Origin of the sequence: Sphingopyxis sp. Root1497, assembly GCF_001427085.1 — a bacterium.
Lineage (GTDB): Bacteria > Pseudomonadota > Alphaproteobacteria > Sphingomonadales > Sphingomonadaceae > Sphingopyxis.
Window position 1 is genome coordinate 1,067,811 of sequence record NZ_LMGF01000005.1, and the last position, 57,671, is coordinate 1,125,481.

Here is a 57,671-nt window from a genome sequence, read left to right on the forward strand (position 1 = left end):
TCTCCCGAAGGGGCGATCCCGATAGGTTGCCCGAAAAAACTGGCCCGTCCTTAGCCGTTCGCCGCTTTCAGGCAAGGGGTGATCGGAAAAGCGCCCGCTGCAACGAAAATGTCACGCAAATGACGTGCAACTGTCATAGAGCCGTCATAACAGCGCCGCGAGTTTGTCACCCTTTCGCAACGGAGCAAATCCCCATGCGCCACTTCCTGCTCGCCACCGCGGGCTTCCTTTTGCCTCTTGGCGCGCCCGCCCTCGCTGCCGAACCGGTCCAGGGACCACCGAACCCGTCGCCCGCCGCGAGCGACGCCGAGTCCGCCAAGGCGCCTGCGAAAAAGTCGGAATGGGAATTCAAGCCGCGCTGGCGCCTGCAATATGACTTCGCCAATGTCAGCGGCCCGGCGGGGCTGGCCGGTACCGGCCATTCGGAAGAACTCCGCCGCGCCCAGCTTGGCGTCGATATCAAGATGCCCGGCGGCTTTTCGGCGCGGGTCGAGGGCGAGTTCACCGCCGACCCGATCGAATTCGTCGACGCCTATGTCGCGTGGAACGGCGACGGCATCAATGTGACCGCGGGGCAGCAGAAATTCTTCACCCCGCTCGACGATATGACGAGCGACCTCAACACCAGCTTCACCGAGCGCGCGGCGCTGGTCACGGCGTTCAACTTCTCGCGGCGCACCGGCCTGTCGGCGGGCTATGCCAAGGGCGATTTCCAGATCAACGGCGGGGTCAGTACCGATCCGCTGATCCAGCTCGACGATGTCGACGACAACAGCCAGGCGGCGCATATCCGTGCGGTGTGGATGCCGAAGTTCGGCAAGACCAATGTCCATTTGGGCGCCGCCTATCACTGGAAGCATCGCCAGGATTCCGAGCTGGTGCCGGTGCGCTATCGCCAGCGTCCGCTCGTCCATTCGGTCGAGACGCGCTATATCGCGACCCCCGGCCTGCTCGCCGAACGCGAGCAGACCTATGGCGTCGAGGCGGCGGCGGTGAACGGCCCGTTCCATTTCGCCAGCGAAGCCTATTGGCAGCATGCGAGCCGCGACGGGGCGAGCGACCCGACCTTCTTCGGCGCCTATGCAGAGGTCGGCTTTTTTCTGACGAAAGGCGACAGCCGGCCGCTAAAGGGCGGGCAGTTCGGCGCGATCAAGCCGAAAAAGCCGCTCGACGACGGGGGCATCGGCGCGGTGCAGGTCAATGCGCGCTACGATTATCTCGACCTCAACGATGCCGGGATCACCGGCGGCACGCAAAAGGGCTATATGGCGTCGATCATCTGGTCGCCGACCAGCTGGATGCGGTTGATGGCGCAATATGCGCGGCTGAACTATCGCGACGCGGCGATCGCGGTGGCGGGCGACCGCGATTACGGCGTCGACGTCGTCGGTGCGCGGGTGCAGTTCACTTACTGAGATTACAAACAAATACGCCGTCATTGCGAGCGCAGCGAAGCAATCCAGAGCGGTTTACGCCACTCTGGATTGCTTCGCTGCGCTCGCAATGACGATGAAAGGGATCAGCCCTTGCCGGCATCCAGCGCATAACCCGCCGAGCGCACCGTGCGGATGATGTCGCTTGTCCCCGGCAGGTTGATCGCCTTGCGCAGCCGCCTGATATGGACGTCGACGGTGCTGTGGCTAATCGGTTGTCCGGCCGCGGCGGTTAACCGCGCTTTGCCAATCGCCAAACGCCAATGACGAACATGCCCAGCATGAGCAATATGATGGAGGCAAAAGCGGATAGCAGCAGGCCGTTGTGCGCATAGGCCCAGCCAGACCCGGCAGTCAGGTCCGCCCAAAGCCCGCCCAAGCCTCCATTCGCCAACGTCAGCACGGTCCAAAGCAGCATTGGACTAAGGGCCAAGGCGAAGCACCAGCCGAGTTGGGAAGCACGCATAGCGCTATGCTAGCGGCCTATTTCGCTGCCCACAAACATCCGAAGCAGGCATCCCCTCGGGGCGGCCTTCAACCCTTGCCGGCATCCAGCGCATAACCCGCTGAACGCACGGTGCGGATGATGTCCGCGGTGCCCGGCAGGTTGATCGCCTTGCGCAGGCGGCGGATATGGACGTCGACCGTCCGCAGCTCGATGTCGCTGTCCTGTCCCCAGACGCTGTCGAGCAATTGTCCGCGCGAGAAGACGCGGCCCGGATGTTCCATGAAATGGCGCAGCAGGCGGAATTCGGTCGGCCCCATGTTCACGATCTGCCCGCCGCGCACCACCTTGTGCGCGACCGAATCGAGTTCGATGTCGGCATAGGTCAGCATCTCGCCGGCGAGCGCGGGGCGCAGGCGGCGGAGCACCGCCTGGACGCGCGCGACCAGCTCGCGCGGGCTGAACGGCTTGGTGACATAATCGTCGGCGCCGGTTTCCAGCCCGCGAATGCGATCCTCTTCCTCGCCGCGCGCGGTGAGCATGATGATCGGCACATTCGCCGATTTCGGGTTGCGGCGCAGGCGGCGGCAGACCTCGATCCCGGGCAGGCTTTCGATCATCCAGTCGAGCAGGACGATGTCGGGCACGCGTTCCTCGACGAGGATCAGCGCCTGTTCGCCGTCGGGGGTCTGGCGCACCGAGAAACCTTCGCGGGCGAAATGCCACACGATGAGTTCGGCGATCGCTTCGTCATCTTCGATGAGAAGCAGGTCGGGCTGCGGCATCAGCCTTGCTCCTGTTCCGCGGCGCCGTCCTCGGGCTGCTCGCCGCGTTCGCGTTCGTCCATCTGGCCGCCGGTGACGACATAATAGACCATCTCGGCGATGTTGGTCGCATGGTCGCCCATGCGTTCGAGGTTCTTGGCGACGAACAGCAGATGCGCGCTTTCCGAGATATATTTCGGATTTTCCATCATGAAGGTCACGAGGGTGCGGAAGATGCTGTTGTAGAAATCGTCGACATTCTTGTCGCGGACGGTCACCCGCACCGCGAGTTCGGCGTCGCGCGCCGCGAAGCTGTCGAGCGCGTCGTGGATCAGCTCGGCGACGATGTTGGACATCGAGATCAGCAGCGGGATCGCCTCGATCGACCGCGTCTGGTCCATCAGCGCGACGCGCTTGGCGATATTCTTGGCATAATCGCCGATACGCTCGACGACCGAGACGATCTTCAGCGCCGCGATCATCTCGCGCAGGTCGTCGGCCATCGGCGCGCGCAGCGCGATGGTCTGGACCGCGAGCTGTTCGACTTCGCTTTCGAGCGCGTCGATCTTCTTGTCGTCGCGCACGACCTGTGCCGCGAGTTCGAGGTCGCCCATGTTGAGCGCGGTCATCGCCTGGAGCAGCGCCTGTTCGGCGCGACCGCCCATCTCGCTGATCAGACCGCGCAGGCGGTTGAGATCCTCGTCGAACGCCTTGACGGTGTGATCGTTGACTATTGCCATCGTTCTGTCCTTTCGCGGCTACGGATTACCCGTAGCGGCCGGTGATATAGTCCTTGGTGCGTTCCTGCTTCGGGTTGGTGAAGATGTCGGTGGTCTTGCCATATTCGACCAGCGTCCCGAGGTGGAAGAAAGCGGTGCGCTGCGACACGCGGGCCGCCTGCTGCATATTGTGGGTGACGATCACGATCGCGAAACGCCCGCGCAATTCGTGGATCAGTTCCTCGATCTTGGCGGTCGCGATCGGGTCGAGCGCCGAGCAGGGCTCGTCCATCAGGATGACTTCGGGATCGACCGCGATCGCCCGCGCGATGCACAGGCGCTGCTGCTGGCCGCCCGACAGCGCGGTGCCGCTTTCGGCGAGCCGGTCCTTGACCTCGTCCCACAGGCCGGCGCGCACCAGCGCGCGTTCGACGACGACGTCGAGGTCGGCCTTGTTCGGCGCGAGGCCGTGGATGCGCGGGCCATAGCCGACATTGTCGTAGATCGACTTGGGGAAGGGGTTCGGTTTCTGGAACACCATGCCGACGCGCGCGCGCAGCTGCACGACGTCCATCGACGGCGCATAGATGTCCTCGCCGTCGAGTTCGATGCGGCCGGTCACCTTGGCGCTGGCGACGGTGTCGTTCATGCGGTTCAGCGAGCGCAGGAAGGTCGACTTGCCGCAGCCCGACGGGCCGATGAAGGCGGTGACCAGGTCGGTACCGACATCGATCGACACGTCGTTGATCGCCTGTTTCTCCCCATAGAAGACGTTGACGCCTTGCGCCTTCATCTTGGGATCGAGAATCGTGAGGTCTTCTTGGGTCATGATCACCAGCGTTTTTCGAATTTGTTGCGAAGATAGATCGCGAGGGCGTTCATCGACAGCAAAACGATGAGCAGCACGATGATCGCGGCGGAGGTTTTTTCGACGAAGCCGCGGTCGACCTCGTCCGACCAGAGGAAGATCTGCATCGGCAGCACCGTTGCGGGCGAGCACACGCCGCTCGGCACGTCGCCGATGAAGGCGCGCATGCCGATCAGCAGCAGCGGCGCGGTCTCGCCCAGCGCGCGCGCCATGCCGATGATCGTGCCGGTGAGGATGCCGGGCAGCGCGAGCGGCAGGACATGGTGGAACACCACCTGCACCGGGCTGGCACCGACCCCTAGCGCGGCGTCGCGGATCGAGGGCGGCACCGACTTGATCGCGTTGCGGCTGGCGATGACGATCACCGGCATCGTCATCAGCGCCAGCGTCAGTCCGCCGACGAGCGCGCTCGCCTGGCAGATGCCGAACCAGTTGATGAACACCGCGAGCGCGAGCAGGCCGAAGATGATCGAGGGCACCGCCGCGAGGTTGTTGATCGACACCTCGATCAGGTCGGTCCAGCGGTTCTTCGGCGCATATTCTTCCAGATAGAGCGCGGCGAGCACCCCGGTCGGGAAGGCGATGAGGAAGGCGATCAGGATCGTCAGCACCGACCCCTTGAGCGCGCCCCAGATGCCCGCGACCGCGGGGTCGGTGGCGTCGGCGTTCTTGAAGAAGGGCCAGTGGATGCCCGTCGACAGCTTGCCGTCGCGCTCCAGCGCATCGACCTTCGCGCCGAGTTCGCCCTTGGCGCCCTCCTTGGCGGCGATGTCGACCGTGCTCGACGTCGGCAGGTGGAAGACCGTCGCGCCTTTCAGCAGGTCGGGGTCGGCCTTGATCGCGGTGCGGACTTCCTTCCACGCATTTTCGCTGATCATCGCCGAGCCGCCGTCGCCCAGCGCCTCGTCGGCGGCAAAGGCGACGATGTCGGCGAGGCCGGCGCCCGCGATCACCTGGTCGGCGTCGGCATCGCCCAGCCGCGACGCGTCGACGGTCAGCGGCATCGCCTTGAAATCGACCGGCACTTCGACATTGGTGTAGGTGAAGCCGCGCAGGCCGTTGCCGACCATCGTGAACAACAGGAAGGCGAGGAACAGGCCCGAGAGCAACACCGCGCCCAGCCCGAGCAGGCGGAACCGGCGCTCGGCGGCATAGCGCCGGGCGATGCGGCCCTGCATCGCGCCGCCCTTCCAGTCGGTGGGGGAGGTTCTATCACTCATAAGCTTCGCGATACTTTTTGACGATGCGCAGGGCGACGATGTTGAGCAGCAGGGTCACGACGAACAGCACGAGGCCGAGCGCGAAGGCGGCGAGCGTCTTGGCGCTGTCGAATTCCTGGTCGCCGGTGAGCAATTTCACGATCTGCGCGGTCACCGTGGTGACGCTGGCAAAGGGGTTGGCGGTCATGTTGGCGGACAGGCCCGCCGCCATCACCACGATCATCGTCTCGCCGATCGCGCGGCTGACCGCGAGCAGGATGCCGCCCATCACGCCGGGCAGCGCGGCGGGGATCAGCACCTGGCGGATCGTTTCGTTCGGGGTCGCGCCCAAGGCCAGCGATCCGTCGCGCATCGCCTGCGGCACCGCGTTGATGCTGTCGTCGGCCATCGACGAGACGAACGGGATGATCATCACCCCCATCACGATGCCCGCGGCGAGCGCGCTTTCGGTCGAGGCGTTGGGGATGCCGATCATCACCGCGAATTCGCGCAGCGCCGGCGCGACGGTCAGCGCGGCGAAATAGCCGTAGACGACCGTCGGCACACCCGCGAGGATCTCGAGGCACGGCTTGACCCAGCGGCGCACGCGCGGGTTGGCATATTGGGTCAGATACACCGCGCTCATCATGCCGATCGGGATGGCAACGATCATCGCGATGATCGCGCCGATCAGCACCGTGCCCCAGAACAGCGGGATGCCGCCGAAGGTGTCTTTCACCGGCGCACCGCTGGTCGGCGCCCAGTTGGTCCCGAACAGCAGTTCGGTCGGCGAGACGAGGCGGAAGAAGCGGATCGATTCGAACAAGAGCGACAGCACGATGCCGAAGGTCGTCAGGATCGCGACGAGCGACGCCACCAGCAACAGCAGCATGACGATCTTTTCGACCCGTGTCCGGGCGCGAAAATCGGGCTTGATCCGCGTGAAGGCGTAAAGCCCGCCCGCGAGTGCCAGCGCCAGCATCGCGGCGATGCCGATCCATGCATAGGTGTGGCTCGCATCGGCATAGGGTTTGACCAGCGGCGCCGCGGCGGGAATGCGCACCGCCGCCTGCCTGCCCGTCGCGACGTTGCGCGCGTCGGACAATATCGCACCGCGTTCGAAGCCGAAGGCGGGCAGCTCTTTCGCCGCCCCGCTCGCCAGCACCGTGTTGGTCACCAGCCCGGGCGACACCGCGCTCCACACGGCAAGGAACAGCGCGGCGGGGGCGAACAGCCACAGCGCGACATACCAGCCATGATATTGCGGCCGCGAATGCAGCTTGGCGCCCGCGCGGCCCGCGAGCATCGACGAGCGCGCGCGACCGGCGAGCCAGCCGATCAGCGCGAGGCCGGCGATCAAAAGCAGAAGGGCGGCGGCGTTGAAGGTCACTTGGTCCTCGTTATCATGCGGCCCGCCGCGACCCAAAGCGGGCGGGCGTGGCAATTTCGTGACTCAACCGGATAAATCCGGAACCACCCTATCCGTTCGTGTCGAGCGAAGTCGAGACACGCATGGCGCAGACGTGTCTCGACTTCGCTCGNCGTTCCGGGCATGAGGACCCATCCCCGGCCGCCCGCGGGAGGAACCTACTTCAGTTCGGCACCGTCGAGCGCCGTCATCCCCTTGGCGTTCGCCGCGGCGGTCGCGGCGATGTCCTTGGGCGACACGATCAGACCCTTGGCCGCCAGATAACCGCCTTCGCCCGAACCTTTGAGGAATTCGGCGACATATTCGGCGAGGCCGGGGATCACGCCGACATGCTTCTGCTTGACGTAGATGTAGAGCGGGCGCCAGCCGGGATAGCTGCCGTCGGCGATCGTGGTGTAGGTGGGCGACACGCCCTGCACCGGCACCGCCTTGATCTTGTCCTTGTTGGCGTCGAGATAGCTGAAGCCGAAGATGCCGAGGCTGGTCGGGTTCTTGTCGAGCTTCGAGATGATCAGGTTATCATTCTCGCCCTGCTCGACATAGAAGGGCGCGCCGCGCAGCGCGGTGCAGGTCGCTTCATGCTTGTCCTTGTCGCTGTCCTTCAGCGCCTTCATCGCGGGATTGGCGTCGCAGCCCTTGCCGAGGATCAGCTCCTTGAACGCGTCATAGGTACCGCTGGTCGACGGCGGGCCAAAGACCGAGATCGCGACCGCGGGAAGGGCGGGGTTGACGTCCTTCCACGTCTTGGCGGTGTTCGGCTTGCCATAGGGATTGGCGGCGAGCGCCTTATAGACATCCTCTTCCGACAGCTTGAAGCCGGGGCCGCGTGCGGCCTCGCCCAGCGCGATGCCGTCGATGCCGATCTGGATTTCGACGATGTCGGTCACGCCATTCTTGGCGCAGGCGTCGAATTCCTTCTTCTTGATGCGGCGCGAGGCGTTGGCGATGTCGGGGGTGTCGCCGCCGACGCCCGAACAGAAGCGCTCGAAGCCGCCACCGGTGCCGGTGCTGTCGATCTTCGGGGTCTTGTTGCCGGTCGCCTCGGCGAATTTCTCGCCGACGGTGGTGGCAAAGGGATAGACGGTCGAGGAACCGACCGCGCTGATATAATCGCGCGCCGCGCCGCCCGAGGAGGCCTGGTCCTGGCACGCGGAAAGCGCCAGCGCGCAAGTCGCGGCGCCGGCGATAAGGGCGAATTTCTGCAGCATACGGAAATGTCCTGTCGGGGGTCGCTAACGGACCGAGCCACCACCCCCGCGGCGACTCGCTGAGGGCCATTTGGGGGTTTTGTGTGACGTGTTTGTGACAGGGGTTGTCATGGAAGTGTCATGGAAGGAGGCTGACATTTTTCCAAAACACTTGTCAGCTTGCGATAGCCAACGCATGTTGCATTTAGACAAACGGGGAGAAGATCATGGTTCCGCAGGTATTCATATCGCTGTCCGGACAAGATATGGAATTCGCCTCTGCTGTTGAGCGTGCGCTGCCTCGCGGTCTGGCCCGATTCTACCCAAAGACTTTCGCTACGGGAGCGGACTTGATTAGCGAAATGGAAAATGGTGTCGAAGAGAGTGCAATCTTTGTTCTGTTAGTCTCAAAGAAATCGCTCGCTTCGCATTGGGTCCGATTTGAACTCGACGTTGCTCGGGTCCGTCAAATTCAGAAAAAGATCAAGATACTGCCGTTCTTGATCGAGCCCGGAGTGGACATCGCCGATTTTCCAGATTGGATGAGAGGTTTCTGGGTTAGCCCGTATGTCTGGGGACCAAAGGACATTGGGAGAATAATTCAAGAGGAAATATTTTCCGCTCATTTTTCCAATTCGAAGCTGTATCAACGAGTTATCGGTCGCGGCGCACTGTTTGACAAAGCAAATCGAGAAATCTTGGGGGTTGCCGCTGAGAACGGCAGGACGCCTAATGTAATCATACTCTCCGGAACCAATCAAGTAGGGCGTCGAACTTTTGCAAAGTATTACCTTGAGCAAGCGATGCCGGCATTGCCCTTCGCGTCAAGGGGGCCGCAGCTAAATTTACCTCAGTTTGCCGATCTGGACGACATTTTTAGAGGGCTTCTTGAGGAAATCTCGCCAAACCTTTCTCTGGACCATGTTCAGCGAAATTTGACTGAGTTTAGAGCGCTGGATTTAGATACGAAGGTCGCCGAGATAGTTACGCAATTGTCATATTTTGGCGAGCGTGGAATGGCCACGAGCATATATACAGGAAGCGGCTTCTTTGAGGAGTCTGGAACTCCAAAAGATTGGGTTGGAGAGTTGATCAAAAAAGTGGAAATACAAGAAAATATTACTATATTTCTAATAAGTAACAGAAAATTTAGGCATGACTACGTCGTCTCTCATAAAAATTTGGTCCAAGTTTATGTTCCTCCTCTTGATCTTGAAGATGCGTCAACTCTAATAACATCTACATGTGCCATTTATGATCTTCGTCCATTTAAATTCTCTAACGACATAAGTCGTGCTATTGGTGGACATCCAGGAGTGGCGAAGGCTGCAGTAAGATTGGTGGCAAATGAAGGTCTAGATTTTGTCGAAAAGCGGCCATCAAACCTATTCTCTATTCAAGATTATATTCTTGCTCATAATATTGATGAGAAAAACCTCAGCGAAGAGCAAGCGAGTATCTTGTTAATATTGAGCTGGGTTCCGAGTTTGAATGGTACGAGTCTGGAAAGAGTGGTAATCGGATATCTTAATTGCTCGGAAGAGGATTTTATTGATTCTATTGAAGAGTTGCTTTTGAGCTGTTTGATAACGGCCAACGGCGATGGTTATTCTATAGCTTCAGAGCTTCGTGAGATTTTCCGGAGACGTTATGGTTTCGGTGACGACAAGCTCCTTCAATATTTCAGTGACGAGCTTTCGAAGCAGTGGGAAGAGGAAAGTTCTAGCGGAAGATTCAACGCCAATCTGATGGATACGATTATATTCATATTCTCAATGGCCGGAAAGGCGCTTCCTGAGAGCTTCAAAGAGTTAATGTTGCCGTCGAGGTTGGCCGAGATCGTGCGTTTTCGATACAATCAAGGACGCCATAACCGCGAGGACCTGGATGGCGTGATCCGGTGGGGTTTGGCTTCCGAGGCCATAAAAATGGACGAAACTGTTAGAGAGGAAATTTTGTCGATTGTCGTTCAGGCAATGATTAGAAATAGAAAATTTTCCGAAGCTGACGCCCTTCTCGATACGATCGGAAGGAGGGGCTATCGATCAGTACCGTTTCTTCGGGGATTCCGCCTGAGAAGGGATGGGCGCGGGGAGGATGCAATACCTCATTATCGAGAGGCCCTAAAAATAGGAAAAAATGAGCGTTATTCTTTGCAAGAACTAGCTACCGTTCTTAGTCAGCTCGGTCGTACCAACGATTTGGCAACGTTGCTGGACGACTACAATGACATGGTTGGAGAGAGCGCTGTACTTTTAGATTTTAAAATCGGTTTCTTGATTTCCGAGGGAGATATAAAGGGAGCAGAGCGGACAATTAGTAGGCTTGCGAACTTGGCACAAGATGATGGTCGTTCCGTCATTCGTACTGCCCAAATTTTAAGCAAGAGAGACGGGCGTCATGATCGCGCATTCGAATTGGTAAATGATATCGTCCTTTCTGGAATTGGGGATCAGGTGCGGGCTAGGCGTTGGAGGGCGCTATTTGCAACTTTGGCTCACGAGGTTGAGACTGCTAATCGAGACATCCTATTTTTGGATGGACTTCAGGGCCAAGAGCAAACGACGCAACGCCTCAGAGTCTACGCGGCCTTAGCAGAAAATGACGTCCCTTCAGCGGAAAAGGAGGTTGCGAAGCTGGACAATGCATCGGTTCAGAATCGAGGGCTGCGCGCCCAAGTCTTAGAACGGATGGCGGGGAAATCGGGACTGTCTCTTATAGAGAAGAGCAAATTGAGGGAGGAGGCCTATTTGCTCAGGTCGCAAGCGAGGGGGGCGGATATTGACGTATAATCAGCCGACCTTGCTATGATTCTCATAACCGGCCACGTCATCCTCACCCCCGAGCATCGCGAGCGCATGATCGCGCTCGGCGTCGAGCATAGCGCGCGGTCGCGGGCCGAGCCGGGGTGTCTGGCGCACAACTGCCATATCGATGTCGAAAACCCCGACCGCCTGATGTTCGTCGAGGAGTGGGAGAGCATCGACGCGGTGCGCGCCCATTTCGCGGTGCCCGCGTCGAGCGCTTTCGTCGCCGAAATGCGCGCCCTGTCGCCGCAGCCGCCGGTGATCCGCATCTATGCCGCCGACGACATCACCGCGAAGCTGATGGGCTAGGAGCGGAACTTCCGCCCAAAGCGTGGGAGTAGCATATTTCGTCGTCATGCCGGGCTTGACCCGGCACCCGCCTTGCCCTTCAGAATAGGCAGGCCCCGGATCAAGTCCGGGGTGACGAAGGAAGCACGGGGGTTTCGGGGCATATGAGCGGGTTCGAATTCGTCTTTTCGCTGTTCGGGCTGATCCTCGGCCTCGCGCTCGCCGAGGGGCTGGGCGGGCTGGCGCGTGCGCTCAAGGCCAGCCACCGCGTCCGCATCGGCTGGCCGACCGCGCTGCTCGGGCTGTTCGTGTCGTGCGACGTCGTCACCTTCTGGATGTACGGCTGGGCGGTGCGCGACCTGATCCCGATCAGCTGGCCGGTGCTGTTCGGCGGCTTCCTCGTCACCGCGCTCTATTATGTCGCGGCGTCGCTGGTCTTTCCCGACGATCCCGAGGAATGGAGCGACCTCAATGCCCATTTCGACAAGCACCGCCGCAAGGTGATCGGCGCGCTGCTGCTCTGCAATGTGGCGCTGTTCGCGACGGTTATCTGGCTCGACGGCTTTCCGCCGCTGACCCTGCGCAGCCTGGTGATCGCCTGGAGCTTCTTCCCCGTGTCGGCGCTGGCGATCGCGGCGAAGGACCGGCGGGTGGTGGTGGGGTGCCTGCTGTGGCTGATCGCGCTCTATCCGCTCTCGGCGGTGTGGGGCGCGGGCGGATAGGGAGCGCCCTCTCATCCGTTTGTGTCGAGCGAAGTCGAGACACGCTGACACCGTGCAGACGTGTCTCGAATTCGCTCGACACAAGCGGAAACAATAGAAAACCCCTCCCTTTGTGGGGGAGGGGCCTCAAATCATCAAAGCGCGACGAGGTTCACGGCGCTGGTCTTGCCCTTGCGCGGGTCGGTTTCCTCGTCGTAGCTGACCTTCTGATTGTCCTTCAGGTCGCCAAGGCCCGAGCGTTCGACCGCCGAGATGTGCACGAAGACGTCGCCGCCGCCGCTGTCGGGGGTGATGAAGCCATAGCCCTTGGTGCTGTTGAACCATTTGACGGTACCGGTAGCCATTTTTAGATATCTCCACGAACTGCGTGGACGATATGCCGACGCGTTGCCGCAGCCTTTTGCCATAAGATGAACGGAAAGCCAGCGGGAAATGGCGATGGCGTGGTGTGTGTCAGGTGGGGACGTTATCCCCCTCCCACTTGTGGGAGGGGCCAGGGGAAGGCCTGTTTCGCCGATAGGGAAGGTCACAGACCCTCCCCAAACCCCTCCCTGAAGGGAGGGGCTTCAAATTACTTCGCCGCCGCCAGCATCGGCGCCAGATATTGCCCGGTATAGCTGCGCGGGTTCTTCGCGACCTGTTCGGGCGTGCCCGCCGCGACGACCTCGCCGCCCTTGACCCCGCCCTCGGGACCCATGTCGACGATATGGTCGGCGGTCTTGATGACGTCGAGATTATGCTCGATCACGATCACGCTGTTGCCCTGTTCGACCAGCGCCTGCAGCACTTCGAGCAATTTGCGGACATCCTCGAAATGCAGCCCGGTGGTCGGCTCGTCGAGGATGTAGAGCGTCTGCCCGGTCGAGCGCCGCGACAATTCCTTGGCCAGCTTGACGCGCTGCGCCTCGCCGCCCGACAGCGTCGTCGCCTGTTGCCCGACCTTGATATAGCCGAGCCCGACGCGGACGAGCATCGCCATCTTTTCGCGGATCGACGGCACCGCCTTGAAGAACTCCGCCGCATCCTCGACCGTCATGTCGAGCACGTCGACGATGCTGTGGCCCTTGAACTTCACCTCGAGCGTTTCGCGGTTGTAGCGTTTGCCGTGGCACGTCTCGCACGTCACATAGACGTCGGGCAGGAAGTGCATCTCGATCTTGATCAGCCCGTCGCCGGTGCAGGTCTCGCAGCGCCCGCCCTTGACGTTGAAGCTGAAACGCCCGGGTTTGTACCCGCGCGCCTGGCTTTCGGGCAGCCCCGCGAACCAGTCGCGGATGATCGTGAAGGCGCCCGTATAAGTGGCGGGGTTCGAGCGCGGGGTGCGGCCGATCGGCGACTGGTCGATGTCGATCACCTTGTCGCAATGCTCGAGCCCTTTCAGGCTGTCGTGCGGTCCCGCGATCATCCGCGCGCCGTTGAGCACGCGCGCCGCGCTGGCGTAGAGCGTGTCGATGATCAGGCTCGACTTGCCGCTGCCCGACAGGCCGGTGACGCAGGTGAAGGTGCCGAGCGGGATCTTGACGGTGACATTGTCGAGATTGTTGGCGCGCGCGCCCTTCAGCACGAGGTCGAAGCCATTGCCCTTGCGGCGGTGCTTGGGGATGTCGATCTTCTTCGCGCCGGTGAGATAGGCCGCGGTGAGGCTGTTTTCGTTCGCGAGCACCTGTTCGAGCGTGCCCTCGGCGACGATTTCGCCGCCGTGGAGCCCCGCGCCGGGACCCATGTCGACGATATAGTCGGCGTGGCGGATCGCATCCTCGTCATGCTCGACGACGATGACGGTGTTGCCGAGGTCGCGGAGGCGCTTGAGCGTCGCGAGCAGCCGGTCGTTGTCGCGCTGGTGGAGGCCGATGCTCGGTTCGTCGAGAACGTAGAGCACCCCCGACAGGCCGCTGCCGATCTGCGAGGCGAGGCGGATGCGCTGGCTTTCGCCGCCGCTGAGCGTCCCGCTGGTGCGGTTGAGATTGATATAATCGAGCCCGACATTGTTGAGGAAGCCCAGCCGCGCGTTGATTTCCTTCAGGATCGCCTTGGCGATCTGCTGCTGGGTGTCGTTCAGTTTTTCGTCGAGGGTGGAAAACCATTCGAGCGCGTCGGCGACCGAGCGCTGCGCCGACAGGCTGATGTCCTCGCCGGCGATCTTCACCGCGAGCGGTTCGGGGCGCAGGCGTGCGCCGTGGCACGTCTCGCAGGGCTGCGGGGTCTGATATTTGCTCAGCTCCTCGCGCATCCATGCGCTTTCGGTCTGGAGCAGGCGGCGGTTGAGGTTGCCGATGACGCCCTCGAACGCCTTGTGCGTCGTGTAGCTGCGGCGGCCGTCCTTGAAGGTCAGTTCGACGGGCTTGCCGCCGGTGCCATAGAGGATGACGAGTTGGACCTCGCCGGGCAGGTCCTGCCAGGGCGTCGTCAGGTCGAAGCCATAGGCTTTGCCCAGGCTTTCGAGCACCTGCATATAATAAGGCGAGGGCGGGTTCGACTTCGCCCACGGCACCACCGCGCCCTTCTTCAGGCTCAGCGCATGGTTCGGTACTACAAGGTCTGGGTCAAACTCCTGCCGCTCCCCCAGCCCGTCGCACGCGGGGCAGGCGCCCTGCGGCGCGTTGAAGCTGAACAGCCGCGGTTCGATCTCGGCGATCGTGAAGCCCGACACGGGACAGGCGAATTTCTCCGAGAAGATCAACCGGTTCGCGGGGATGCCCGCGCCCTTCATCGCACCGCCCGTATCTTCCTCTTCGCGCCCCGGAACCGGGCCGTCGGCGAGGTCGACATAGGCGAGCCCTTCGGCAAGCTTCAGCGCGGTCTCGAAACTGTCGGCGAGCCGCGTGCCGAGGCCTTCGCGCACCGCGATGCGGTCGACGACGACTTCGATGTCATGCTTGTATTTCTTGTCGAGCGCGGGCGCCTCGCCGATCTCGTAGAATTCGCCGTCGATGCGGACGCGTGTGAAGCCGTCCTTCTGCCACTGCGCGAGTTCCTTCTTATACTCGCCCTTGCGGCCGCGCACGACCGGGGCGAGCAGATAGGCGCGCGTGCCCTCGGGCAATTCCATCACGCGGTCGACCATCTGGCTGACCGTCTGCGCGCTGATCGGTTCGCCGGTGGCGGGCGAATAGGGGATGCCGACGCGCGCCCATAGCAGGCGCATATAGTCGTAGATTTCGGTCACCGTCGCGACCGTCGAGCGCGGGTTCCGCGAGGTCGTCTTCTGCTCGATGCTGATCGCCGGCGAGAGCCCGTCGATATGCTCGACGTCGGGCTTCTGCATCATTTCGAGGAACTGGCGGGCGTAGGCGGAGAGCGACTCCACATAACGCCGCTGGCCCTCGGCATAGATGGTATCGAAGGCGAGGCTCGACTTGCCGCTGCCCGACAGGCCGGTGATGACGACCAGCGCGTCGCGCGGCAGGTCGACGTTCACGCCCTTCAGATTATGCTCGCGCGCACCGCGCACGGAGATGTGGGTGAGACTCATGGGAGGGGTGTGTTCCAGATTTGTTCTTTGCGCGCAAGGGGGCGCGTGTCGCCGTAGAGATGGTGGCTCAGTAGAAATACGCAAGCGGCGTGATTTGGCGTTTTGGTCCTATACCGGCCACCGCGATTGGCATTCTTCTCTTACCTAAGGGTGGAGGATTGCGGATGCGGGTCCGGACGGCGTGCCTGAAGTATAAATGCCGCAGCGACGACCACCGGTCGTTCGCCCACGCATGGCAATGATCCGCGGTGTTCGGGGCCTTGCCATCGGAATTGTGGCCACCGCGCTTACGGGATGCACCGTCATCAATGTGGGCGCCGGGGAGCAGGTCGACATGCTCGCCGTCGGCGTCGTCCGCGTTCGCGTGCCGGTCGTGGCCGATGGGCTGGTCGCGGTCGAACGCAGCGGCGTGGGATTGGGTTGGGACTCCCTCCCTGGCGGTGGCGCCTATCTGGGGTGGAGCGAGGGGAAGTGGGTCATCGCGGACCCGTCGAAATGTCAGTTGCTCATCATCGTCCGGACCGCTGATCAGGCGGCAAGTGCGAAAACAATCTTGAGCGAATGGGAGGGGGATTCACCATGTATCGTCGATCAATCGGAAAGCTCGCCACGCTAACGTTTCCAATCGTTCTGCTCTCTGCCTGCGCTTTGAACGGCGACAAAAACCCGCACAACGATGTGCTTGTATTCGCGACTCAAACCAAGTTTGGGATCGATATCTCCGCCCCTTTGAATAGCGCGACCCTGCCCCAGATCAATGTCGGTTATAATCGCAGCGAGGCGGTTTGGATGCCCCTTCGTCCCAATGGGACAAAGGGCGGGAGCCAAACGGACGCCGAGCAGGATTTGCTCGCCAAGCTGAACGCCTGTGATCAGCGGATGCTTTCGATCATAGACGACAACAAAAATCGGCAGGCATTTTGTTTGAGCGCGACGTTACCGGCTGGAAAATATGTGTCGATGGCATCGGGTGTGCAAACTGACGTGGGTGGTACAGAATTGGAAATTGACACTTATTCGGTTTTTGCAAGCTTCGGCGCGAGAGGGGGCGTGAGTGGGTCGCAAGCGAACGGGGGTCTAGCCCAGATTTTTGCTACTGGCATTGCCGCACAGCGCTTGGCGTCGAACCCTCAAGTCGGTCAGGCACTCAACACCCAGGCTCCTGCGGCGGTCAAAGCGTCGGCCGACGCGGATCGAGCCGCAGAGACGACGGAACAAATGCGGCTCGCCCAAGCTTTCGTGGCGCCTCAACTCAGTCGGGAGGCCGAGCTGATGGCTCAAATCGATACTGTTTGGACTTGCGGTGATCCCGCGACGGACAAGCTAAAATATACTAACATCATTTCCGCCGTCACGGACGGGGGTGACAAGGGAGCAATGGCCTTGGAAAAGACAAAAACTGGGGCTCGTCGCGCACTTGGGGATAGTAGCGAAGCGACGAAGAAGCAATTTCTGGATAGCGCGAAAACGGTATGTGGAGGGTAATATGGCGCAGGGAAATATCATCGTGGACATTTGCAGCGACAGCGATCCACAGGCGCTCAAGACGCTGGTGGCGTCGAGTAAGGCATATTGGACTTCGACCCAAAAGGGTTTCAAGCTCATATCTGACGACGGTGGAAGCGACTATCTGCGCGTTTATAAGAGCCAGCTCAGCGAAACGGACTATCAGCAGGGCAGCACCGTCTATCATTCCGACGGGGATGTTATTTTGATTTATGAAAAAATTGTCGGTTGAAAGCCTGGGCCATTCGCAGGAGCGGAGTCCCGCGCCAGTGAGTTCCCCATTTCCACCAACTCCCCAAAGGCTTCGACCAATGCCCGGCCGTTCGCTTGACCCCCGCGGGCCATGAGCGGACAAACGCTCCCATGTCCGCCGCCTGCCGGGAATGGGCCGGCGCACGAAAAGGAGCTGGGGAAATGAAGAAATTTTTGGGTGGGGCCGCGGGCCTCGCGATTGCCGCGACGTTGGTTGCGGTGCCGGTGCTGGCGAACGACATGGGGCCTTTCGCTTCGTTGAAAGCCGAGGCGGGCGAGGCGTCGGCGAAGGACGACGCGTCGCTCAAGGCCCTTACCTTTGGCGCTTGGGGCGTCGATCTTGGCGCGCGCGACACCTCGGTGAAGCCGGGCGACGATTTCGACCGTTTCGCCAATGGCGGCTGGTTCGCCAAGACCGAGATTCCGGCCGACCAGGCATCGGCGGGGGTCGATTACGATGTGTATAACCTGACCCAGCGCCAGCTGCGCCAGGTCGTCACCGGCGCGCCGGCGACGAGCCAGGTTGGCGGGCTGTACCAGAGCTTCACCAACGAGGCGCGGGTCGAGGCGCTCGGCGCCAAGCCGCTGATGGCCGACCTCGCGCACGTCGCGGCGATCAAGGACAAGGCCGAAATGGCGCGCTTCATGGGCGCGTCGCAGGGCGCGTTCGGCATGACGATCGTCGGCGGTGGTCCTTACGCGGACACCGACGATCCGACGGTCAACGTGCTGTGGCTCGGCCAGGGCGGGCTCGGCCTGCCCGAGCGCGAATATTATCTCGACGACCAGTTCAAGCCGCAGCGCGACGCGTACCGCGCCTATATCGTCCGCACGCTGGGCATGACGGGGACCAAGAACCCAGAAGCCGCCGCCGACGCGATCCTGGCCTATGAGACCGAGATCGCCAAGGTCAGCTGGAAGATCGCCGACCGCCGCGACATCGGCAAGATCAACAACCCGATGTCGTCCGCCGAACTCGCCGCCTATGCGCCGGGGCTCGATTGGGATGCGTGGTTCGCGGGGGCGGGGATCGCGCCGCAAAAGCGGATCATCGTCAACGAGACGACCGCGATCCGCGACATCGCCGCGCTGTACGCCAAGACACCGCTCGATACGCTGAAGCTGTGGCAGCAATTCCATGTCGCCAATCAGGCGGCGCCCTATCTGTCGAAGGCGTTCGTCGACAGCCGCTTCGATTACACCAAGGTGCTGAGCGGGGTCAGCGAACTGCGTCCGCGCTGGAAGCGCGGGCTGACCCTTGTCGACGGCAGCCTTGGCGAGCTGGTCGGCGAAACCTATTCGCACGAATATTTCCCCGCGAGCGCCAAGGCGAAGATGGAGACGCTCGTCGCCAATCTGAAGCTGGCGATGGGCGACCGGATTCGCGCCAACAGCTGGATGGCACCCGCGACCAAGCAGGCGGCGCTGACGAAGCTTGAGCGGATGGACGTGATGGTCGGCTATCCCGACAAATGGCGCGATTATTCGGGGCTGAAGATCGATCCGGCGGACCTTTACGGCAATGTGAAGCGCAGCGGCCAGTTCGAATATGCCTATGGCCTGTCGGACCTGAACAAGCCGGTCGACCGCAAGAAATGGTCGATGAACCCGCAGGAGGTGAACGCGTATAATGGCGGGCTGGAGAACAAGATCGTGTTCCCGGCGGGCATCTTGCAGGCTCCCTATTTCAGCGAGAGCGTCGACGATGCGGTCAATTACGGCGCGATCGGCGCGGTGATCGGGCACGAGATCGTCCATGGTTTCGACGACCAGGGGCGCAAGATCGACGCCAATGGCGCGGTGCGCGACTGGTGGACGCCCGAGGATGCTGCGCGTTTCGACGCCGCGGCCAAGGCGTTCGGGGCGCAATATGCGACCTATGAGGCGGCGCCCGGGGCGTTCATCAACCCCGACCTGACGATGGGCGAGAATATCGCCGATCTCGCGGGGCTGGAGGTCGCGTACGACGCCTATCACCGCTCGCTGGGCGGCAAGGAAGCGCCGGTGATCGACGGGCTGACCGGCGACCAGCGCTTCTTCCTCGCCTTTGCCCAGGCCTGGCGCGACAAGGCGCGCGAGGATTCGATCAAGCAGCAGGTGGCGAGCGACCCGCACAGCCCGGCGCGCTGGCGGATCATCGGGCCGGTACGCAATGTCGACGCCTGGTATACGGCGTTCGGCGTCGATGCCGGGGCCAAATATTATCTGAAGCCCGCGGATCGCACCAAGATCTGGTAAAGGCCTACTCGGACAAGGCGGGGGCGGCGGTCGGTCGTCCCCGCAGCGCCATCACGCCCAGCGACAGCGCCGCGCCGACGATGACGAACAGCGCGGGGAAGCCGCCGAGCACCGACATCATCCGGATGCCGTCGAGCCCCGCCGCCGCGACGAGCACCATCGCGACCATCCCGACGGTGACGCCCCAGACGATCTGGATCCACAGCGGCGCTTCGGGGCGCTCGGGGGTGATGCCGTGCGTCGACAGCGCGCTCATCGCCGACACATTGGCGTCGGCGCCCGCGACGTAAGACAGGAAGATCGCGAACAATACGATCGCGGTCACGACGGATCCGCCGCCGAGCGCGTCGAACAGGCGGAACAGCACGGGGTCGGGCCCCTGCGTCGACAGGATCGCATAGAGGCTGGCGCCGCTTTGCTGGTCGAGGACGATCGTCGCACCCGCGATCGCGGTCATCCACACCGCGCCGAACAGCGCGGGCAGGATCAGGTTGAACAGGATGAAGGCGCGGACGCTGTAGCCGACCGCGAGGCGGCCGAGGAACAGCGCGGTCACCGGCGCCCAGGCGAACCAGTTCGCCCAGTTGAAGATCGTCCATTGCCGGTGCCAGTCGCGGTCGACGTCGAGCCCGAGGTTGCGCGGCACGAAGGTGCCGACATAATCGGCGCCGCCGCGCAGCGACAGGCCGAGCATCTCGGCGGTCGGTCCGGCGAGAAGCACGAAGGCGATGATCGCGAAGAAGATCCAGGTGTTGAGCACCGACAGCCCGGCGATGCCCTTCTGCAACCCCGTCGCGGCCGAGATGAGGAAGCTGGCGACGATCGCGATCATGATGCCCCAGCGCAATCCCGCGCCGCCAGCAAAACCGCCGAGTCCTTCGATCCCCCCCGCGAGCGCCAATATGCCGGCGCCCATCGACGCCGCCATGCCCGCGACGAGCGCATAGAGGCAGATGATGTCGATCGCCGATCCGACCGGTCCGTGGGCGCGCTTTCCGATCAGCGGGACGAACAGCGACGACAGGCTGAACGGTTCGGCGCGGTTGTAATAGACGAGCGCGAAGGCGAGCGCGGCAACGGTGTAAATGCCGTAGGGCGTCAGCGTCCAGTGCAGGAACATCGTCGACATCGCGAAGGCCGCGGCGCCGTCGCTGCCGGGTTCCAGTCCGAGCATCGCGGGTGGGGTGTTGAGGTGGAACAACGGCTCGGCGGCGCCCCAGAACAGGATGCCGGTGGCGATGGTGGTGCACAGCATGACCGCGAACCAGCGCCAGCGGCCGAGCAAAGGTCTGGCGTCGGGGCCGCCGATGATCGTCCTGCCAAGCGGCGACACGGCGACGGCGGCGAGCAGGATCAGGAAAGCGACCCCCGCGACAGCAAAGACCGGGCCGAGCCAGAGGAGGACCCAGTCGTTGATCGCGACCTCGGCCTCGAAAAAGGCCGCGCGCTGCCACAGGCTGAACCCCACCGCCGCCGCGAGGATGGCGAGCGGTACGAAGAAGACCGGGCGGTTGATGCGGCGCGGCAGTGCGGCTGGCAAAGGCTGGTGTCGCTTGACAGGGGGAAGGGGCGCCCAGCATGACGTGGCGGGCGCGATCGGTCAAATCCGGGCGGAACGGCCAGCGTGCATGCGCGTTTGAATCGACGGACAAGTCTCGCAAGGAGAGCTTCGATGACCAGGAAGATTTTGACGGCGGTTGGCGCATTGGCGCTGATTGCCGGGACGCAGGCCGCGGCGTTCGAGCCGCTGCCCGACGGCACCACGACCGAGGAACGGGCCAGCACCGCGCGGCTCAACGCCGAACAACGCGCCCGCGCCGAGGCCGAGCGGGCCGCTTATGAACAGCAACTCGCCACCATCGCGCAGCAGGAAGCCAATTCGCAGGCAACCTTCGCGCAGGAAACCGCCGACTATGAAGCGGAAAAGGCGCGGGTTGCCGCGATGTCGGCCGAAGAGCGGATCAAGTGGGAGGCCGACGTCGCAGCATGCAAGGCCGGCGACACGACGCGTTGTGCGCCGCCCGCGGTGCCGCCGCAGCCTTGACCGCGGACCAGTCACCATGGCCCACCTTATTGCGGGGGCGCGGTTCCGACCGGCGGCATCTCGGCCGAAGGCGTCGTTGCCACCACGATGGGCGGCGCGCCGCTTTCCGGTTGTGACGCCGAGGGTGAGGGCGGCTGTGCCTGTGCGGTGGGGACGGGCGACTGCATCGCGATAACCGTGTCAGCGATGCCGGGATCGTCGAAGCTGCCACCGTAGCGATAATCGTCCTCCGGCTCGTCGGCATAATCGATCGCGACGGCGCCGAGTTCGCGAAATTCGCCGTCCATTCGGTCTTCGCGGGCGAATTTCGCGCGCATCCCCGATCCATATCCCTCGCCGCAGCCATCGCAGGGCACGACCGGCTGGGTTTCGACCCGCAAGGCGTCGGGGTTGCCGGTGAGCTCGGCATAAGAGGCGCCGTCATCGTTGCCGCCGTTCATCCCGCCGGTCGCCATCTGCCCAAGCAACAGGCCACCGATGGCGCCGAGGCCGGCGACCCCCAGCCATGCCAGGACTTTGAGCGGTGCCCCTTTTTCGGTCATGGCCGATAAACGCGGCGGGATCATTCGGGTTGCATCGTCGATCGTGTGCGCCTTTGGCCATTCGTCGACGACCGAACGCGCTTCGTCTGCCAATCGAGCGCTCGTTCCAGCCGGTCGAACCCCGACTGCGCGGCGCGGGAAAAGCCCATATCTCCTCAAATGCGGGATACGGGGGCGGTGGCCTTCCCCGGTCCAGGTCCTCGTATCCCGCATCCCCCAAGAGAGGACTCCCCCATGGCGAAACTGACCCTGATCCTGCTGGCGGCACCCATCGCGCTCACCAGCCTTTCCTTTCCTGCCGCCGCGCAGGAGAAAAAGACCGTGATCGTCCGCTACGACGATCTCAATATTTCGAGCGTGTCGGGTCGCGAGCGACTGAACACGCGCGTCAAGATGGCGGTGCGCGACGTCTGCGGCACCCGCCTGGCGCAGGGGCTGCGTGCCCAGCAAAAGGCGCGCTATTGCGAAGATATCGCGATGAACGACGCCGACGTGAAACTCGCCGCGCTGTTCAACGGCGACGGCACGGCGCTCGCCTCGCGCGGCCCGGTGATCGTCGCCGCGCCCTGACGATGTCCCACGGCCATTGGCCGGAAAAGAAGGCGGTCATGCTCCGGCATGGCCGCCTTTTTGCGTAAGGGACCCGGAATCGTGCGACGAGCCGATGCTTGGTCTGCTGAAAAGATTTGCGGAGCCCAAATTCCAAGGGCAGTAGATGATTCATCTTGTTTTTTCGGGGGAAATTTGGGTGGCGGAAATTGTTGGCGGTCCGAGCGATGACACGCTGAACGGCACGGCGGAAGCCGACACGATCATCGGCAATGACGGCAACGACAAGATCGATGGCATGGGCGGCGCCGACACGATCCAGGCAGGGGCCGGCGACGACATCATCTATTCTTCGGCGACCGCTCACAATGTCGCCGGCGACACGATCGACGGCGGGGAAGGCTTCGACACGGTCCAGGTCCGGACCGCCGGTCAGAATATCAGCCTAGTGAGCTTCATCAATATCGAGGCGCTTGTATCGCCCTTGGGCTCCTCAGGCCTCGCGACGCGCGTTACCGCCGCGCAACTCGATGGCCTGATTTCGCTCTCGGGCATGTTCGAAATCGTCGATGGAGGGACGATCTCGCTGGCGGGCGCGCGGCTCGGCAACGGGACGGCCATCCGCTTTTCCAATGTCGCGACGACGCTCGATCTAAGTTCGGCCGCGGTCGTCGGACCTAATAGCCTGATCGACGTGATCGTCCACGGCGGTACCGGCAATGACAGTATTACCGGCAGCATTTCTAACGACGTCATCTCTGGCGGCGGCGGTAACGACACGCTCGAAGGCGGCGACGGCAACGACAAGCTCACTGGCGGCGCCGGGGTCGATATCATGCGCGGCGGGGCTGGCGACGATACGCTGGTGATCCAAAGCATGTCGGAGGTGAACAGCGCGGAAGTCTATGAGGGCGGCGCGGGTTTCGACACCCTGTATTTCGATGGATTTTTCGGTCTGGGGCAATTCGATCTCACCGGTCTGACGCTGTCCGGGATCGAGCGGGTTTCGGATGGCTCCAGTTTCTCCAACTATGCCCATCTGACGATGCGGATAGCGCAGGTCGATCTGTTGACCGAGATCGACGCCAATATCGTGCTGTTCGACGGCGGAACCTTGTCGCTCGCCGGTGTCACGCTGACGGGCGATGCGATTTATTCGAGCAATAGCGCGACGACGGTCGATGCGAGCGCTGCTGCCGCGGGTTTTCTCCGCTACATCGGCGGAACCGCGGCCGACGACGTTACCGGCACTGCGAACCGCGATAACCTCAACGGAGGCGGCGGCGACGATATCATCAGGGGCGGGCTCGGGAACGACAGGCTTCAGGGTGGAAGCGGCGTCGATCGGCTCTATGGCGGCGACGGCGACGATCAACTTTATATCGGCAACGGCGAAGGCGTCGCGGGCGAAGTCTATGATGGTGGAGCCGGGATAGATACGCTGTTCGTTGTCGATACCATCGACCTGCGGACCGTATCGATTTCGGGCATCGAAGAGATCACGTCCGGCGGCGCGGAGGGGCGTATCACGATCGGCATCGCGCAACTGACGGGTCTGCAGCGTGCGCTGGGCGATTTCCAGCTCGCCGAGGCCGGCAACCTGGTTCTCGCCGCCGACGGGGTCGACCTCAGCCAAAGCCGGCTGAGGACTACCGACACTGCAACGACGATCGATGCGCGGGCGCTCGGTTACGGTCTCCGGATACACGGCGGAGCGGGGAACGATGTCCTGCTCGGCGGTTTGGGAGCGGACGTGCTCGAAGGCGGCGGCGGCATCGACCGTCTCGACGGGGGCGACGGCGACGACCTCCTGCACCTCGGCGGATCCGACTACGTGTCGGGTGCCTATGTATTTACGGGCGGCGGCGGCTTCGATTCGCTCTCGCTGTTCGTCGGGGATTTCGATCTGACGCGGGCGACGGTGACGGGCATCGAGTCCATCCACTATAACTCTGCTTCTTCCGACAATATTTTTATGATCTCGGTCGCACAGATGAACGCGCTGTCGGCCTTCCGTGCCAACGGGCGTGTCCAGATCGCCGATGGTGGCACGATATCGATGAACGGCAGGACGTTCAGTGCATCGACCGTCGTTCTGTCCAATGCTGGCAATATCTTCGATCTCACGAGCGCGACGGCGAGCCGGGTCCATGTCGTGGGCGGCACGTCCGCCGACACCGTCACCGGCAGTGCCTTCAACGACTACCTGTTGGGCGGCGGCGGCAGCGATGTGTTGAATGGGGCAGACGGTGCGGACATGCTCGAGGGCGGTGCCGGGCGCGACACGTTGCGCGGCGGCCTTGGGGACGATACGCTGGTGATCGGTACGATGTCGGAAACGGTAGCGGGCGAGATTTACGACGGCGGGGACGGCTTCGACACGCTATTCTTCCTTGTCGGTGCCGACGGGTATGATCTTTCGAACATCACTTTGACCAGCGTCGAGGAACTGCTCGTCAACGGCGGCCGCCTGTCGCTGACCGCGGCGCAGCTCGACCAGGCAACCTCGATCCATGTGGGGACCTATATCCTCACGACCGCGGGCTCGGTCTCGATGAACGGTGTGTCGTCGCGCGGATCGACTTTCTTCCTGTCGGACCTGGGCAACGACTTCGACCTTACCGGCTTCCTGCCCGGCTCGGGCACCGTCACAGGCGGTGCCGGCGACGACCGGATTACTGGTGCGGGCGGCGCCGATACGCTGTCCGGCGGCGGCGGGAACGACATCATAGCCGGTGCCGGGGGCAATGATGTCATCGATCCGGGTACCGGCGTCGACCGCGTCAGTGGCGGCGGCGGTGCCGACACCATCGTCTTCTCCGCGGCCTCGTCGTCGAGCACACCGACGGGTATCGGCCTGATCGACGGCGGTGCGGACGCCGACACCATCGATTTGCGCAACGTCGGCCCCACCGCGGCGGGGACGATCGAGGCCGAGCCGGGGCGGTTTGCCTTCGGGATCATCGTCGGCAGCCAGCGCTTCGAAGTGACCGCAGTCGAACGCATATTCTTCGGCAATGGCAACGACACCATCGGCGTGCCGCCGGGCTATACCGGCACGATCGACCTGCGCGCCGGGGGTGGCAACGACATAATCACCGCCGAGGGTTCTTCCAAATTCTATGGCGAGGACGGCGACGACAGTTTCTTCCTGTCGGGCGTGTTCGGGCGCACCGCGTCGGGCCTCGTCGATGGCGGCGCCGGACGCGACCGGCTCGATCTCAATATCGCTTTCACGGTCGATCTTACGACGGCGATCGCCCGGGCGGGCGATGCGACCTATTCGGTGCGCGGCTTTGAACATATCCGCGCGGCAGCGACCGGCGGCTACCTGACCACCATCCTCGGCTCGGCGGCGGCGGAAACGATCGAAGTCAATGCGCAGTTCGATGACGGGTCGGTCGGCGTCGTCTTCGACGGGCGCGGCGGCGACGATATCCTGAACGGCAGCAAGGGGGCCGACGAACTGCGCGGCGGCGGCGGTAATGACGTGATCGACGGACGGGCGGGCGCTGACCAGCTTTTCGGCGGCCTCGGCAATGATATTTTCCATGTCGACCGCACCGGCGATATCGTCTTCGAAAATGCCGGCGAGGGGACCGATACCGCGATCGCCACGGGCAGCTTCTACCTCTACGCCAATATCGAGAATCTGACGCTTGCGGCGGGCGCGGGGAATATATTCGGGGTCGGCAACGAACTCGCCAACACGATCCTCGGCAACGAAGGCGAAAATCTGCTGATTGCAGGCGCGGGCAAGGATGTTGTCCGCGGTGGCGGCGCGCGCGACGCGATCTTCGGCGAAGACGGCGACGACCAGCTCTTCGGTGACGAGGGGATCGACTATCTTGTCGGCGGGACCGGCAACGACGTCATCGACGGCGGAGCCGACGCGGACGAGATTTATGGCGAGGACGGCAATGACACGCTGATCGGCGGGACGGGCTTCCACACCGACATCCTCGTCGGGGGCATCGGCAACGACATATTGCGCGGCGACAGCACGCTCGGCGACTACGACCTGCTTTACGGCAACGAGGGCGACGACCGTTTCTACGTCGACACGCCTGACGACCTCGTGTTCGAGCAGGCGGGGCAGGGCACCGACACCGTCTACGCCAATATCAAGGGCGCCGGCTATTATCTCTACGCCAATATCGAAAATCTGGTGCTCGAGGGGAATACGCCCTTCGGCGTCGGCAATGTGCTCGACAACCGGATGACCGGCAACGCCGCGGGCAATTATCTGCTCGGCGGCGGCGGCAACGACACGCTGAATGGCATGGGCGGCAACGACGTGCTGTTCGGCGAGGCGGGGAACGATGTCTTCGTCTTCACATCGGGCGGCGGTTCGGATGTGATCGGCGACTTCACGCGCGGGCAGGATCGCATCGACCTCAGCGCGCTTGGCATCACCGGGCTGGGCCAGATCAGCGGCGGCTTTGTGCAGGACGGCAATGTCGGCGCGATCCTGCTCGCGTCCGGCGACGTGATCGTGCTGCACAATGTCCAGATGGGTTCGCTCACGGCGGGCGACTTCATTTTCGCCAGCGGTTCCGCGAAGGTGGCCGACTTGTCGGATAAGGCGATGGATGCCTTGCAAACCTTGGAATTCGGTAGCGATGCCGCGCTGTTCGGCGCCGATCAGGGGGCCGAAATCTGGCTGAGCTACCTCAATCGCGAGGCCGTGATGTTCGGGTAGCCGGCGGCGGGTCAGTTCTGCATGATCGCCTTGACGTCGTGGAGGTAAGTGCGTCCGATACGGTGGACGCCGCCTTCGCCCAGATCGACGCTCCAGGCGCCGTCGCCATGATGTTTGAGCCCGACGATACCCTCGCGGCGGATCATCTTGGACCGGTGGATCCGCATGAACTGGTCGGGGTCCATGCGCGCTTCGAGCGACTTGATCGTCTGGTGGATCAGCCAGCTGCGCGCGCCGACGTGAAGCCGCATATAGTCGCGTTCGGCCTCGATCAAATCGACCTGGCCGGCGTCGATGCGCAGCATCTCGCCGCGGTTCTGGACCCAGAATTCGCCGATCCACTTGCTCTTGGGTGAGCGGGTGCGGTCGGTCGTGCGCCATTCGCGTACACGGCCCAACGCGCGGCCAAGCCGGTCGGGGGATACCGGCTTGAGCAGATAGTCGACCGCCGCGACGTCGAAGGCGGCGACGGCATATTGGTCGAAGGCGGTCACGAAGATCACCGCCGGCGGATTGTCGAGCTGGTCGATCGCGGCGGCGACGTCCAGACCGTTCAGCCCCGGCATCGCGATGTCGCAGAGTACGAGGTCGGGCGCGAGCGCATCGACCAGCCGCAGCGCCGAGGCGCCGTCGGTCGCGGTGCCGACCAGCGACACGCCTTCCTGTTGCCCGGCAAGGATCTGGAGCCGTTCGATCGCGAGCGGTTCGTCGTCGACGATCAGGGTTCTCAGCGTCTGGATCATTTCTTCAGCACCCCTGCCTGGCGAAGGGCAGCCACAGCGAGACGACGAAGCCGCCATCGTCCGACTTGCCCCATTCGCAGCCCGCGGTCGGGCCATAGCGCGTCATCAATCGCTCGCGCACATTGCCGAGACCCAGGCCGGTGCCGGGTTCGGGAACCGGCGCCGCGGAATCGACATCGTTTTCGATACGCAGCACCAGCAGGCCGTATTCGGCGCTGGCGGTCAGGCGGATCGCGATCGTGCCCTTGCTGGGTGCGACGCCATATTTGATCGCATTCTCGATGATCGGTTGCAGGATCAGCACCGGAACGCACGCATGCTCCAGTTCCTTCGGCATCGTCACTTCGACGTGCAGCCGGTCGGGAAAGCGCGTCTGTTCGATGTCGAGATAGAGGCGCTGGAGCGCGATTTCCTCGTCGAGGCTGACGAGCTGTTCGGGGTCGATCGCGAGGCTCGAGCGCAGGAAGGAGGCGAGGTTCATGATCATCGTCTCGGCCTCCGCCTTCGAGCCGCGCAGGACGAGGGTCGACAGCGAGTTGAGCGTGTTGAACAGGAAGTGCGGATTGACCTGGTAATGGAGCGCACGAAGCTGCGCTGTCTGCGCCTCGATCCGATAGCTGTCGGCGCGCCGTTCGACCGCGTGCATCTCGTTCGCATAGCCGAAGGCGACATAGAGCGCCGCCCACACCGCGAAGAAGAAATACCAGCGGATCGAGCTGTCGAGGATCAGTACCGTTTCCCATGCGACCGGATATTTTTCCTGCACCTCGGCGATGATCGTCTTGGTGTCGGGGCCGGGAAACCAATAGTAAAAGACCAGCAGGTTGATCGTCGCATAGAGAACCACCAGCGGAATCGCCGTCCCCAGGGCGGCGGCCAGCCTGGCACCGAAACTCTTTGGCTGCACGCGCTGGAGCAGTTGATAGAGGACGAAGGTGCACAGAATGCCCGCGACGACGACGATCGCGCGCCGGCCGACGAACTCCCATTGGTCGGGCGCGCCGGTGAGCAGCGCGAGCCCGGTGGTGATGAGGAAATAGAGCATCCACATCGCGAGGATCGAACCGATCGCGACGCGCGGATTGACGCGGGCGTCGGAGGCGCGCCAGTCGGGCGCGGCGGCGAGGAATCTGGCGCGGCGATCGCTCTGGGCCAGTTTGCGGTCGGACATGTTCATTGGCGCCCTCCTATCGCAGCCCACGCAATAGCGCGAGTCGTCACCTGACCGCCAGTCGAAGGCGGGGGGAGGTTGGTCGAAAGCGCGGCCCGGCTCAACCGGCCGCCGCTGGCGCTCTCATCGCGCCGCGCCAGCCGCCGCGCCGGTACACCGCCCATGCCATCGCGAGCGAGGCAATCGAGGACAGCGGGAAGCTCCACCACAATATGTCGCTGCCGATCAGCGGGTAGCCGAAATAATAGATGCCGAGGCGGATCGGGAACATCGACAGGAACAGGATGATCAGCGGCGGCACGACCGAACCATTGGCGCGCAGCGTGCTGATGAGGACGATCGTCGTGCCGAAGGGCAGGAAGGTCCAGGTCGCGATATATTGGATGTTGCGCGCGACATCGATCGCGTCGCTGCCGCTGCCGAGGAACAGCGCGAGCGCGGCGCGATCGAAGAGCAGCAGCAGGACAATCAGCACCCCGGTCATCGCGAGATTGATCGCGATCCCGCTGTTGGTGACCGACGACACGCGGTCCCAGCGCCCGGCGCCGATATTCTGCGCCGCCATCGAGCTGACCGCGGCGCCGACCGCGAGCGCGGGCATCTGGATATAGTTCCACAGCTGCAGCGTCGCGCCATAGGCGGCGGCGGTGACGAGGCCCTCGCGGTTGACCAGCCCGACCATGACGAGTCCGGCCCCCGAAATGACGAGCATCTGGGCGCCCATCGGCAAGCCGCGCCCGATGATGAAGCGCAGCTCGCTCCATTTGGGGAGCAGGTAGGACAGCTCGTGCCCGCGCAGGCGCAGGACATGGTTCTTCGCATAGAACCAGCCGATCATGCCGATCAGCGCGATCGTACCGGCAACGGCGGTCGCCAGCGCGCTGCCCGCGATGCCGAGGCGCGGGAAGGGGCCGAGGCCGAGGATGAGGATCGGGTTGAAGGCGATGTCGAGCACCACGGCGAGGATCATGAAGCGCAGCGGCGTCACCGCATCGCCGGCGCCGCGCGAGGCCATCATCAGCGTCACCGACAGCATCGAGGCGGGCACGGCGAGGAAGGTCACGCGCAGATAGTCGTGCGCGAGCGTAAAGGCCTCGGGCGGGGTTTTCAGCCAGTGCAGTATCTGATCGGACGCGAACCAGCCGACGATCGCGATGACCACCGAGAAGATCAGCGCGAGGCCGATGACGCCGCCGGTCGCCCGGCGCGCGGCGTCGACGTCGCCGCGGCCCATCGACTGGCCGATGAGCACGGTCGCCGCCATGCCGAAGCCGAAGAAGGCGCCGAACATCAGGAACATGATGATGTTGGCGTTGGCGGTCGCGGCGAGTGCGCTTTCGCCGAGGAACTGGCCGACCCAGATCGCGTTGACCGAACCCGACAGCGTTTGGAGAATATTCGACGCCAGCGTCGGTAGCGCGAAGAGAATCAGCGTTTTGGCGATCGGCCCAGTCGTCAGGTCCATCCGCCCGCCGCCGCGTGCGGTCTGGCGCGGCGGAACGGGATTGGCCGCCGGGTCGGCGGCGGCCGCAACCGGCGTCGGCGTGACGGGTGCCTCGCCGTCGCTCACCCCAGGCGGGCCAGCGCGGCGGTCAGGCGATCGGCCTCGGCGTCCTTCGCGGCATGGTCGGCGCGCGCCTTTTCGACCGCTTCGGGCTTGGCACGCTCGACGAAGGACGGATTGTTCAGGCGGCCGGCGAGGCCGTCGCGTTCCTTCGTCGCCGCGGCGAGCGCTTTGGTCAGGCGGTCGCGTTCGGCGGCGATGTCGATCACGCCTTCGAGCGGGACGGTGATGGTCTCGCCTTCGACGACGAGCTGCGCCGACGCACCGGCGGGCGCGGGGTCGAAGCTGACGGCTTCGAGCCGCGCGAGGCGGTCGAGCTGCGCCGCGAGCTTGTCGGTGCGGGTCCTGAGCGACGGCGGGAAGTGCGCGGTGAGGCGGGCGCCCGGCGGGAGGCCGAGTTCGGCCTTGGCGGTGCGCAGTTCGCCGACGAGCTTGATCAGCCAGTCGATGTCGGCGCTCGCCTCGGCATCGCGTGCGACGTCGGGTGCAGGCCATTTGGCTGTGATCAGCGGATAGTCGGCGCGGTCGCCGAGCCCGGTCCACAGCTCTTCGGTGATGAAGGGCATGAAGGGGTGGAGCATGACGAGGATCTGGTCGAGTACCCAGCCGGCGACGGCCTTGGTCTCGTCGTCGATCGCGCCCCTCTCGACTTCGCTCGAGGCAGGCTTGATCAGCTCCAGATACCAGTCGCAGAAACGGTCCCACGCGAAGCTGTAAATCGTGTTCGCGGCTTCGTCGAAGCGGTAGTCGGCGAGCGATTTGTCCATCGCCGCGACGGTTGCGGCGACTTCGCCGATGATCCAGCGGTTGACCGGCAGCGTTGCGGCGGGGGCTTCGAAGCTGGTCGAGGCCGAAATGCCGTTGGCTTCGCAGAAGCGCGCGGCGTTCCACAGCTTGGTCGCGAAGTTGCGGTATCCGGCGAGGCGCGCGTCATCCATCTTGATGTCGCGGCCCTGGCTTTCCATCGCCGCCATGAAAAAGCGCAGCGCGTCGGCGCCATATTGGTCGATCAGCCCGAGCGGGTCGACGACATTGCCCTTCGACTTCGACATCTTCGCGCCGTCGGGGGCGCGGACGAGGCCGTGGAGATAGAGCGTCTTCCACGGCACATCGCCCATGAACTCCATGCCCTGCATCGCCATGCGCGCATCCCAGAAGAACAGGATGTCGAAGCCGGAGATGAGGACATCATTTGGGTAGTGGCGCTTGACGAGGTCGGTGTCTTCGGGCCAGCCGAGGGTCGCGAACGGCCAGAGGGCGGAGGAGAACCAGGTGTCGAGGACGTCTTCGTCGCGGGTGAGCGCGACACCTGCGCCGGCTTCGGCCTGCGCTTCCTCTTCGGTCTCGGCGACGAAGATGCGACCATCGTCAGCGTACCAGGCCGGAATCCGGTGACCCCACCACAGTTGGCGCGACACGCACCAGGGCTGGATATTCTCCATCCAGTTGAAGAAGGTCTTTTCCCACGTCTTGGGGACGATGTTGATGCGCCCGTCGCGCACCGCCGCCATCGGCGGCTGCGCTAGCGTTTCGGCGTCGACATACCATTGGTCGGTGAGCCATGGCTCGATCACCACGCCGCCGCGGTCGCCGAACGGGGTCTGGATCGTGCGCGGCTCGGCGTCATGCTCGGCGCCGTCCTTGTCGACATACGCGATCAGGAAGCCGCCTTCCTTCATCCGTGCCACGACCAGTTCGCGCGCGCCGTCCTTGCCGTCGCGCTTGAAGCGGTGCAGGCCAAGATATTCGGCCGGGATCAGCCCATCGGTGGTCTGGATGACGTTCGCGTCCCCGTCGAGCATGTTGAGCATCTCGCCGGGCTTGAAGCCCGCGCGCTTGCCGACGTCGAAGTCGTTGAAATCATGCCCCGGGGTGATCTTCACCGCGCCCGAACCCAGTTCGGGATCGGCATGTTCGTCGGCGACGATCTTGAAGCGGCGCCCGGTGATCGGCTGGAGAATGTCCTTGCCGATCACGCTTTGGTAGCGCGCGTCGTCGGGGTGTACCGCGACCGCCATGTCGGCGAGCATCGTTTCGGGGCGCGTCGTCGCGACCTCGATATAATCGCGGCCATCGTCGAGGGTGACGCCGTCGGCGAGCGGATATTTGAAGTGCCAGAAGCCGCCCTGGATCTCGTGCGTCTCGACCTCGAGGTCCGAAATCGCGGTCTTGAGCTTCGGGTCCCAGTTCACCAGCCGCTTGTCGCGGTAGATCAGCCCCTTTTTATGGAGGTCGACGAATACCTTGACCACCGCGGCGGTGAAATGCGGGTCCATCGTGAACTGTTCGCGGTTCCAGTCCATCGAGCAGCCGAGGCGGCGGAGCTGGCCGGTGATCTGGCCGCCGCTTTCGGCCTTCCACTGCCACACCTTGTCGATGAAATCCTCGCGGCTGTAGTTGGTGCGCTTGTCCTGCCGCGCCTCCAACTGGCGCTCGACGACCATCTGCGTCGCGATGCCGGCATGGTCCATGCCGACGACCCATAAGGCATCCTTGCCGCGCAGGCGTTCGTAGCGGACGAGGACGTCCTGCAACGTGTTGTCGAGCGCATGGCCGATGTGCAGCGCGCCCGTGACGTTCGGCGGCGGATTGACGATCGTATAGGGTGTCGCGTCGGGGCGCGCGGGGCGAAACAGCCCGCGGCTTTCCCATTCATGGGCCCATTTCGCCTCGATTGCGGCGGGATCGAATGTTTTTTCCATCGGCATAATGCGCCGCGCTTTGCCAGCCATGGTGCGGCGCGGCAAGGGGGAACCATCCCATTCTCGTCATGCCGGACTTGATCCGGCATCCCGCTTTTGTCGCTGGAAGGGCGGTAGCGGGACCCCGGATCAAGTCCGGGGTGACGAGATAGAGGAAATCGGCGCTATTTCTTGAGGTAGATCTTCATCCAGTCGAACACCGTGCCATACCATTGTACGCTGTTCTGACCCTTCAGCACCCAATGATTCTCGTCGGGGAAGACGAGCAATTGCGACGGGATGCCGCGGCGCTGGAGCGCGGTGAAGCTGGCGATGCCCTGCGTATAGGGGATGCGGAAATCCTTTTCGCTGGTGATTACCAGCATCGGGGTCTTCCATTTGGCCACGTGATTGACCGGGTTCCATTTTTCATATTCTTGCGGAACGTCGTAATAGGTGCCGCCATGCTCCCACTCGTCGAACCATAGTTCCTCGGTCTCATAGGCCATGGCGCGGGCGTCGAAGACGCCGTCGTGCTGGACGAGGCACTTGAAGCCGTCGGGCCATTGGCCCGCGATCCAGTTGGTCATGTAACCGCCATAGGAGCCGCCGAGCGCGCAGGCGTTGGTCACGTCGAGCGACATATCCTGCTTGCCCGCCGCGGCGAGGCCGAGCTTCAGATCCTCGAGCGGCTTGCCGCCCCAATCCTTGTTGATGCTGTCGGTAAAGGCCTGACCGTAGCCGGTCGAGCCGTGGAAATCGATCGTCACCGCAGCATAGCCCGGTGCTGAGAACAGCCGCGGGTTCCAGCGCGTCGACCAGCCGTTGCCGAAGCTCGACTGCGGGCCGCCGTGAATCAGGAAGGCGACGGGCAGCTTGCCCTCGGCCTTCGCGGGCTTGACGATCTGGCCCCAGACGGTGTCGCCGTTCGCGCCCGCGAATTGCAGCCGCTTGACGTCGACGGGATCGATCTCGGCCATTTGCGCCTTGTTGACTTCGGTCAGCCGGGTAACCTTGCCCTTGGCGTCGCGGACGAACAGGTCGGTCGGGTCGGCGATGCTGTTGCGGCTGTAGAGCAAAGCGCCGCCCGGCAGCGGGGTGACGTCGCCGATATTGCCTTCCCACTGGTCGGTGGTGGCCTTGAGCTTTTCGACCTTGCCGGTCTTGGCATCGACCTTGAACACCGGATGATCGAGTACATCCTGCGCGGTGACATAGAGCGACTTGCCGTCGGGGGCCCAGACGATCGAGGCGACCGAGCGATCCCAGGCGTCGGTCAGCTTGCGCGTCTCGCCGGTCGACAGGTCGCGCAGCATCAGCACCTGGCGGTCGGCCTCATAGGTCGGGCGCGCCATTGCGGCGTAGGCCAGAAACTTGCCGTCGGGCGAGGGGGTGGGCAGGGTGTCGGTCGCCGCATTCGCCTCGGTCAAATTCTGCGGCATCATCCGGCTGTCGACCAGCCAGCTGTAGATATCGAGGTTGGTCGACATCGGTTCATTCCGGTCGGCCTTGCGCAGCGTGAAATAGACGGTGCGGCTGTCGGTGCCCCAGGCGAGTTCCTCGCCGCCGCCGAAGGGTTTGGACGGGCTATCGCCGGTCACGCCGGCGTCGACCGCGCGCTCGGTCGTCGCCTTCCCGCCTTCGAGGTTGAAGACGAAGGGGCGGCTGTAGGTGCCGGGGGTTTCCCATTCGTCCCAGTGGCGGACGAAGCCGACGCCGTCCTTGTACAGGCGGCCGGTGCCGGGTCCGGGCAGCGCGCCCTTGTCCTTGGCGTCGCAGCCGAAGGTCGTGCATTCCTTGGCGATGTCGCCCCAGGCGAGCAGCTTGGTGCCGTCGGGCGAAATCTTGAAGCCCGAAACGTCAGCCTTGGTATCGGTCACCTGCACGGCCGGCGTGTTCATCGACTGGAGGTCGATGCGCCAGATCTGGCTCTTGCCCGAAGCGTTGGAGAGGAAGAACAGCATGCCGTCCTTGTGGAAGGCCGGGTCAGTTTCATTCTTGCCCGCGGTATCGGCGATCCGGACCGGCGCGGCATCCTTGGCGTTGCGATCGACGACCCACAGTCCGGTCGAACGCTTATACGTCTCGGGCGCGGTCTCGGTCATCTGATAGACCACCCATCGTCCGTCGGGCGAGGCGGTCGGCGCGGCGACGCGCTTGAGCGTCGCGAGGTCGACTTCGGTCATCGGCCGGGCGAGGGCAGGGGTGGAGAGAGCGGCGGCGAGCGCGATCGCGCTGGGCAGGATGAAGTTACGCATGCAACGGCTTTAGCGATGCGGCGGGCGCGTTCAAGGACGAAGCGGCCGTCGCCGCCGTCCCTTTTTCGAGGCGACGGAAAAGCGGGCTTGCCGACGACAAATCAATCCTCTCTGGCTTTGTCGGCGCCCTGGCGCCATCGGCCCGCGCTCGAAGGAGAATTGCGTGTCGAAGCCCGAGCCGAGTCGTTTGTTCATTCCGCTGCTCGCCGGCGCGAGCCTGCGCGACCGGATGATCGGCAGCATCGGCGCGTTGATGGGCATCGGCCTTGCCGGGTTGATCTGCGCCGCGATGTTTCCGGCGTCGATGCCGTGGATCATCGCGCCGATCGGGGCGTCGGCGGTGCTGTTGTTCGCGGTTCCATCGAGCCCGCTCGCGCAGCCATGGTCGATCGTCGGGGGCAATGCCATCTCCGCGATCGTCGGCATCGTCGTGGCGCAGGCGATATCGACCCCGGCACTCGCCGCCGCGCTGGCTGTGTCGACCGCGATCCTGGTGATGTCGCTGCTGCGCTGCCTCCATCCCCCGGGCGGCGCGGTCGCACTGAGCGCGGTGCTCGGCTGGTCGACCTTTGCCAGCCATGTCGTCGACTTCCTCGTGCCGGTGCTGATCAATTCGCTCGTCCTCGTCGCGATCGGCATGTTTTTTCACCGCTTCTCGGGACACAGTTATCCGCATCGCGCGCGGCCGGTGGACGGGAAGGCGCTGGTTCCCGCGCCGTTGGGTCTGCAAATGGCGGACATCGACGCCGCGCTCGACGATCTGGGCGAGACCTTCGACATCAGCCGTGAGGATCTGGCGCTGTTGCTCGAGCGCGCCGAGGTTCATGCGGCGTCGCGGATGGGCAAAAGCTAGGGCGTTCAAGGGACGCTTTCGGCCTCTCCCCCGCCGGCTTTGTCGCACTGCTTGCGGCTTTTGGCCATTGTCTCGGACTTGCGCCATGCCGAGCGGAACAGGCGGTCGCGTTCGGCTTTCGCACCGAGATCGTAGCGTGCCTGTGCGACCGGGCGACCCATGGTGTCGCGTAGCGATAGCGTGACAGCGGACCCGGTTTCCAGGCGTTCATAGGGATCGCCATCCCAGTCGGTGTCGTCGAGCTGCGCCGAGGCGTAGCGAAAGGGGTTGCCGCCGATCTTGTAGGCGACGCCGAACGGTTCGGGTTCGACGCTCCAGCTGTCGCCGCCGTCCAACAAGACCCACATGGTCAGCCGCCGGAGCGCGCCGTTGGGGCCGCCGACACTCGACACGTCGCCGATGGCCCCCGTCAATGCGCCGATCGCCTCGGCGTCCGCATCGTCATATTGGATGACGAGACCGGGGTGACCCAAATCCTGATATTGGGGCGTGCTGGCGTCGAGCATCGGCGGCGCCCAGCTGACCGAGCGCGACCATATCTCGCCGTCGCTGTCGACCTGCGCGGTGATATCGACATGCGCGCCGCGGCTGCCCTTGGCGCTGGCCGTGCAGACCCATTCATCGTCGCCATATTGCGCCGCCGCGGGCGTCGAGGTGGTGAGCAGCGCGGCGACGACCAGCGCGCGGATCATCGGATCAGTACTCCGCCCTTCATCACATGATCGATCTTTTCGAGCGCGCGGATGTCGGTCAGCGGGTCGGCCTTGACCGCGACCATGTCGGCATAGCGCCCCGGCACGAGGACGCCGATGTCGGTGCGGCCCATTTCCTCGGCGGCGCGGCCGGTGGCGGACTGGATCGCTTGCATCGGCGTCATTCCATAGCGCACCATATAGGCGAACTGGCGGGCGTTGAGGCCGTGCGGATAGACGCCGGCGTCGGTCGCGAAGCCAATATTGACCTGCAACTCGACCGCGCGCTTGAACGCCGCGCGCTGGGCATCGGTGGTCTCGCGGTTCTTGCGCAGATATTCGGCGGGCCAGCCCTCCTTGGTCCCGATGTCGTCGATATAATCGCCGTTGTAGATGTCCATCGCGAGCCAGGTGCCGTGCTGCTTGGCGAGGCGGAGCGTCGCTTCGTCGGCGAGGCTGGCATGTTCGATGCTGTCGACCCCGGCCTCGATCGCATTGCGGATGCCGATCGCGCCATGGGCGTGCGCGGTGACGCGTTTGCCGCGGGCATGGGCGACCTTCACGATCGCACGGAGCTGCTCGGGCGTCAGTTCGGGCGCGCCGGGTTCGGTGCCGATCGCGAGCACCGCGCCGGTCGCGATCGTCTTGATGAAATCGGCGCCATGGTCGAGCAGGTAGGTCGTTTTAGCGGCCGCTTCCTCGGGCGTCGCCGCGACGCCGAGACGCATGTCGGCGGGCAACTGATCGTTCGGGACGACGCCGTTGAGTTCGCCGCCGCCGCCGGGGATGGTGAGATAGGCGCCGGCGACCCACATGCGCGGACCCGGCACGTCGCCGCGCTCGATCGCGTTGCGCAGCGTCACGTCGGTGAGGCCGCGATAGGTGCCGACGTCGCGGACGCTGGTGAACCCGGCGTCGAGGGTCACGCGGGCGTTGCGCGCGCCGACGAGCGCGGTTTCGGCGGGCGACGCCTTCATCGGCGCGGCGAGGTCGGCGCTCTGGCCAAGGTCGGCGAGGTGGGTGTGGAGGTCGATCAGGCCGGGCAGCACGGTGTAGGCCGACCAGTCGATCACCCTGGCGCCGTCGGGCGCCTTGCCGCACGGTGCAACCTCCTTGATCCGCTCGCCCTCAACCGTGATGCAATGACCGGTGCGGACTTCGTCGGTGACGCCGTCGATCAGCCGCCCCGCCGTGACATAGAGCGTCTCCGCCGCCGCCGGGGCGGAAGTCACCAGAAGGGTCGCCGCTGCGGCGGCGATCAGATGGCGGCGCTGAAGGTGTCGCACTGGCGGGGGTCCCCGGTCTGCAGGCCGCGACGCAGCCAGCTCATGCGCTGTTCGCTCGTGCCGTGGGTGAAGCTTTCGGGGACCGGGCGCTGGCCCGCCGAGCGCATCAGCGTGTCGTCACCGATCGCATTTGCGGCGGTCATCGCTTCTTCAAGGTCGCCGGGTTCCATCACGGGTTGGCCGGCGCTGTTGCGCGCGCGGTTCGCCCAGACCCCGGCATAACAATCGGCCTGCAATTCCATGCGCACCTGATAGGCATTGCCTTCGGCCTGTGAGGCGCGTTGCTGTGCCTGACGGACCTTGTCCGAAATACCGGTGATCGTCTGGATATGGTGACCGACTTCGTGCGCGACGACATATGCCTGCGCGGCGTCGCCCGCGGCGCCGAAACGCTGCGCCAGTTCGTTGAAGAAGGCGGTGTCGAGATAGACGCCCTGATCCGCGGGGCAATAGAAGGGACCCATCGCCGCCTGCGCGGCGCCGCAGCCCGACCGGTTCTGGTCGGTGAAGAAATTGAGCGTCGGGCGCTGGTAATTGCTGATAAGATTGCCCCACACCTGATGCGTCGAGCCGAAGACGTTGCACGCGAATTTCTCGGCCGCCGTGTCGCAGGCGACGTTGGTCCCGCCGCGGCTGTCGGCCTGTGGATCGACGGTGCCGCCGCCGCCCGACAACATATTCATGCCGCCACCGAAAAACATGAAAGCAAGCGCGCCGAGCAGCAGGATCGTGCCGCAGCCCATCTTGCGTCCGAGCAGCATCGGGAGCAGTCCGATGAGCAGCCCGCCCATGCCGCCGCCGCCCCCGCCGCCGCCAAATCCGCCGCCGCCGCGGCCGAGGTCGCGGATATCGTCGCCGGGATCATAATCGTCGAGGCGCATTTCGGGGGTCTCCAGCGCAAAAGTCAGGTCCTGTCCGTTTGTGGCAGTAGCCCGCCGCAATTGGAAGGGGCTTCGCATCGTCCGCCTTGCAATACGCCGTGTTGCGGTGCACCAATCAGCGCCCCCGACCGAAGGATGCCCCCGAGTCCATGCCGCGCCGCGCTGCCAAAGCCGCCTTGCCTTTGCCCGACCTCGTCGTGCTGGTGCTGCAGGGTGGCGGCGCGCTCGGCGCCTATCAGGCGGGGGTTTATGAGGCGCTGATCGAGCTTGGGATCGAACTCGACTGGGTGGCGGGAATTTCGATCGGCGCGGTCAATGCCGCGATCATCGCGGGCAACAAGCGTGACGAGGCGGTGGGCAAGCTTCGCGAGTTCTGGGACGGCGTGTCGTCGGCGCTGCCGTCGCTGCCGATCCCCGACAACGATATGGCGCGCGAGTGGAACCACCTTGCGGCGGCGGGGCAGGTGATGGCGTTCGGGGTGCCGGGGTTCTTCACGCCGCGCTGGCCGCCGCCGGCGCTGGCCGAACGGCAGACGCCCGGCGCGGTGAGTTTCTATGACACGTCGCCGCTGGTCGCGACGCTCGACCGGCTGGTCGACTGGGACCGTCTCAACGACGGCAATGTCCGGCTGTCGGTGGGGGCGGTCGCGGTCGAGACCGGGAATTTCCGATACTTCGATACCAAGAGCGAGCGGATCGACGCGCGGCATATCCTCGCATCGGGCGCGCTGCCGCCGGGGTTGCCGCCGATCGAGATCGACGGGACATGGTATTGGGACGGGGGTCTCGTGTCGAACACCCCGCTCGAACATGTCGTCGAGGCGGCGCATGAGGATATGCTGGTGTTCCAGGTCGACCTGTTCCCGGCGCGCGGCGAGCGGCCGCACGATCTGGAAGAAGCCTGGTCGCGCGAGAAGGATATCCGGTTTTCGAGCCGGACGCGGCGGATTTCGGACGGACTGGTGCGGCGGCGGAAGGAGCATCGGTTGATCGACCGGATGTTGGCGAAGTTGCCGCCGGGCGTGAGCGAGCTGCCGGAGGTTCGGGCGGTGCGCAAGATGGTCGATTGCAAGGCGCTGAATGTCGTGCAGCTGGTGCATAACCCTTTGAAATGGCAGACGGGTGCGCGCGATTTCGAGTTTTCGCGGATCGCCGTGGAGGCCAATTGGGCGCAGGGCCGGGAGGCGGTCGAGGCGGCGATGAAGGACGGGCATCTGCTCGCGGAAAGTATCGCCGAGGGGCGGTCGGAGAGCTTCGCGGTGCAATCGGACGGTCTGGTTCCGAAACGGACCACGGAAAATACAGGGTAAAATCTCCCCCCAACAAAGGAATTCATCATGCACCTCAAAGGCAAAACCGCCCTTGTCACCGGCTCGACCTCGGGCATCGGACTCGGCATCGCCAAGGCGTTCGCGGCGGCGGGCGCGGATATCATCATCAACGGGTTCGGCGAGGCGGCGGCGATCGAGGCCGAGCGCGCGGCGCTGGAGGTGCTGAACGGCGGCAAGGCGGCCTATGACGGCGCCGACCTGACCAAGCCCGACGCGATCGAAGACATGTTCCAGCGCGCCGACAAGGATTTCGGCGGGGTCGACATCCTCGTCAACAACGCCGGGATGCAGTTCGTGTCGCCGATCGAGGATTTCCCGGTCGAAAAATGGGACATGATCATCGCGCTGAACCTGACCGCGTCGTTCCACACGATCCGCCACGCCGTGCCCGGGATGCGCAAGAAGGGCTGGGGGCGGATCATCGGCACCGCGTCGGCGCACTCGCTCGTCGCCTCGCCGTTCAAATCGGCCTATGTCACCGCGAAGCACGGCCTCGCCGGGCTGACCAAGACGGTCGCGCTGGAAGTCGCCGATGCGGGGATCACCGCGAACTGCATCAGCCCGGGCTATGTGTGGACGCCGCTGGTCGAGAACCAGATTCCCGACACGATGAAGGCGCGCAAGATGACGCGCGAGCAGGTGATCAACGATGTGCTGCTCGCGGGCCAGCCGACGAAGCAGTTCGTGACGATCGAACAGGTCGCGGCGCTCGCGGCGTTTTTAACGCGCGACGAGGCGGCGAATATCACGGGGGCGAATTTGAGCGTCGATGGCGGGTGGACGGCGGCGTAATCGCTAACCCTCTCCCCTTGAGGGAGAGGGTTGCGAAGACTTGGTAGCTTGCTGCCTAGTCGAAGCTGGGTGAGGGGTTGCGGTCGCAAGCGACCGCGCGAGCCAAAGGCTCGCGACCCCTCATCCAACTGCGGCTAGTTCGCTTNGTATCCTTCTCCCTCAAGGGGAGAAGGAATTTGCATCCGCCTTGAGCATTCTCCCTTCGCCCCCTAAGGTTAACGCCGAACCGGACAGGAGAGACGGAGCAATGTGGGGTCGTACATCGATAATCGGGGGCATTCTGGCGGCGTCGACGCTCGCCGCGTGCAACACGGTGCCGAAAATTCCGCCGTCGGTCGCCGACGTGCCGCCGCCCGCGACCGAGGGCGGCTGGCGTTCGACCGCGACCGAGCAGGACAAGGGGCGCGTCCGGAACTGGTATTCGAGTTGGGAAGCCGCGCTGGCCGATGCGCGCGCCAAGGGGTTCGGGGCGCAGATCGACCGCGAGGGTATTTTGCTGCACCCGACCGCGGCGCTGCCCAATCCGCATCTGCCCGCGGGCGATTACAAATGCCGCACGATCAAGGTCGGCGCCAAGAGCGGCGGGACGCTCGGCTATATCGCCTATGGCTGGTTTCGTTGCCGCGTGGCGGCCGAACAGGGGATTTCGAGCCTGGTCAAGCTGACGGGGTCGCAGCGGCCGGTCGGGCTGATCTTTCCCGACAATCTGACGCGGCAGGTCTTCCTCGGCACGCTCGAACTCGGCGACGAGAAGATGGCAGTCAATTACGGCAGCGACCGGATGCGCGACATGGCGGGGCTGGTCGAGCGGATCGGCGACAATCGCTGGCGGCTGGTGCTGCCCGCGCCGGCGTATGAATCGCTGGTCGACGTGATCGAACTGGTGCCGGAAAGCTGACAACCATTATCAAAACGAGCCTATAATCCCCGTTCGTGTAGAGCGAAGTCGAGACACGCGAAGCCCCGCACGCCGCATGGATGTCTCGACTTCGCTCGACACGAACGGATAACCAAGGCCATCATGGCTTGAAACAGGGGAATAAGATGCGGATTTTGCTGGCGGGCGTGGCAGCCCTTGCGCTTTCGGCTGTGGGTGCGGTTTCCACGGTGGCGCAGACCGCCGACCCGGCGATCCAGGCCGAGATCAAGAAGGACATGCCGTCGCTGATGGCGATCTATGCCGACCTGCACGCCAACCCCGAACTCAGTTTCATGGAGGTCCGCTCGGCGGGCATCATGGCCGCCGAGGCGCGCAAGCTGGGCTTCAAGGTCACCGAAAAGGTCGGCGGTACCGGCATCGTCGCGGTGATGGAGAATGGCCCCGGCCCGGTGGTGATGCTGCGCGCCGACATGGACGGGCTGCCGGTGATCGAACAGACCGGGCTGCCCGGCGCGTCGAAGGTGCGCGTCACGACCAAGGAAGGCGTCGAGACCGGCGTGATGCACGCGTGCGGCCACGACACGCATATGACCGCTTGGGTCGGCGTCGCGCGGCGCATGGCGGCGAACAAGGACAAATGGTCGGGCACGTTGGTGATGATCGGCCAGCCCGCCGAGGAACGCGGCGCGGGCGCGCGGATGATGCTCGAGGACGGGCTCTATACGCGCTTTCCCAAGCCGCAATATGCCCTCGCGTTCCACGATGCGGCGCAGTTTCCTGCGGGGCAGATCGGCTATACGCCGGGCTATGCGCTCGCCAATGTCGACAGCGTCGATATCCTCGTGAAGGGGGTTGGCGGGCACGGCGCCTATCCGCAGACGACCAAGGACCCGATCGTGCTGGCGAGCCGCATCGTCGGCGCGCTGCAGACCCTGGTGTCGCGCGAGATCAGCCCGCTCGACAGCGCGGTGGTGACCGTCGGCAGCTTCCACGCGGGGGCCAAGCATAATATCATTTCGGACGAGGCGAAGCTGCAGCTGACGGTGCGCAGCTATTCGGACGAGGTGCGCAATCATCTGCTCGACGGCATCGCGCGCATCGCGAAGGGCGAGGCGATCGCGGCGGGCATGCCCGACGACAAGATGCCGGTGGTGAGCGTGCAGAAGGACGAATATACCCCCGCGACCTTCAACACCGTCGATTTCACCGAGGATATGGCGGCGTTTTTGAAGACGCAGTTCGGCGAGGCACGGGTGACGAAGATGCCGCCGGTGATGGGCGGCGAGGATTTCAGCCGCTATTCGCGCGACGCGAACAAGGATGTGAAAAGCCTGATCATCTGGGTCGGCGGCGTCCCGCGCGCCGAATATGACGCGGCGCAAAAGGCGGGGAAGAGCCTGCCGAGCCTGCACTCGCCCTTCTGGGCGCCCGAGGCGGACACGGTGATCTCGACGGCGACCGAGGCGCTGACGGGGATGGCGATGAAGTTGATGGGGAAGAAATAGCCGAGAGCGCTCAAGTCCGGGCGGGTCTTTCCAACACTGACCGCTTCCCAAATAAATTGGGATGGACCTGTTCGCGGCGCTATGGTGAGCAACAGCCCATGCCTGCCAATCATCCCATGCCCGGCTTGTCCGCCTGCCTGACCGACCGCGAGCTGGAGATCCTGCGGCTGCTCGCCGCCGGGCATACGGTGAAGACGATCGCCGCGCGTCTGGAGAATTCGGAAACCGCGATCAACGAGCGGTTGCGCAGCGCTCGCCGCAAGACGGGGGTCGGCAGCAGCCGCGAGTTGGCTCGCCTTCTGGATGCCCCAGAAAATTGTGACAAAAATATCGATCTTTCGAACGCGCGCTCGGTCGGGAAGGACCGGGAGCACACCGCGGCCATAGGGGCGCGCGGTTCGAAAGGAATGATCGTCATGCTCATTACGATACCTCTGGCCGCCGCCGGCCTGATGCTCGCCGCCGCGCCGTCGGCGGAACAGGCCGCCGCGCCGGCCGCCGTTGCCAGCGCTGCCTCGCAGCCGCTGCCGCTCGCCGGAAGCTGGTCGCTCGACACTTCGCCGATGCCCGTAAACGAGCGGCCGCAGCGGGTGACCATCGCTTTCGATGCCGCGCCGGACGGCAAATGGAAAACGCGCGTCGAAATCGTCGCGCCCGACGGGTCGCGCCGCTATTCGGAATCGACCGCGGCGCTCGACGGCGTAGCGGTGCCGATCACGGGCAATATGGATTTCATCGACAGCGTGGCGCTGCGCCAGCCGGCGCCGGACACGTTGGTGATGACCTTGGGCAAGGCCGGCGCGCGGGTGTCGACGCGGGTCTACACCGTCGCCAAGGATCGGGAATCGATGACCGAAACGATCGTCTGGTCGGGCAACAGTCGCGAGAAGCTGGAAACGACGCATTTCAATCGCATGGATTGATCGCGCGCCGGTGTCGGTTGCAGCGGCGGGCCGCGGTGGCCTATTCCCCGGCTTTCAGGGTTTCGAGCCACCGCAGAACCTCCGCCTGCAACCGGATCCGCGCGTCCGACCAGCTATGGTCGGTCGCGACGTGCAGCGTCTTCACCTTCGTCCCGCCGCCATCCTGGATCGCCTTGGCTAGTGCATCAGTGCCCGGAGCGAGGCCATCGTCGGAGGAGAGGATGAAGAGGTTGGTGGTGGCGAGCGCGGGCGCGGCTTTTTGCCAGTCGAAGGCGTCGCCCTTGGCGATCAGCTCGTCGGCCATGATTTCGGGCGAGGTGCCGGCGAGGGCCTCCTGGCCGTTTTCCTTCATGCCCACGGCGAGCTGGTCGCGTGGGGCCTTGGCGAAGGCGCCGAGGTTGGCGGCGGAGATCATCGCGGCGCCGAGCAGGTTTTTGTCGTGCGCGGCGGTGAGCGCGGTGACCCAGCCGCCCATGCTGTGGCCGATGATGACGAGGCGTTTGGGGTCGATGCGCAGCTTGGCGGCGTTGGCGGGGTCGCGCGCGAAGGCGAGGACGGCGTCGGCGTCCTCGAGGTTCTGCGCGAAGCGATATTCGCCGGGGCTGCCCCACGAGCCGCGATAGTTGAAAGCGATCACGGTCCAGCCGGCGCGGCGCATCGCCTGTGCGAGGTCGAGGCTCTTTTCGTTGCCGGGCAGGCCGTGACAGAGGATGACCGTCGGGTGTGGGCCGGCACCTGCGGCGACATAGACGATGCCGTTGATCTCGACCCCGCCGGTCGGGATATGGACGACTTCCATCGCGGCGGGGAACGCCTTGTCGGCAGGCGGGTCGGTGTAGATTGCGGCGGGGATGTTTGCGGGCTGGGCGAGTGCAGGAAGCGGCAGGGCGAGCAGCGCGGCGGCGATGGCGAGTTTCAGCATCATGTCATTATCCCTTGAAAGCCGCGAAGCTGCCGCTGCGGCCTTCGCCTTCGGTGAAACGTCTGGCGCCCGCGGCGGCGCCTTCGCGCAGCGGGGCGACGCCGGCGTGGGCCTCGTGGGCAAGCGCGGCTTCGATGTCATGGTCCCATTGGCGATAGGCGCTCATCCGGTCGCTGGTCATGCAAAGCTGCGGGAAGGCGGCGATCTGTTTGGCGAGCGCGATCGCGGTGGGCAGCGCTTCGCCGTCGGGGACGACACGGTCGGCGAGGCCGATGCGCTGGGCTTCGGCGGCGTCGACCGGGCGGCCGGTCAGGATCATGTCGAGCGCGCGGCCCTGACCGACGATGCGCGGCAGGCGGACGGTGCCGCCGTCGATCAGCGGCACGCCCCAGCGGCGGCAATAGACGCCGAACACCGCGCTCTCGGCCGCGACGCGCAGGTCGCACCACAAAGCGAGTTCGAGCCCGCCGGCGACGGCATGGCCCTCGACTGCGGCGATCACCGGCTTTTCGAGCAGCATCCTTGTCGGGCCCATCGGGCCGGGGCCGTCGGGGTCGTAGCGGGTCTGGCCGACAGCCGTGAGGTCGAAGCCCGCGCAGAAATGGCCGCCGCTGCCGGTGAGGATCGCGACGCTTGCCGTGTCGTCGTGGGAGAAGTCGGCGAACGCGTCGCGAAGCGCGGCGGCGGTCGCGGGATCGACGGCGCCCCGCTTCGCCGGGCGGTCGATGGTGACGATGAAAACCGGACCGTCGCGGTCGACAAGGACGGACATGAAAAGACTCCCCCGGCGCCGGGACGAGGCCGGCTTGCGCCAGCATGACGCGGTGGCCCCTTGAAAGCCAGCCCCCGCGTCTCTAGATGGGAGGCATGCGGGCCGGGCCCCTCTGGCGTCGGCGGGATATTTCCCGCCACGTGATGTCGGACCGCATCGGGTGACACCGATGCTTGCGGCCCATCTCCCCCCTGACAAGGGTTCGGGCGTCGGCGTCACCTGTCTTTTGAGTTCGCTCAATCAGGAGGCCTGTATGACGTCATATTCGCGATTTTATAAACTGACCGCGCTGTACCGCCGGCTCGACGACGCCGTGCGCAGCGAGGGACGGCGCTGCGGCGCCGATGCGTTCCGCCTGCTGCGGCTGAAAGCGGCGAAGCTCGCGGTCAAGCGCCGGCTCGCCGCGCAGATGCAGCCCGCGCTGGCGCGCTGATCCAACAACAAGAATGACGGGCGCGCGGCTTTCCCCTCCCTGAGGGGCGGGCGGCGCGTTCGACCTGTACCAGGGACAATATCATGGAATTTCTGACCGCGGACTGGCTGGGCACCCCGGCCTGGTTCTGGCTGGCCTTTATCGGGCTGGTCGTGCTGCTCACCGCCTTCGACCTTGGCTTCCTGAACAAGGAGAACAAGGAAATGGGGATCGGCGAGAGCCTTAAGCTCTCGGCCTTTTACATCAGCATCGCCTTGGCGTTCGGCGCCTGGATCTGGGCCGCGAAGGGCGGCGAGGCGGGGCTGCAATATTACACCGGTTTCTTCATCGAGAAGGCATTGTCGATCGACAATATCTTCGTGATCTCGCTGATCTTCGCGACCTTCGCGATCCCGCCGCGCTTTCAGTATCGTGCGCTGCTCTGGGGCATTGTCGCGGTAATCGTGCTGCGCGGCATCATGATTGCGGGCGGCGCGGCGCTGGTCACCGAATATGGCTGGGTGCTCTATATCTTCGCCGCGTTCCTGATCTTCACCGGCGTGAAGATGCTGTTCGCCGACGACACGCCGATGGACGTCAAGGGCAATCCGGTGGTGAAGTGGCTGTCGCGGCACATTCCGCTGACGGACGAGCTGCATGGCGAGAAATTCTTCGTCAAGCAGCCCGATAGCAAGACTGGCAAGCTGGTGACGGCGGCGACGCCGCTGTTCCTCGCGCTGGTGGTGATCAACCTCGCCGACCTGGTGTTCGCGGTCGACAGCGTGCCGGCGATCTTCGCGATCACGACCGACACCTTCATCGTCTATACCTCGAACATCATGGCGATCCTCGGCCTGCGCGCGCTCTATTTCGCGCTGTCGGCGATGGTCCACCGCTTCCACTATCTGAAATATGCGCTGGCGCTGGTGCTGGTGTTCATCGGGTCGAAGATCTTCGTCGCCGATTTCATCCTCGGCGGCGACAAATTCCCGCCTTTGGTCAGCCTGGGCGTCACCGTCGCGCTGATCGCGGGTGGGGTGATCTGGTCGCTGGTCAAGACGAGCGACGAGCCGCTGGTCGCCGATAAATAAGGGGAAGGGGCGGGCCGCGATGCCCGCCCTTTTTCGCTCAGACGGCGAGGAGCAGGGTGTCGTCGGCGTGCGGCGCCGCGGCCTCGAACGACGGCAAAGGCTCGAACTCCTCGTCCTGCAATTCGGTCACGGCGAGGCCGTCGAGCTTGAAATGGCCGAGCTTCCAGTCGTCGGGCGAGCGCCAGTTCTTGCTGAGGTTGAGCGCGCTGACGAACAGGTCGCCGCGGCGTTCGAACATCTGGTGCGGCGCGAGGACCATCTGGTTGCCGTTATAGTGCGCGGTGACGCGGCGCCGGCGCGCGATGGCTTCCATCAGTTTCAGGCGGGTATCGTTCATCGCTCGATCGATCGCAGGGAGAAGGGATTCTGATTGTGCATTGCACCATAATGCACGTCGTTTGTGAAGGTTCAAGGTCGGAATCGACAAAAAAGTTGATGAATAGCTTTGGGACGAGGGGGTGTCGGGCGCGGTGAATTGAAAGAACGTCAGTTTTTCGCGCGATTTTCGTCAGCCAAGGCCAGCCAATATCGCCGCCGCCGCCAGCCGCCCGGTCTGCGCCCCGCCGTTCATATAGCCGGGGAAGGCGTCGGACAGATGCTCGCCGGCAAAGACGATCGGTCCGGCGACCGCCTGCCGCGTCGCCTTGCCATCCTCTTCGACCCAGAAATGCGGGGCGAAGCGGGTGAGTTGGCCGGGTTTGAAGGTCGAGTAAGCGCCGCGCGCGAAAGGATCCTTGCTCCATGCCGTGCGGCGCATCGTGCGAGCCTTGAGGCCCGGAACGGCCGGCGCGATCGCCGCTTCGGCGCGGCGCAGGGTCGTTTCGGGTCTGGCGGCCATCAGCGCATCGACCTGATCGCCGCCGAAGAACCAGGTGAGCACCCCGGCTTCGCCCGGCTGGCCCGAACTGGCGTCCCAAAATTCGGAGAAGACGCCCGGCCCCTTGGTGTCGACCGCCCAGGCGGACCCCGCGGGGCCGGTCGCCGGCTCCCAGACGCGCGATGCATAGCCGGCGTTGATCTTTTCATTGCGGCCGCAATCGATCTCGCCGACCAGTTCCGCCCAGGCTTTGGGAAGCAGGCCACCATAGTCGATCGTGCGCATCAGCGGCGCGGGCACGGTGACGATCACGCGGTCGACGCGGTCGCGCTTGCCATTGGCGAAGCGCAGGTCGAGTCCGTCCTCGTCCGGGGCGATCGACCGCAGCGCATGGCCGGTCGAGATGCGCGACATCAACGGTTCGGACAGCGCCCTGACGATGCTCGACGAACCGCCGGTAAGGATGAAGCGCTCGTCGCTGAGCGAGATCAGTTCGGCCTGTTCGCCGTCGACGACGGGCAGGTTGAACAGCAGTTCCAGCGCCGAGGCCTGATCGGGTTCGGCGCCGAATTCGGTGCGGATCGTCGCCTCGATCAGCGCGCGGACGTGCGGCTTCATCAACGCGGCATTGGCGTCAAGATAGGTGGCGACCGAAATCGAGTCGAGCCCGATCGAGGCAACCGCGTAGTCGGCGTCGAGAATCTCCGCATCCCGGCCGATATGCGCGGCGATCGGGCGCAGGTCCTCGATCAGTTCGGCGTCGCCGAGCAGGCGCCCGTCGGCGACGTAGCGGGTGTGCGCGGCCATCGGCTTGCGGTCGATCAGCGGAATGCCGAAGCGCTTCGCCAGCGCGAGCATGTCGTCATGGTCGGTGTTGATGAGGTTGCCGCCATCCTCGATATTCAGCCCCGGTTCGGGGGCGTTATTCGCGGTGAGCACGCGCCCGCCGAGCCGGCCCCGCGCTTCGTAAAGATGCGCCTCGACCCCGGCGGCGGTCAGCGCATCGAGCGCGGTCAACCCCGCGAGCCCGCCGCCGATGACGGCGACACGCAGGCCGGACGCGGCGCGCGACGGAGCGGGCCAGCCGACCAAGGGAAGCGCCGAGGCGACGCCCAGCGCGGCGAGCATCCGGCGGCGGGTGATCCCTTGCGGTGCGGCGATCGGCGGCGGCGCGCCCTGTTCGGCCAGATTGGCACGGCGGGCCTGATTGAGCAGCCCCCACAACGGCCCGGAACCCCGCATCGGTTTTCTCCCCTGATGTGCGCCCAGGGGAGGTGTAGCATGGTTGGGGGGTGAGTGCGACTATACGGCGGCAGTTGTGGGTATCGTCAGACGAACGCGGGCAGGCCGACCCCGGTCGGGACAGGGCCGATCAGCGGCTGACTCAACGCGGTCGTGCTGAACTGCGCGGCCGTCTTCGCGAGGCGCTCAAAGCGGATTGCGGGTTTGCGCCGATCTATCTCGAGCTGCTTCACGCTATCGGGCTTTCAAACCACGGTTTTGATATCGATCTTCAGTTAGCTACGCCCAACACTTCGGTCTTGAGCCCATCACCGATCAAAAGCTCCTTCAAGATTGATCGCCACGCAGCATGCGTGCGGTGAGGCGGAATATGGCGTCGGGCGACACGCGCGTTTCTTCATAGAGCATCTCGTCGGCGGCGAAGCCCAGTTCGACCGTCAGGCGCAGTTCCTGCCACAGCTTGTCGCGGTCGGCGTCGGGCAGATTGCGGGCATAGGCTTCGACCAGCCGGTCGGTGACATAGCGGTGCGATTCGAGGCGGATATGCGCAAGTTGGGGCGTTGCGTGGAGCGCGCGCAGAATCCACACGGCGCCGGGTTCGGGGCGCGTCACCGCCGCCGTTTCGCGCATCAGCTCCTCGATATTGTCGCGCAGCGCATCGACGCCCTGATCGACATGGCGCGCGATCCACGCTTCCAGTACGTCGTTCTGCTTGGTCATCAGGCGTTGCCCCAGCGCCTCGAGCACGGCATATTTATCCTTGAAATAACGATAGAGCGCTGGCGGCGTCAAACCGGCGCGCGCGCAGATCATGTTGGTCGAGATGCGTTCGATGCCGACTTCGCCCAAAAGTTCGCCGGCGACGTCGAGCAGCAAGTCGTAAGTCGCCTGTGCGCGCTCCTGCTTGGGCGGCGAGCGGGGATTGATTTTGGCGCGGGCGTTCACATCGACCTTTCCATGATCATGGGCGGGTCGAATCCGGTACCCCACTCGTTTGATGACCTGATGGCTACCATATCGGCCCAGCGACTGCGCGTCATCTTCGATGTCGCGAATGACGCGTCATCGAATGGCTTTGGTGCCGTCCGCGGCGTCGTTTGCGGCCGACTGATACTCACCGCGCCGCACGATTCTTTTGGATCAGCGCGCGATACCAATGGAAGGAATCCTTGGGCGTGCGCTGCAATGTTTCATAGTCGACATGGATCAATCCAAAGCGCTGATCGTAACCCGCCGCCCATTCGAAATTGTCCATCAGCGACCATGCGAAATAGCCGCGCACATCGATTCCCCGCCCCATAGCGGCCTGTAACGCGCCAAGATGAGAGCTGACATATTCGACGCGCCGGGCATCGCGAACACGGCCGTCGGCGCCCGGCCCGTCGTTGTACGAGCAGCCGTTCTCGGTGATGTAGATCGGCGGCAATTTCGCGCCGTAGCGGGCCTGCAATTGCGTTAGAATTTCTTCCAGCCCGGCGGGAATGACCGGCCATCCGAAGTCGGTTTGGGGATAGCCCGCTATGTCCTGAATCGAAAAGAGCGGTTGCGCCGCTATGGCTGCACCATCGATAATCGCGGCGCGTCCGTCGGGAGCGCCGACGCGGGTTGGATTATAATAATTTACGCCGTACCAGTCGAGCGGCGCCGCGATGATCTTCAGATCGTCCGCTTGCACCGGCATCAACTCCGCCACGCCTGCCGGATAGGTGCCGGCCAACAGGGGATCGGCGAAGGTCCAGTTGACCAGATCGTCGTATATTTTCGCCGCGTCCACGTCTGCGGATGCGGCGCTGGCAGGCCATGTGGGGGCGTGGACGTTGGCGATTCCGATCGCGCTCGCCCCGGCAGCGCGCAGCGCGCCGACGCCCAGGCCATGCGCCAGTAGCTGATGGTGCGCCGCCGCCAGCGCGGCCATGCCCAGCTGCTTGCCGGGGGCGTGGAGGCCCAGCATATATCCCATCGACGTCAGCGATAGCGGTTCGTTGAGCGGCATCCACATCGCCACGCGGTCGGCGTATCGTTTTCCGACCAGCGCGGCATAATCGGCAAAGCGGAGCGCGGTATCGCGGACCATCCAGCCCCCCGCATCCTCGAGCGGCGCCGGGGTGTCCCAATGGAACAAGGTCGCGACCGGCTTGATTCCCGCGGCGAGCAAGGCATCGATCAGCCGGTCGTAGAAATCGAGCCCTTTGGGATTGGAGGCGCCCGACCCCGTCGGTACGATCCGCGGCCAGGCGATCGAAAAGCGGTAGTGGGTCAGCCCGAGCGCTTTCATCAACGCCACATCGTCGCCGAAACGATGATAATGGTCGTCGGCGACGGCACCGCTGGCGCCACCTTTCACGCGCCCTGGTTCGGCGCAGAAACGATCCCATGACGATGCGCCGCGGCCATCCTCATCGACCGCCCCTTCGATCTGATAGGCCGAGGTCGCGGCGCCGAAGGCGAAATTCGCGGGGAAGGGCGCCAACACATTGTCCAGCTGAGCCAGTTTGCGCGCGTGCACGCTCGATCCCAGTCCAGCCGATACAATGCCGGCAGCGATCAAATGACGACGTGAAAGCATGTCTCGACCTTTCAAACAGTCCATGTCGGCAAGGAAAATCGCGAAAAAGTCATATCCAGCGATCCGTCATCACGCCGGCCGCGGGGCGGCCGCCGATCGGCCCACCCGCGCACCGACCAATGCGATGGTACCTGCCGCGGCGCAGGCCGCACCGAACCAGAGCACGGGCCCGACGTCGCGGTCGCTGACGAGAAACGCCGCGATGAACGGCCCGAGGCTCGACCCGATCAATTGTGCACCGCCGATCAGCATCGCGGCGCGGCGGCTGGGGTCGGCCGCGATCAGGATCGGGACCTGAAACGGCATCGCGAACAGCCAGAGAAAGCCGAACAGCGCGGTGGCGATCACAAAGGCGGAAGCCGACGGCGGGGCGGCCATGACCGCCAGCAGGACGAGGTTGGCCATCGCAATGGCGGTGACGACCGCGCGCGCGGGCAGGCGCCCGGCCAGCATCGCCGCCACAGCGGCGCCCGCCACCTGCATCGCCAGCGACAGCGGCGCGACCAGCCGGACGGTGGCGGCATCGATGCCACGTTGCAGCCCGAGCGGTTCGATATAGACCCACACCGAGACGATGAACGCGAGATAGAGCGTCACCCCGGCGAGCGCGATGATGCCGCGCGCGGGCAGGGCGGATCCCGCCGCATCGCCATGATCGAGATCGGCATAGGCGCGGGGAAGCAATGGCAGCGCGGCAAGGCCGAGCGCCGTTACCAGCGCAAGCAGGGTGAAGCCCCCGGCCGATCCGAACCGCGGGATGACCGCCAGACCCATCGCCGTCGCGAGCGCGAGCTGCGTGACCGTCTGCAGTGCCAGATAGATGCCCGACCAGCGCTCGGGTCGGCGCGCGCGGACGATCAGGCCGATGGCGATCCAAATCAGCACCCCTTCGGCAAGGCCTGCGGCGATGCGAGCAGCGAACAATCCACCGCCCGACACAAAAGGCGTGCCAAGGTCGAGGGCGGCTGTCGCCGTCAGGGCAGCCGCGGCAATCAGGCGCAGCCGACCGACCGAGAGCAGTAATCCGGCGGTTCCCGCGGCGATCCCCATCGCGAGCAATTCCGCCGTCGCCAGCAGGCCGAGCGCATTCGTCGATAGCTTGGCTTCGGCGAGCAGCGCACCCAGCAATTGCGGCTGTAGTCCCGGGATCAGCACCCCGATGACGCCGACGACCATCACCGCGGCGGTCTGGCGGGCGCTGAAGGCGGCCTCCGCGGTCAACGCGCGCGGCCGCGTGCGCTTACCGGCCAGATCGCGACGAGCGTGTCGCCTTGCACGACATGATAATGATCATAGAGGTTCACCGTCGGGTCGCAGTGCGGCACCGTCAGGCTCACAGGGTCGCCGGGCCGAAGGCGCGACCCGATGTCGGGGCCGATCAGCGCGGCATGTTCGTCGCCCATGAAAACGAACATCGTCTCGGCCGGCGCGCCGCGTGTCACCACCGCAACCCCACCGTCGGTCGACAGCGATTTGAACCCGGCGTCGATCGTCACCAGCGCGTCGTGATTGGCGCTGACGACGCGGGCATCGACCCCGAGCGACGGCGCGAAGGGGATTGTCGCATCGCCGGTCAGATCGCAGTCGAGATATTGCTTGTCCATCAGCGCATAGGAGCCGGTCTGCAATTCCGTGAAGACCCCGATGTCGAGGTCGATGCGGTGCGTACCCGTGCCCGATCCGCTGACGATTTCGGGCGCATGGCCCGCCTCGGTCAGTGCGGCGATCACGCTTTGCAGGTAATCGGTGCGCTCGACGATCGCGGCGCGGCGTTCGGCATAATCCTCGACATGCTGCTGCATCCCGCAATAATATTGCACCCCGCGCAGGCGGAGATTCCCGGCGGCGGCAATCGCCTCAGCCAGTTCGACCGCGGCTTCGGGCGAGGCGACGCCGGTGCGGCGAATGCCCGGATCGATGTCGATCATCACGTCGAGCGATGCGTCCGCGTCGGTCAGCGCCCGCGCGATCCGTGCGACGACGGCGGGGTTGTCGACGGTCGCGATGAGGCCGGCGCTCCGCTTCGCGAGCGATGCCAGCCGCACGATCGCGGCGGGGGCGCTGACCGGCGACGTGATCAGCAGTCCGGTGATCTCGCCGTCGGCGAGCACCTCGGCCTCGCCGATTTTGGCGCAGCACAGTCCGACCGCGCCCGCCGCGAGCTGGCGCTTGGCGATGTCGACGCTCTTGTGTGTCTTGGCGTGCGGGCGCAGCGTCACGCCATGCGCTTTCGCCAGTACCGCCATCGCGGCGATGTTGCGGTCGAGAATATCGAGATCGAGGACCAGCACCGGCGTGTTGAGGGCCGCGCGCGAGCCCTGCTGGCCGATCAGGGCGCCATGAAGTTCGATATCGTCCATCAGCTGAACAGCTCCGCCATATGGGCATTGAGGAATTTGCCGTCGGGATCGACGGCGCGGCGCACTTCGCGATAGCGTTCGGCCATCGGATAGAGCGTATCGACATCGGCGCGCGACAGCGTGTGGCGCTTTGCCCAGTGCGGTCGCCCGCCATGGTCGCGGAAAATCGCCTCGGCATCGGCGAACAGGCTGCGCCAAGGCATAAGCGCATATTGGTGCATCGAGATTGCGGCGACGGGTCCCCGGTTCATCGGGCTCATCCAGATATCGTCGCCGGCGACGGTGCGATATTCGAACGGGAAGGACACCGGCAGGCGTTTCTTGCGGATCCAGTCGACGACCGCGGACAAGGCTTCGAGGCCGACCGCGTGCGGCATCTCATATTCCATCTCTTCGAAGCGGATCGTTCGATCGGACGGAAAAATCGCATGCGCGGGACCGCGCCGGCCACCCTCGAAACCCGTCTTCATCATCATCCGCTGCAGGCTGGGAATCAGAAAAGGCAGCTTCGCGCCGATTCCCAGCACGCGGCGAAAGGGCGCCTCGTCGATGTCGCTCGTGCTCGGTGGCGCCTCGCAGGGGTCGATCAGCGACAGGGTCTTCAGGATGACGTGATCGGCGTGGGGAAAGAACCAGAATTCGACGTGGCGATGTTCACCGGTCAGCGTATCGAAGCGTTCGCGCGCTTCATCCCAGCGCATCTTCCGGACCCGCTCGGCAAGATAATAGGCCGGAACGATATCGCATTCGATTTCGGTCGCGATCCCGAACAGTCCCAGCGACAGGCGCTGCGCCTCGAACAGTTCGCGATTGGTCTGCGCGTCGCACCATCGGGCCTCGCCGTCGGCGCCGACCAGCCGAAAACCACGCGCGAAGGTTGCGAGATTGCCGAGATCGAGACCGGTCCCGTGCGTTCCCGTCGCCATCGCGCCGGCAAGGCTCTGCGGGTTCACGTCGCCCTGATTGGCGAGCGCGAGGCCTTCGTCGGCAAGTGCGGCCGTCAGCCGCTTGATGCTCCATCCCGCCGGAATGCGCGCGGTCTTGCGATCGGGCGCGATCGTCATCACCCCCGCCATATCCTCGAGGCAGACGATCAGCCCGTCGGACGCGCACAGCGGCATGAAGCTGTGCCCCGCACCCGTCGCGCGCACCGCGCGGGCATCGCGAACCCCGGCACCGAGTTCGACCTCGGTGCGCGGACGCAGCACTGCCCCCGTCGCACTGACGCTGCCCGACCAGTTTGACCAGCTCATCTATTCTGTCCCGCCCGTTGATCGTCAGAATTTGAAGCCAAGCTCGACTCCATAGAAAGCGGGTCGGTCGCGGCGCACATACGGCGTCTGGAACACATCGGCCGAAATCGTGTTGAGCGTCCGCAGATATTTCTTGTTGAGCAGGTTTTCCGCATAGGCCGCGATCGAGAAGCGATGGTCTTCGCCAAAGCGATAACCGATCTTGGCGTTCACGATATTGCGCGCCGAACGGAGCCGGCCAAGCTGCGAAAAATCGACGAAGGGGGCGATCGCGGCATCTGTGAAGCGCACCGCGTCGTTGATCCGCTGATGCGTGGTGTAGCTGTAGCTGACATCGGCGAACAGCGCGCCGCTGCCCGTGTCGCGCAGATAATGGGCGCCCAATATGCCGCGGAAGCTCGGTTCGCCCGTCGGCTGACCCGAAATGTCGATGCCCTGTTCGACCCGCGACGACCATTTACTGTTGATATAGCCTGCCGTCGCCGAGATCGAGAAATCGTCCGACACGACGAACTGGGCATCGAGATCGATGCCATAGGCGCGCGAATCCCCCGAGCGGGTGAGATATTGCGGCAGGCACACGGTGCCTGCCGGTGGGGGTGATATCTGACAGGCGGGATTGGTGCTGGGTTCGAGGCTGATCGACTGGCGATTGCGGTATTTGAAATAATAGGTCGAGGCGTTGAAGCGCACGCGGCGATCGAACAACTCCGATTTGAAGCCGCCTTCAAAATTCCAGACATTTTCGGGCGAGAAGAAGGAGTTGATCTGGACCGAATTGAATCCGCCTGCCTTGTACCCGCGCGAGGCCGACGCATAGAGATGGACATTGTCGGTCGCGTCATATTGGACGACAAAGCGCGGGCTGACGTCGCTGAATTTCGCGCGTCGGGTGAAAGGCACGCCTTCGAGCGCGCCCTCATCGAAAATCAACCCGTTGGGGCCAACCGTCGCGCGATAGAAATCGGCAACGCTGATCTGGGCATCGTCGGGAAAGGCAGGGACGCCAAGGATCGCGTTGTACAGCGCGCCCGGAGCGGTCGTCGTCTCGAGGCCATGGCCGTCGAATCCACCGTTGAGCCAGGTGAAGTCCTTTTTATCGCGGGTGTAGCGAATGCCCGCAGTCAGCTTCAGGCGCGGGGTCACTTCGAACGTCGCGTCGGCAAAGGCGGCGAAGCTGTTGTTCGCGACGCGGTTGTTCATGTCCTCGCGCATCTGCTCGCCGAATACGGGAAGCCCGACGCTGTCGAGGATGGTGAAGATCGGGAAGCCTGCGAGCTCACCAAGCAGCCGGTCCGCCGAATCGCTGAGCAGCGTCACCGCGCTCGTCTGACGCCCACGCTCGTGAAAATAGCTGACCCCCGCGATCGCGTTCAGCGGGCCGTCGTCGTATCCGAGCCGCAGTTCCTGATAGAAGCTCTTGTTCTTCTCGATATTCTCCGTGTCGAGATAGCGCGTCGGGTCGCCGGTGCCATCCTCGTCCTCGCGATTGTGCGTCTCGAACTTTTTG

48 protein-coding genes and 1 pseudogene (1 of these 49 only partly in view) are annotated in these 57,671 nt (G+C 64.3%); 19 read left to right on the forward strand and 30 right to left on the reverse strand.

Going from position 1 to position 57,671, the window contains the following annotated elements; all coding sequences use genetic code 11:
- The first annotated feature begins 194 nt into the window (after positions 1-194).
- Positions 195-1,415, forward strand: coding sequence for an OprO/OprP family phosphate-selective porin (locus tag ASD67_RS19580; RefSeq protein ID WP_056350728.1), 1,221 nt, complete (start codon positions 195-197; stop codon positions 1,413-1,415).
- A 104-nt stretch (positions 1,416-1,519) separates the two neighbouring features.
- On the opposite strand, the pseudogene ASD67_RS22775 reads toward ASD67_RS19580, so the two are convergent.
- The 7 genes and pseudogenes from ASD67_RS22775 to ASD67_RS19615 form a co-directional block, all read right to left on the reverse strand.
- Positions 1,520-1,639, reverse strand: a pseudogene (locus tag ASD67_RS22775) (winged helix-turn-helix domain-containing protein); the annotation flags it as partial.
- A 328-nt stretch (positions 1,640-1,967) separates the two neighbouring features.
- Positions 1,968-2,663, reverse strand: a complete 696-nt coding sequence (phoB, locus tag ASD67_RS19590) for a phosphate regulon transcriptional regulator PhoB (protein ID WP_056350731.1) — start codon at positions 2,661-2,663, stop codon at positions 1,968-1,970.
- Positions 2,663-3,382, reverse strand: coding sequence for a phosphate signaling complex protein PhoU (gene phoU / locus ASD67_RS19595; protein WP_056350733.1), 720 nt, complete (start codon positions 3,380-3,382; stop codon positions 2,663-2,665). Before phoU ends, phoB begins: the two co-directional genes overlap by 1 nt.
- A 25-nt stretch (positions 3,383-3,407) precedes the next feature.
- The gene (gene pstB, locus ASD67_RS19600) at positions 3,408-4,190 is read right to left on the reverse strand and encodes a phosphate ABC transporter ATP-binding protein PstB (protein WP_056350736.1); all 783 of its coding nucleotides are present in this window, start codon (positions 4,188-4,190) and stop codon (positions 3,408-3,410) included.
- Positions 4,191-4,192: 2 nt separating this feature from the next.
- Positions 4,193-5,449, reverse strand: coding sequence for a phosphate ABC transporter permease PstA (gene pstA / locus ASD67_RS19605; RefSeq protein WP_056350738.1), 1,257 nt, complete (start codon positions 5,447-5,449; stop codon positions 4,193-4,195).
- A complete protein-coding gene (gene pstC, locus ASD67_RS19610; RefSeq protein ID WP_056350740.1) occupies positions 5,442-6,818 on the reverse strand; it encodes a phosphate ABC transporter permease subunit PstC in 1,377 nt (458 codons plus the stop codon). The genes pstA and pstC overlap by 8 nt, the downstream gene beginning before the upstream one ends.
- 197 nt (positions 6,819-7,015) lie before the next feature.
- Positions 7,016-8,065 carry a substrate-binding domain-containing protein gene (locus ASD67_RS19615; protein WP_056350742.1) on the reverse strand — a complete coding sequence of 350 codons (1,050 nt, stop codon included), beginning with the start codon at positions 8,063-8,065 and terminating at the stop codon, positions 7,016-7,018.
- 206 nt (positions 8,066-8,271) lie between these two features.
- On the opposite strand from ASD67_RS19615, the gene ASD67_RS22780 reads away from it, so the two are divergent.
- The 3 genes from ASD67_RS22780 (at position 8,272) to ASD67_RS19630 (ending at position 11,861) form a co-directional block, all read left to right on the forward strand.
- Positions 8,272-10,836 (forward strand): toll/interleukin-1 receptor domain-containing protein, encoded by a 2,565-nt coding sequence (locus tag ASD67_RS22780; RefSeq protein WP_082545195.1) that lies wholly within the window; start codon positions 8,272-8,274, stop codon positions 10,834-10,836.
- Between the two features lie 15 nt (positions 10,837-10,851).
- Positions 10,852-11,160, forward strand: a complete 309-nt coding sequence (locus ASD67_RS19625) for a putative quinol monooxygenase (RefSeq protein ID WP_056350745.1) — start codon at positions 10,852-10,854, stop codon at positions 11,158-11,160.
- 143 nt (positions 11,161-11,303) lie between these two features.
- Positions 11,304-11,861, forward strand: a complete 558-nt coding sequence (locus ASD67_RS19630; protein WP_056350748.1) for a hypothetical protein — start codon at positions 11,304-11,306, stop codon at positions 11,859-11,861.
- A gap of 134 nt (positions 11,862-11,995) precedes the next feature.
- On the opposite strand, the gene ASD67_RS19635 is transcribed toward ASD67_RS19630, so the two are convergent.
- Together ASD67_RS19635 and uvrA are read right to left on the reverse strand one after the other, a co-directional pair.
- A complete protein-coding gene (locus tag ASD67_RS19635; protein ID WP_056350749.1) occupies positions 11,996-12,205 on the reverse strand; it encodes a cold-shock protein in 210 nt (69 codons plus the stop codon).
- A 227-nt stretch (positions 12,206-12,432) separates the two neighbouring features.
- Positions 12,433-15,333 (reverse strand): excinuclease ABC subunit UvrA, encoded by a 2,901-nt coding sequence (gene uvrA / locus ASD67_RS19640; protein ID WP_056350751.1) that lies wholly within the window; start codon positions 15,331-15,333, stop codon positions 12,433-12,435.
- Between the two features lie 232 nt (positions 15,334-15,565).
- On the opposite strand from uvrA, the gene ASD67_RS19645 reads away from it, so the two are divergent.
- The 4 genes from ASD67_RS19645 to ASD67_RS19660 all read left to right on the forward strand — a co-directional run bounded on the left by ASD67_RS19645 (position 15,566) and on the right by ASD67_RS19660 (position 19,329).
- Entirely contained in the window at positions 15,566-15,949 is a 384-nt protein-coding gene (locus tag ASD67_RS19645) for a hypothetical protein (RefSeq protein ID WP_056350753.1), read from the forward strand.
- The gene (locus ASD67_RS19650) at positions 15,913-16,818 is read left to right on the forward strand and encodes a hypothetical protein (protein ID WP_156377797.1); all 906 of its coding nucleotides are present in this window, start codon (positions 15,913-15,915) and stop codon (positions 16,816-16,818) included. Before ASD67_RS19645 ends, ASD67_RS19650 begins: the two co-directional genes overlap by 37 nt.
- A gap of 1 nt (position 16,819) precedes the next feature.
- Positions 16,820-17,071 (forward strand): hypothetical protein, encoded by a 252-nt coding sequence (locus ASD67_RS19655; RefSeq protein WP_056350758.1) that lies wholly within the window; start codon positions 16,820-16,822, stop codon positions 17,069-17,071.
- A gap of 182 nt (positions 17,072-17,253) precedes the next feature.
- Positions 17,254-19,329, forward strand: a complete 2,076-nt coding sequence (locus tag ASD67_RS19660) for a M13 family metallopeptidase (protein ID WP_056350760.1) — start codon at positions 17,254-17,256, stop codon at positions 19,327-19,329.
- Between the two features lie 4 nt (positions 19,330-19,333).
- On the opposite strand, the gene ASD67_RS19665 is transcribed toward ASD67_RS19660, so the two are convergent.
- Entirely contained in the window at positions 19,334-20,869 is a 1,536-nt protein-coding gene (locus tag ASD67_RS19665) for a BCCT family transporter (protein WP_200938072.1), read from the reverse strand.
- Between the two features lie 132 nt (positions 20,870-21,001).
- Here ASD67_RS19665 and ASD67_RS19670 point away from each other — a divergent pair, with 132 nt between their 5' ends.
- Positions 21,002-21,373: a hypothetical protein gene (locus tag ASD67_RS19670; RefSeq protein ID WP_056350762.1), complete on the forward strand. Its 372-nt coding sequence runs from the start codon at positions 21,002-21,004 to the stop codon at positions 21,371-21,373.
- Between the two features lie 26 nt (positions 21,374-21,399).
- Here ASD67_RS19670 and ASD67_RS19675 read toward each other — a convergent pair whose 3' ends face one another.
- A complete protein-coding gene (locus ASD67_RS19675; protein WP_156377798.1) occupies positions 21,400-21,915 on the reverse strand; it encodes a hypothetical protein in 516 nt (171 codons plus the stop codon).
- Between the two features lie 234 nt (positions 21,916-22,149).
- Here ASD67_RS19675 and ASD67_RS19680 point away from each other — a divergent pair, with 234 nt between their 5' ends.
- Positions 22,150-22,485 (forward strand): UrcA family protein, encoded by a 336-nt coding sequence (locus tag ASD67_RS19680; RefSeq protein ID WP_056350767.1) that lies wholly within the window; start codon positions 22,150-22,152, stop codon positions 22,483-22,485.
- A gap of 178 nt (positions 22,486-22,663) precedes the next feature.
- Entirely contained in the window at positions 22,664-27,166 is a 4,503-nt protein-coding gene (locus ASD67_RS19685; RefSeq protein ID WP_162248620.1) for a beta strand repeat-containing protein, read from the forward strand.
- An 11-nt stretch (positions 27,167-27,177) separates the two neighbouring features.
- Here the strand turns inward: ASD67_RS19685 and ASD67_RS19690 are convergent, their stop codons facing one another.
- The 5 genes from ASD67_RS19690 to ASD67_RS19710 all read right to left on the reverse strand — a co-directional run bounded on the left by ASD67_RS19690 (position 27,178) and on the right by ASD67_RS19710 (position 35,583).
- Positions 27,178-27,909: a LytR/AlgR family response regulator transcription factor gene (locus ASD67_RS19690; RefSeq protein WP_056350771.1), complete on the reverse strand. Its 732-nt coding sequence runs from the start codon at positions 27,907-27,909 to the stop codon at positions 27,178-27,180.
- 4 nt (positions 27,910-27,913) lie between these two features.
- Positions 27,914-29,086 (reverse strand): sensor histidine kinase, encoded by a 1,173-nt coding sequence (locus tag ASD67_RS19695; protein WP_056350773.1) that lies wholly within the window; start codon positions 29,084-29,086, stop codon positions 27,914-27,916.
- 94 nt (positions 29,087-29,180) lie between these two features.
- The gene (locus ASD67_RS19700) at positions 29,181-30,650 is read right to left on the reverse strand and encodes an MATE family efflux transporter (RefSeq protein ID WP_235535748.1); all 1,470 of its coding nucleotides are present in this window, start codon (positions 30,648-30,650) and stop codon (positions 29,181-29,183) included.
- Positions 30,647-33,352: a valine--tRNA ligase gene (locus ASD67_RS19705; RefSeq protein ID WP_056350774.1), complete on the reverse strand. Its 2,706-nt coding sequence runs from the start codon at positions 33,350-33,352 to the stop codon at positions 30,647-30,649. Before ASD67_RS19705 ends, ASD67_RS19700 begins: the two co-directional genes overlap by 4 nt.
- Before the next feature lie 158 nt (positions 33,353-33,510).
- Positions 33,511-35,583: an alpha/beta hydrolase family protein gene (locus ASD67_RS19710; RefSeq protein WP_056350777.1), complete on the reverse strand. Its 2,073-nt coding sequence runs from the start codon at positions 35,581-35,583 to the stop codon at positions 33,511-33,513.
- A 163-nt stretch (positions 35,584-35,746) separates the two neighbouring features.
- Here ASD67_RS19710 and ASD67_RS19715 point away from each other — a divergent pair, with 163 nt between their 5' ends.
- The gene (locus ASD67_RS19715; RefSeq protein WP_327197035.1) at positions 35,747-36,436 is read left to right on the forward strand and encodes an HPP family protein; all 690 of its coding nucleotides are present in this window, start codon (positions 35,747-35,749) and stop codon (positions 36,434-36,436) included.
- Between the two features lie 5 nt (positions 36,437-36,441).
- Here the strand turns inward: ASD67_RS19715 and ASD67_RS19720 are convergent, their stop codons facing one another.
- The 3 genes from ASD67_RS19720 to ypfJ are packed head-to-tail and all read right to left on the reverse strand — an operon-like array spanning position 36,442 to position 39,295.
- Positions 36,442-37,128: a hypothetical protein gene (locus tag ASD67_RS19720; protein ID WP_056350779.1), complete on the reverse strand. Its 687-nt coding sequence runs from the start codon at positions 37,126-37,128 to the stop codon at positions 36,442-36,444.
- Positions 37,125-38,414: a metal-dependent hydrolase family protein gene (locus tag ASD67_RS19725; protein ID WP_056350780.1), complete on the reverse strand. Its 1,290-nt coding sequence runs from the start codon at positions 38,412-38,414 to the stop codon at positions 37,125-37,127. The genes ASD67_RS19720 and ASD67_RS19725 overlap by 4 nt, the downstream gene beginning before the upstream one ends.
- A complete protein-coding gene (gene ypfJ, locus ASD67_RS19730; protein ID WP_056350782.1) occupies positions 38,387-39,295 on the reverse strand; it encodes a KPN_02809 family neutral zinc metallopeptidase in 909 nt (302 codons plus the stop codon). Before ypfJ ends, ASD67_RS19725 begins: the two co-directional genes overlap by 28 nt.
- 149 nt (positions 39,296-39,444) lie before the next feature.
- Between ypfJ and ASD67_RS19735 the strand changes: the two genes are divergently transcribed.
- The 5 genes from ASD67_RS19735 (at position 39,445) to ASD67_RS19755 (ending at position 44,726) form a co-directional block, all read left to right on the forward strand.
- Positions 39,445-40,605, forward strand: a complete 1,161-nt coding sequence (locus tag ASD67_RS19735) for a patatin-like phospholipase family protein (protein ID WP_056350783.1) — start codon at positions 39,445-39,447, stop codon at positions 40,603-40,605.
- 27 nt (positions 40,606-40,632) lie between these two features.
- Positions 40,633-41,418, forward strand: a complete 786-nt coding sequence (locus ASD67_RS19740; protein ID WP_056350785.1) for a 3-hydroxybutyrate dehydrogenase — start codon at positions 40,633-40,635, stop codon at positions 41,416-41,418.
- A 247-nt stretch (positions 41,419-41,665) separates the two neighbouring features.
- Entirely contained in the window at positions 41,666-42,316 is a 651-nt protein-coding gene (locus ASD67_RS19745; RefSeq protein WP_056350787.1) for a DUF4893 domain-containing protein, read from the forward strand.
- Positions 42,317-42,462: 146 nt separating this feature from the next.
- The gene (locus ASD67_RS19750; RefSeq protein WP_056350789.1) at positions 42,463-43,803 is read left to right on the forward strand and encodes an amidohydrolase; all 1,341 of its coding nucleotides are present in this window, start codon (positions 42,463-42,465) and stop codon (positions 43,801-43,803) included.
- 116 nt (positions 43,804-43,919) lie between these two features.
- Complete coding sequence (locus ASD67_RS19755; RefSeq protein ID WP_056352206.1) at positions 43,920-44,726, forward strand: response regulator transcription factor; 807 nt, start codon at positions 43,920-43,922, stop codon at positions 44,724-44,726.
- Between the two features lie 40 nt (positions 44,727-44,766).
- Here the strand turns inward: ASD67_RS19755 and ASD67_RS19760 are convergent, their stop codons facing one another.
- Both ASD67_RS19760 and ASD67_RS19765 read right to left on the reverse strand, forming a co-directional pair.
- The gene (locus ASD67_RS19760; RefSeq protein ID WP_235535749.1) at positions 44,767-45,651 is read right to left on the reverse strand and encodes an alpha/beta hydrolase family protein; all 885 of its coding nucleotides are present in this window, start codon (positions 45,649-45,651) and stop codon (positions 44,767-44,769) included.
- A gap of 4 nt (positions 45,652-45,655) precedes the next feature.
- Complete coding sequence (locus ASD67_RS19765; protein ID WP_056350791.1) at positions 45,656-46,420, reverse strand: crotonase/enoyl-CoA hydratase family protein; 765 nt, start codon at positions 46,418-46,420, stop codon at positions 45,656-45,658.
- A 253-nt stretch (positions 46,421-46,673) separates the two neighbouring features.
- On the opposite strand from ASD67_RS19765, the gene ASD67_RS19770 reads away from it, so the two are divergent.
- The gene (locus tag ASD67_RS19770) at positions 46,674-46,853 is read left to right on the forward strand and encodes a DUF465 domain-containing protein (protein ID WP_056350793.1); all 180 of its coding nucleotides are present in this window, start codon (positions 46,674-46,676) and stop codon (positions 46,851-46,853) included.
- Positions 46,854-46,936: 83 nt separating this feature from the next.
- Entirely contained in the window at positions 46,937-47,923 is a 987-nt protein-coding gene (locus ASD67_RS19775) for a TerC family protein (RefSeq protein ID WP_056350794.1), read from the forward strand.
- A gap of 37 nt (positions 47,924-47,960) precedes the next feature.
- Here ASD67_RS19775 and ASD67_RS19780 read toward each other — a convergent pair whose 3' ends face one another.
- The 9 genes from ASD67_RS19780 to ASD67_RS19815 all read right to left on the reverse strand — a co-directional run.
- A complete protein-coding gene (locus ASD67_RS19780) occupies positions 47,961-48,260 on the reverse strand; it encodes a WYL domain-containing protein (RefSeq protein WP_056350797.1) in 300 nt (99 codons plus the stop codon).
- 171 nt (positions 48,261-48,431) lie between these two features.
- The gene (locus tag ASD67_RS19785) at positions 48,432-49,982 is read right to left on the reverse strand and encodes a flavin monoamine oxidase family protein (RefSeq protein WP_082545199.1); all 1,551 of its coding nucleotides are present in this window, start codon (positions 49,980-49,982) and stop codon (positions 48,432-48,434) included.
- A gap of 86 nt (positions 49,983-50,068) precedes the next feature.
- The gene (locus ASD67_RS23225; RefSeq protein WP_156377799.1) at positions 50,069-50,215 is read right to left on the reverse strand and encodes a hypothetical protein; all 147 of its coding nucleotides are present in this window, start codon (positions 50,213-50,215) and stop codon (positions 50,069-50,071) included.
- A 94-nt stretch (positions 50,216-50,309) separates the two neighbouring features.
- Positions 50,310-50,927: a TetR/AcrR family transcriptional regulator gene (locus ASD67_RS19790; protein ID WP_235535750.1), complete on the reverse strand. Its 618-nt coding sequence runs from the start codon at positions 50,925-50,927 to the stop codon at positions 50,310-50,312.
- 169 nt (positions 50,928-51,096) lie between these two features.
- Positions 51,097-52,488: a GH1 family beta-glucosidase gene (locus tag ASD67_RS19795; RefSeq protein ID WP_235535751.1), complete on the reverse strand. Its 1,392-nt coding sequence runs from the start codon at positions 52,486-52,488 to the stop codon at positions 51,097-51,099.
- A 129-nt stretch (positions 52,489-52,617) separates the two neighbouring features.
- Positions 52,618-53,769 (reverse strand): hypothetical protein, encoded by a 1,152-nt coding sequence (locus tag ASD67_RS19800; RefSeq protein WP_056350799.1) that lies wholly within the window; start codon positions 53,767-53,769, stop codon positions 52,618-52,620.
- Positions 53,766-54,908, reverse strand: a complete 1,143-nt coding sequence (locus tag ASD67_RS19805) for a DSD1 family PLP-dependent enzyme (RefSeq protein WP_056350801.1) — start codon at positions 54,906-54,908, stop codon at positions 53,766-53,768. The genes ASD67_RS19800 and ASD67_RS19805 overlap by 4 nt, the downstream gene beginning before the upstream one ends.
- A complete protein-coding gene (locus ASD67_RS19810; RefSeq protein ID WP_056350803.1) occupies positions 54,908-56,161 on the reverse strand; it encodes a D-arabinono-1,4-lactone oxidase in 1,254 nt (417 codons plus the stop codon). The genes ASD67_RS19805 and ASD67_RS19810 overlap by 1 nt, the downstream gene beginning before the upstream one ends.
- A gap of 24 nt (positions 56,162-56,185) precedes the next feature.
- On the reverse strand, positions 56,186-57,671 hold the 3' portion of the coding sequence (locus ASD67_RS19815; RefSeq protein ID WP_056350806.1) for a TonB-dependent receptor. It continues 950 nt past the right edge of the window; 1,486 of the gene's 2,436 nt are visible here — the last part of the coding sequence; its start codon lies off the right edge, out of view; it ends in the stop codon at positions 56,186-56,188.

Bases quoted from the DNA above. Each gene is read 5' to 3' on its own strand.
- ASD67_RS19765 (WP_056350791.1), bottom strand. From the start codon at position 46,420: ATGTCCGTCCTTGTCGACCGCGACGGTCCGGTTTTCATCGTCACCATC.
- ASD67_RS19635 (WP_056350749.1), bottom strand. From the start codon at position 12,205: ATGGCTACCGGTACCGTCAAATGGTTCAACAGCACCAAGGGCTATGGC.
- ASD67_RS19775 (WP_056350794.1), top strand. From the start codon at position 46,937: ATGGAATTTCTGACCGCGGACTGGCTGGGCACCCCGGCCTGGTTCTGG.
- ASD67_RS19785 (WP_082545199.1), bottom strand. From the start codon at position 49,982: ATGCGGGGTTCCGGGCCGTTGTGGGGGCTGCTCAATCAGGCCCGCCGT.
- ASD67_RS19630 (WP_056350748.1), top strand. From the start codon at position 11,304: ATGAGCGGGTTCGAATTCGTCTTTTCGCTGTTCGGGCTGATCCTCGGC.
- ASD67_RS19740 (WP_056350785.1), top strand. From the start codon at position 40,633: ATGCACCTCAAAGGCAAAACCGCCCTTGTCACCGGCTCGACCTCGGGC.
- ASD67_RS19780 (WP_056350797.1), bottom strand. From the start codon at position 48,260: ATGAACGATACCCGCCTGAAACTGATGGAAGCCATCGCGCGCCGGCGC.
- ASD67_RS19745 (WP_056350787.1), top strand. From the start codon at position 41,666: ATGTGGGGTCGTACATCGATAATCGGGGGCATTCTGGCGGCGTCGACG.
- ASD67_RS19720 (WP_056350779.1), bottom strand. From the start codon at position 37,128: ATGATCCGCGCGCTGGTCGTCGCCGCGCTGCTCACCACCTCGACGCCC.
- ASD67_RS19625 (WP_056350745.1), top strand. From the start codon at position 10,852: ATGATTCTCATAACCGGCCACGTCATCCTCACCCCCGAGCATCGCGAG.
- ypfJ (WP_056350782.1), bottom strand. From the start codon at position 39,295: ATGCGCCTCGACGATTATGATCCCGGCGACGATATCCGCGACCTCGGC.
- ASD67_RS22780 (WP_082545195.1), top strand. From the start codon at position 8,272: ATGGTTCCGCAGGTATTCATATCGCTGTCCGGACAAGATATGGAATTC.
- uvrA (WP_056350751.1), bottom strand. From the start codon at position 15,333: ATGAGTCTCACCCACATCTCCGTGCGCGGTGCGCGCGAGCATAATCTG.
- ASD67_RS19675 (WP_156377798.1), bottom strand. From the start codon at position 21,915: ATGACCGAAAAAGGGGCACCGCTCAAAGTCCTGGCATGGCTGGGGGTC.
- ASD67_RS19710 (WP_056350777.1), bottom strand. From the start codon at position 35,583: ATGCGTAACTTCATCCTGCCCAGCGCGATCGCGCTCGCCGCCGCTCTC.
- ASD67_RS19760 (WP_235535749.1), bottom strand. From the start codon at position 45,651: ATGATGCTGAAACTCGCCATCGCCGCCGCGCTGCTCGCCCTGCCGCTT.
- ASD67_RS19655 (WP_056350758.1), top strand. From the start codon at position 16,820: ATGGCGCAGGGAAATATCATCGTGGACATTTGCAGCGACAGCGATCCA.
- ASD67_RS19670 (WP_056350762.1), top strand. From the start codon at position 21,002: ATGACCAGGAAGATTTTGACGGCGGTTGGCGCATTGGCGCTGATTGCC.
- ASD67_RS19650 (WP_156377797.1), top strand. From the start codon at position 15,913: ATGTATCGTCGATCAATCGGAAAGCTCGCCACGCTAACGTTTCCAATC.
- ASD67_RS19810 (WP_056350803.1), bottom strand. From the start codon at position 56,161: ATGAGCTGGTCAAACTGGTCGGGCAGCGTCAGTGCGACGGGGGCAGTG.
- ASD67_RS19615 (WP_056350742.1), bottom strand. From the start codon at position 8,065: ATGCTGCAGAAATTCGCCCTTATCGCCGGCGCCGCGACTTGCGCGCTG.
- ASD67_RS19660 (WP_056350760.1), top strand. From the start codon at position 17,254: ATGAAGAAATTTTTGGGTGGGGCCGCGGGCCTCGCGATTGCCGCGACG.
- ASD67_RS19750 (WP_056350789.1), top strand. From the start codon at position 42,463: ATGCGGATTTTGCTGGCGGGCGTGGCAGCCCTTGCGCTTTCGGCTGTG.
- ASD67_RS19705 (WP_056350774.1), bottom strand. From the start codon at position 33,352: ATGCCGATGGAAAAAACATTCGATCCCGCCGCAATCGAGGCGAAATGG.
- ASD67_RS19680 (WP_056350767.1), top strand. From the start codon at position 22,150: ATGGCGAAACTGACCCTGATCCTGCTGGCGGCACCCATCGCGCTCACC.
- ASD67_RS19690 (WP_056350771.1), bottom strand. From the start codon at position 27,909: ATGATCCAGACGCTGAGAACCCTGATCGTCGACGACGAACCGCTCGCG.
- ASD67_RS19645 (WP_056350753.1), top strand. From the start codon at position 15,566: ATGGCAATGATCCGCGGTGTTCGGGGCCTTGCCATCGGAATTGTGGCC.
- ASD67_RS19755 (WP_056352206.1), top strand. From the start codon at position 43,920: ATGCCCGGCTTGTCCGCCTGCCTGACCGACCGCGAGCTGGAGATCCTG.
- ASD67_RS19580 (WP_056350728.1), top strand. From the start codon at position 195: ATGCGCCACTTCCTGCTCGCCACCGCGGGCTTCCTTTTGCCTCTTGGC.
- ASD67_RS19735 (WP_056350783.1), top strand. From the start codon at position 39,445: ATGCCGCGCCGCGCTGCCAAAGCCGCCTTGCCTTTGCCCGACCTCGTC.
- phoU (WP_056350733.1), bottom strand. From the start codon at position 3,382: ATGGCAATAGTCAACGATCACACCGTCAAGGCGTTCGACGAGGATCTC.
- pstB (WP_056350736.1), bottom strand. From the start codon at position 4,190: ATGACCCAAGAAGACCTCACGATTCTCGATCCCAAGATGAAGGCGCAA.
- ASD67_RS19695 (WP_056350773.1), bottom strand. From the start codon at position 29,086: ATGAACATGTCCGACCGCAAACTGGCCCAGAGCGATCGCCGCGCCAGA.
- ASD67_RS19805 (WP_056350801.1), bottom strand. From the start codon at position 54,908: ATGGACGATATCGAACTTCATGGCGCCCTGATCGGCCAGCAGGGCTCG.
- pstA (WP_056350738.1), bottom strand. From the start codon at position 5,449: ATGAGTGATAGAACCTCCCCCACCGACTGGAAGGGCGGCGCGATGCAG.
- phoB (WP_056350731.1), bottom strand. From the start codon at position 2,663: ATGCCGCAGCCCGACCTGCTTCTCATCGAAGATGACGAAGCGATCGCC.
- ASD67_RS19770 (WP_056350793.1), top strand. From the start codon at position 46,674: ATGACGTCATATTCGCGATTTTATAAACTGACCGCGCTGTACCGCCGG.